This window comes from Novosphingobium sp. BL-S-21 (genome assembly GCF_055521655.1).
In genome coordinates this window covers 1957986-2013587 of sequence record NZ_CM145496.1, presented here as the reverse complement: position 1 = coordinate 2013587, position 55602 = coordinate 1957986, and the positions used below count along the sequence as shown (strand labels likewise).

Annotated in this window: 51 protein-coding genes and 1 tRNA gene (2 of these 52 running past the window's edge); 30 read left to right on the top strand and 22 right to left on the bottom strand. The window is 66.4% G+C overall.

Translation table 11 applies throughout. From position 1 onward, the window contains the following. Both ACZ1J6_RS17965 and ACZ1J6_RS17960 read left to right on the top strand, forming a co-directional pair. Positions 1–439, top strand: partial view of an NAD(P)H-quinone oxidoreductase gene (locus ACZ1J6_RS17965; protein ID WP_465128265.1) — the 3' end only. It extends 539 nt beyond the left edge of the window; the window shows 439 of its 978 coding nt (coding positions 540–978); its start codon lies beyond the left edge, outside the window; it ends in the stop codon at positions 437–439. Between the two features lie 189 nt (positions 440–628). Beyond that, entirely contained in the window at positions 629–1348 is a 720-nt protein-coding gene (locus ACZ1J6_RS17960) for a DUF1013 domain-containing protein (protein ID WP_132264341.1), read from the top strand. A gap of 136 nt (positions 1349–1484) precedes the next feature. On the opposite strand, the gene ACZ1J6_RS17955 is transcribed toward ACZ1J6_RS17960, so the two are convergent. Together ACZ1J6_RS17955 and ACZ1J6_RS17950 are read right to left on the bottom strand one after the other, a co-directional pair. Beyond that, positions 1485–1907, bottom strand: a complete 423-nt coding sequence (locus tag ACZ1J6_RS17955; RefSeq protein ID WP_132265263.1) for a bactofilin family protein — start codon at positions 1905–1907, stop codon at positions 1485–1487. 4 nt (positions 1908–1911) lie between these two features. After that, positions 1912–3069, bottom strand: coding sequence for a M23 family metallopeptidase (locus tag ACZ1J6_RS17950; RefSeq protein WP_465127664.1), 1158 nt, complete (start codon positions 3067–3069; stop codon positions 1912–1914). Between the two features lie 305 nt (positions 3070–3374). On the opposite strand from ACZ1J6_RS17950, the gene ACZ1J6_RS17945 reads away from it, so the two are divergent. The 9 genes from ACZ1J6_RS17945 (at position 3375) to ACZ1J6_RS17905 (ending at position 11309) form a co-directional block, all read left to right on the top strand. Beyond that, on the top strand, positions 3375–4673 hold the full coding sequence (locus tag ACZ1J6_RS17945) for a glutamate-5-semialdehyde dehydrogenase (RefSeq protein WP_465128264.1): 1299 nt from the start codon (positions 3375–3377) through the stop codon (positions 4671–4673). Positions 4674–4700: 27 nt separating this feature from the next. Continuing rightward, complete coding sequence (locus tag ACZ1J6_RS17940) at positions 4701–5411, top strand: nicotinate-nucleotide adenylyltransferase (RefSeq protein WP_465127663.1); 711 nt, start codon at positions 4701–4703, stop codon at positions 5409–5411. Positions 5412–5575: 164 nt separating this feature from the next. After that, the gene (rsfS, locus tag ACZ1J6_RS17935; protein WP_132264347.1) at positions 5576–5923 is read left to right on the top strand and encodes a ribosome silencing factor; all 348 of its coding nucleotides are present in this window, start codon (positions 5576–5578) and stop codon (positions 5921–5923) included. A gap of 181 nt (positions 5924–6104) precedes the next feature. After that, positions 6105–6530: a 23S rRNA (pseudouridine(1915)-N(3))-methyltransferase RlmH gene (locus tag ACZ1J6_RS17930; protein ID WP_132264349.1), complete on the top strand. Its 426-nt coding sequence runs from the start codon at positions 6105–6107 to the stop codon at positions 6528–6530. Positions 6531–6642: 112 nt separating this feature from the next. Further along, positions 6643–7890, top strand: a complete 1248-nt coding sequence (locus tag ACZ1J6_RS17925) for a murein hydrolase activator EnvC family protein (protein WP_465127662.1) — start codon at positions 6643–6645, stop codon at positions 7888–7890. A gap of 175 nt (positions 7891–8065) precedes the next feature. Next, entirely contained in the window at positions 8066–9460 is a 1395-nt protein-coding gene (locus ACZ1J6_RS17920) for a S41 family peptidase (protein ID WP_465127661.1), read from the top strand. 10 nt (positions 9461–9470) lie between these two features. Further along, complete coding sequence (locus ACZ1J6_RS17915; RefSeq protein ID WP_132264355.1) at positions 9471–9959, top strand: disulfide bond formation protein B; 489 nt, start codon at positions 9471–9473, stop codon at positions 9957–9959. Next, positions 9956–10471 (top strand): demethoxyubiquinone hydroxylase family protein, encoded by a 516-nt coding sequence (locus ACZ1J6_RS17910; protein ID WP_132264356.1) that lies wholly within the window; start codon positions 9956–9958, stop codon positions 10469–10471. The genes ACZ1J6_RS17915 and ACZ1J6_RS17910 overlap by 4 nt, the downstream gene beginning before the upstream one ends. 220 nt (positions 10472–10691) lie before the next feature. Then, positions 10692–11309: a hypothetical protein gene (locus ACZ1J6_RS17905; RefSeq protein WP_132264358.1), complete on the top strand. Its 618-nt coding sequence runs from the start codon at positions 10692–10694 to the stop codon at positions 11307–11309. A gap of 86 nt (positions 11310–11395) precedes the next feature. Here ACZ1J6_RS17905 and ACZ1J6_RS17900 read toward each other — a convergent pair whose 3' ends face one another. Then, complete coding sequence (locus ACZ1J6_RS17900) at positions 11396–12226, bottom strand: oxidoreductase (RefSeq protein ID WP_134094803.1); 831 nt, start codon at positions 12224–12226, stop codon at positions 11396–11398. A gap of 238 nt (positions 12227–12464) precedes the next feature. Here ACZ1J6_RS17900 and ACZ1J6_RS17895 point away from each other — a divergent pair, with 238 nt between their 5' ends. The 7 genes from ACZ1J6_RS17895 to ACZ1J6_RS17865 all read left to right on the top strand — a co-directional run bounded on the left by ACZ1J6_RS17895 (position 12465) and on the right by ACZ1J6_RS17865 (position 22338). Further along, positions 12465–13421, top strand: coding sequence for a ribokinase (locus tag ACZ1J6_RS17895; RefSeq protein WP_465127660.1), 957 nt, complete (start codon positions 12465–12467; stop codon positions 13419–13421). A 71-nt stretch (positions 13422–13492) separates the two neighbouring features. Beyond that, positions 13493–14617 (top strand): LLM class flavin-dependent oxidoreductase, encoded by a 1125-nt coding sequence (locus ACZ1J6_RS17890; protein ID WP_314467748.1) that lies wholly within the window; start codon positions 13493–13495, stop codon positions 14615–14617. 4 nt (positions 14618–14621) lie between these two features. Continuing rightward, positions 14622–15290, top strand: coding sequence for a cysteine hydrolase family protein (locus ACZ1J6_RS17885; protein ID WP_465127659.1), 669 nt, complete (start codon positions 14622–14624; stop codon positions 15288–15290). A gap of 50 nt (positions 15291–15340) precedes the next feature. After that, positions 15341–16591: an MFS transporter gene (locus ACZ1J6_RS17880; RefSeq protein ID WP_465127658.1), complete on the top strand. Its 1251-nt coding sequence runs from the start codon at positions 15341–15343 to the stop codon at positions 16589–16591. A gap of 29 nt (positions 16592–16620) precedes the next feature. After that, the gene (locus ACZ1J6_RS17875; protein WP_465128263.1) at positions 16621–18018 is read left to right on the top strand and encodes a zinc-binding metallopeptidase family protein; all 1398 of its coding nucleotides are present in this window, start codon (positions 16621–16623) and stop codon (positions 18016–18018) included. Positions 18019–18142: 124 nt separating this feature from the next. After that, positions 18143–20488 (top strand): acetamidase/formamidase family protein, encoded by a 2346-nt coding sequence (locus ACZ1J6_RS17870; RefSeq protein ID WP_465127657.1) that lies wholly within the window; start codon positions 18143–18145, stop codon positions 20486–20488. Between the two features lie 302 nt (positions 20489–20790). Further along, on the top strand, positions 20791–22338 hold the full coding sequence (locus tag ACZ1J6_RS17865; protein WP_314467740.1) for a DEAD/DEAH box helicase: 1548 nt from the start codon (positions 20791–20793) through the stop codon (positions 22336–22338). 101 nt (positions 22339–22439) lie between these two features. On the opposite strand, the gene ACZ1J6_RS17860 is transcribed toward ACZ1J6_RS17865, so the two are convergent. Beyond that, positions 22440–23774 carry a hemolysin family protein gene (locus tag ACZ1J6_RS17860; protein WP_134094799.1) on the bottom strand — a complete coding sequence of 445 codons (1335 nt, stop codon included), beginning with the start codon at positions 23772–23774 and terminating at the stop codon, positions 22440–22442. Positions 23775–23995: 221 nt separating this feature from the next. Here ACZ1J6_RS17860 and ACZ1J6_RS17855 point away from each other — a divergent pair, with 221 nt between their 5' ends. Continuing rightward, the gene (locus tag ACZ1J6_RS17855; RefSeq protein ID WP_132264374.1) at positions 23996–24670 is read left to right on the top strand and encodes a YiaD family glycine zipper/OmpA-like lipoprotein; all 675 of its coding nucleotides are present in this window, start codon (positions 23996–23998) and stop codon (positions 24668–24670) included. 99 nt (positions 24671–24769) lie between these two features. Here the strand turns inward: ACZ1J6_RS17855 and ACZ1J6_RS17850 are convergent, their stop codons facing one another. Further along, positions 24770–25564, bottom strand: coding sequence for a 3'(2'),5'-bisphosphate nucleotidase CysQ (locus ACZ1J6_RS17850; RefSeq protein WP_132264376.1), 795 nt, complete (start codon positions 25562–25564; stop codon positions 24770–24772). A gap of 179 nt (positions 25565–25743) precedes the next feature. On the opposite strand from ACZ1J6_RS17850, the gene sucC reads away from it, so the two are divergent. The 4 genes from sucC (at position 25744) to ACZ1J6_RS17830 (ending at position 30026) form a co-directional block, all read left to right on the top strand. Continuing rightward, entirely contained in the window at positions 25744–26943 is a 1200-nt protein-coding gene (gene sucC, locus ACZ1J6_RS17845; RefSeq protein ID WP_134094797.1) for an ADP-forming succinate--CoA ligase subunit beta, read from the top strand. A gap of 319 nt (positions 26944–27262) precedes the next feature. Continuing rightward, the gene (locus tag ACZ1J6_RS17840; protein WP_465127656.1) at positions 27263–28009 is read left to right on the top strand and encodes an electron transfer flavoprotein subunit beta/FixA family protein; all 747 of its coding nucleotides are present in this window, start codon (positions 27263–27265) and stop codon (positions 28007–28009) included. Position 28010: 1 nt separating this feature from the next. Further along, positions 28011–28940, top strand: coding sequence for an electron transfer flavoprotein subunit alpha/FixB family protein (locus tag ACZ1J6_RS17835; RefSeq protein WP_465127655.1), 930 nt, complete (start codon positions 28011–28013; stop codon positions 28938–28940). Positions 28941–29210: 270 nt separating this feature from the next. Beyond that, positions 29211–30026, top strand: a complete 816-nt coding sequence (locus tag ACZ1J6_RS17830) for an energy transducer TonB (protein ID WP_431566973.1) — start codon at positions 29211–29213, stop codon at positions 30024–30026. An 18-nt stretch (positions 30027–30044) separates the two neighbouring features. Here ACZ1J6_RS17830 and ACZ1J6_RS17825 read toward each other — a convergent pair whose 3' ends face one another. The 6 genes from ACZ1J6_RS17825 to ACZ1J6_RS17800 form a co-directional block, all read right to left on the bottom strand. Next, positions 30045–30596, bottom strand: coding sequence for a GNAT family N-acetyltransferase (locus tag ACZ1J6_RS17825; RefSeq protein ID WP_465127654.1), 552 nt, complete (start codon positions 30594–30596; stop codon positions 30045–30047). Beyond that, entirely contained in the window at positions 30593–31813 is a 1221-nt protein-coding gene (locus ACZ1J6_RS17820; RefSeq protein WP_465127653.1) for a DUF445 domain-containing protein, read from the bottom strand. Before ACZ1J6_RS17820 ends, ACZ1J6_RS17825 begins: the two co-directional genes overlap by 4 nt. A 100-nt stretch (positions 31814–31913) precedes the next feature. Further along, the gene (locus tag ACZ1J6_RS17815) at positions 31914–35351 is read right to left on the bottom strand and encodes an efflux RND transporter permease subunit (protein ID WP_465127652.1); all 3438 of its coding nucleotides are present in this window, start codon (positions 35349–35351) and stop codon (positions 31914–31916) included. 7 nt (positions 35352–35358) lie between these two features. Further along, positions 35359–36588 carry an efflux RND transporter periplasmic adaptor subunit gene (locus ACZ1J6_RS17810; RefSeq protein ID WP_132265272.1) on the bottom strand — a complete coding sequence of 410 codons (1230 nt, stop codon included), beginning with the start codon at positions 36586–36588 and terminating at the stop codon, positions 35359–35361. Positions 36589–36951: 363 nt separating this feature from the next. Next, positions 36952–37251: a CtrA inhibitor SciP gene (gene sciP, locus ACZ1J6_RS17805; protein WP_031342751.1), complete on the bottom strand. Its 300-nt coding sequence runs from the start codon at positions 37249–37251 to the stop codon at positions 36952–36954. A 2-nt stretch (positions 37252–37253) separates the two neighbouring features. Next, the gene (locus ACZ1J6_RS17800) at positions 37254–37586 is read right to left on the bottom strand and encodes a hypothetical protein (RefSeq protein ID WP_132264388.1); all 333 of its coding nucleotides are present in this window, start codon (positions 37584–37586) and stop codon (positions 37254–37256) included. Between the two features lie 221 nt (positions 37587–37807). Here ACZ1J6_RS17800 and mnmA point away from each other — a divergent pair, with 221 nt between their 5' ends. Further along, positions 37808–38980 (top strand): tRNA 2-thiouridine(34) synthase MnmA, encoded by a 1173-nt coding sequence (mnmA, locus tag ACZ1J6_RS17795; RefSeq protein WP_134094791.1) that lies wholly within the window; start codon positions 37808–37810, stop codon positions 38978–38980. A gap of 48 nt (positions 38981–39028) precedes the next feature. Here mnmA and ACZ1J6_RS17790 read toward each other — a convergent pair whose 3' ends face one another. Next, the gene (locus tag ACZ1J6_RS17790) at positions 39029–39472 is read right to left on the bottom strand and encodes a hypothetical protein (RefSeq protein WP_314467728.1); all 444 of its coding nucleotides are present in this window, start codon (positions 39470–39472) and stop codon (positions 39029–39031) included. 32 nt (positions 39473–39504) lie between these two features. Between ACZ1J6_RS17790 and ACZ1J6_RS17785 the strand changes: the two genes are divergently transcribed. Further along, positions 39505–40674: a serine hydrolase domain-containing protein gene (locus ACZ1J6_RS17785; RefSeq protein WP_465127651.1), complete on the top strand. Its 1170-nt coding sequence runs from the start codon at positions 39505–39507 to the stop codon at positions 40672–40674. 144 nt (positions 40675–40818) lie between these two features. On the opposite strand, the gene ACZ1J6_RS17780 is transcribed toward ACZ1J6_RS17785, so the two are convergent. The 9 genes from ACZ1J6_RS17780 to ACZ1J6_RS17740 all read right to left on the bottom strand — a co-directional run bounded on the left by ACZ1J6_RS17780 (position 40819) and on the right by ACZ1J6_RS17740 (position 48942). Then, complete coding sequence (locus ACZ1J6_RS17780) at positions 40819–41235, bottom strand: DUF3035 domain-containing protein (RefSeq protein WP_132264393.1); 417 nt, start codon at positions 41233–41235, stop codon at positions 40819–40821. Between the two features lie 4 nt (positions 41236–41239). Next, positions 41240–41785 carry a signal peptidase II gene (gene lspA, locus ACZ1J6_RS17775; RefSeq protein ID WP_132264395.1) on the bottom strand — a complete coding sequence of 182 codons (546 nt, stop codon included), beginning with the start codon at positions 41783–41785 and terminating at the stop codon, positions 41240–41242. Next, complete coding sequence (gene ileS / locus ACZ1J6_RS17770; protein WP_465127650.1) at positions 41782–44694, bottom strand: isoleucine--tRNA ligase; 2913 nt, start codon at positions 44692–44694, stop codon at positions 41782–41784. The genes lspA and ileS overlap by 4 nt, the downstream gene beginning before the upstream one ends. A gap of 154 nt (positions 44695–44848) precedes the next feature. Further along, the gene (locus ACZ1J6_RS17765) at positions 44849–45781 is read right to left on the bottom strand and encodes a bifunctional riboflavin kinase/FAD synthetase (protein ID WP_207912873.1); all 933 of its coding nucleotides are present in this window, start codon (positions 45779–45781) and stop codon (positions 44849–44851) included. Between the two features lie 12 nt (positions 45782–45793). Then, the gene (locus ACZ1J6_RS17760; RefSeq protein WP_465127649.1) at positions 45794–46279 is read right to left on the bottom strand and encodes a dihydrofolate reductase; all 486 of its coding nucleotides are present in this window, start codon (positions 46277–46279) and stop codon (positions 45794–45796) included. A gap of 9 nt (positions 46280–46288) precedes the next feature. Then, entirely contained in the window at positions 46289–47353 is a 1065-nt protein-coding gene (locus ACZ1J6_RS17755) for a 5-(carboxyamino)imidazole ribonucleotide synthase (RefSeq protein WP_465127648.1), read from the bottom strand. A gap of 22 nt (positions 47354–47375) precedes the next feature. Continuing rightward, positions 47376–47864: a 5-(carboxyamino)imidazole ribonucleotide mutase gene (gene purE, locus ACZ1J6_RS17750; protein ID WP_431566981.1), complete on the bottom strand. Its 489-nt coding sequence runs from the start codon at positions 47862–47864 to the stop codon at positions 47376–47378. Between the two features lies 1 nt (position 47865). Beyond that, positions 47866–48552: a 2,3-diphosphoglycerate-dependent phosphoglycerate mutase gene (gpmA, locus tag ACZ1J6_RS17745; RefSeq protein WP_132264404.1), complete on the bottom strand. Its 687-nt coding sequence runs from the start codon at positions 48550–48552 to the stop codon at positions 47866–47868. A gap of 78 nt (positions 48553–48630) precedes the next feature. After that, entirely contained in the window at positions 48631–48942 is a 312-nt protein-coding gene (locus ACZ1J6_RS17740) for a hypothetical protein (protein WP_465127647.1), read from the bottom strand. A gap of 57 nt (positions 48943–48999) precedes the next feature. Between ACZ1J6_RS17740 and ACZ1J6_RS17735 the strand changes: the two genes are divergently transcribed. From ACZ1J6_RS17735 to ACZ1J6_RS17720, 4 genes are all read left to right on the top strand, one after another. Beyond that, a tRNA-Thr gene (locus ACZ1J6_RS17735) sits at positions 49000–49074 on the top strand. 184 nt (positions 49075–49258) lie between these two features. Further along, positions 49259–52054 (top strand): TonB-dependent receptor, encoded by a 2796-nt coding sequence (locus tag ACZ1J6_RS17730; protein WP_132264408.1) that lies wholly within the window; start codon positions 49259–49261, stop codon positions 52052–52054. Continuing rightward, positions 52054–53172: a phytase gene (locus ACZ1J6_RS17725; RefSeq protein ID WP_465127646.1), complete on the top strand. Its 1119-nt coding sequence runs from the start codon at positions 52054–52056 to the stop codon at positions 53170–53172. Before ACZ1J6_RS17730 ends, ACZ1J6_RS17725 begins: the two co-directional genes overlap by 1 nt. A gap of 67 nt (positions 53173–53239) precedes the next feature. After that, positions 53240–53887 carry a lytic transglycosylase domain-containing protein gene (locus tag ACZ1J6_RS17720; RefSeq protein ID WP_465127645.1) on the top strand — a complete coding sequence of 216 codons (648 nt, stop codon included), beginning with the start codon at positions 53240–53242 and terminating at the stop codon, positions 53885–53887. A 144-nt stretch (positions 53888–54031) separates the two neighbouring features. Here the strand turns inward: ACZ1J6_RS17720 and ACZ1J6_RS17715 are convergent, their stop codons facing one another. Then, a complete protein-coding gene (locus ACZ1J6_RS17715; RefSeq protein ID WP_132264413.1) occupies positions 54032–54925 on the bottom strand; it encodes a UTP--glucose-1-phosphate uridylyltransferase in 894 nt (297 codons plus the stop codon). Positions 54926–55052: 127 nt separating this feature from the next. On the opposite strand from ACZ1J6_RS17715, the gene murA reads away from it, so the two are divergent. Beyond that, positions 55053–55602, top strand: the 5' end (the start) of a protein-coding gene (murA, locus tag ACZ1J6_RS17710; protein WP_132264415.1) for a UDP-N-acetylglucosamine 1-carboxyvinyltransferase. 734 nt of this gene lie beyond the right edge of the window; only the first 550 of its 1284 coding nucleotides appear in the window; it begins with the start codon at positions 55053–55055; its stop codon lies beyond the right edge, outside the window.

The following is a 55602-nucleotide window of genomic DNA, read 5'->3' as shown; positions in this document are numbered from 1 at the left end:
GCTGGAGATCGGCGCCGATCACGCCATCGACTACAAGGCCGCCGACTTCGTCGAGGAAGTCGCACGGATAACCGAGGGCCGGGGTGTCGACCTGGTGCTGGACATGATCGCGGGCGATTATGTCGCGCGAAACCTCAAGTGCCTGGCGCCGGACGGCCGCCACGTCACCATCGCCGTGCAGGGCGGCGCGAAGGCGGAGATCAATATGGCCGTCGTCATGGCGCGCCGCTACACCCTGACCGGATCGACCCTGCGGCCCCGCACGGATTCCTTCAAGGCGCTGCTCGCCCAGGAGATCCGCGCCAATGCCTGGCCGCTGGTGGAGGAGGGCGCGCTGCGTCCGGTGATGGATACCCGCTTCCCCTTGCGGGAGGCGGCTGCGGCCCACGCCCGGATGGAAGCGGGGGATCACGTCGGCAAGATCGTGCTGGAGGTCTGAGCGGCTCCGGCGCGCCTGCCTGGAGGCGTCCGGGCACGAATCGTGCTCGCGGTCAGTCGAGCCGCATGGATAATAGAGTTGCCGAAAGCTAGGCTTTTGCTTGCCGAATGCGCAAAGTTTCCCTAAATCGGCTCTGTACGGCCGCTCCGCGAAGGGGCGGCCCTTATTGTTTCCGCCGGAGATAGAGACATGAGCCAGCCCACTCCGCTGATGCCGCACGCGACCGCCTCCTGGCTGGTCGACACCACTGCGTTGACCTTCGAGCAGATCGCAGAGTTCTGCGGCCTGCACATGCTCGAAGTGCAGGCGATGGCCGACGATCTGGCATCCAGCAAGTACACCGGCCGCGACCCCGTTCGTTCGGGCGAGCTGACGATGGAAGAAATCGAAAAGGGGCAGGCCAACCCCGAATACAAGCTGCGCATGCACAAGGTGCCGGTCACTTCGAACCGCACCAAGGGCCCGCGCTACACCCCGGTGTCCAAGCGCCAGGACAAGCCGGACGGCATCGCCTGGATCCTGCGTAACCACCCCGAGGTGTCGGACGCGCAGATCGGCAAGCTGATCGGCACCACCCGCAACACGATCGCGGCCATCCGCGACCGTTCGCACTGGAACATCGCCAACATCACCCCGAAGGACCCGGTTACGCTGGGCCTCTGCTCGCAGCGCGAACTCGATGCCATCGTGTTCAAGGCCGCGAAGAAGGCAGGCATCCAGGATGACGGCCAGAACGACGAGCGTCTGACCGACGACCGTGAAGCCCTGATCGAGGAACTGCGCGCCGAGCGTGAGGCCGCATCGCGCGCCGCCAGCGAAGCCGCGCAGGAAGCCGAAGTCGCTGCCTGGCTCGAAGCCAAGCGTGCCGCCGAGGCGGCCGGCGAAACGGGCGGAGACCGGGGCGAGTAACCGATCCCGTCGACGCGGTGCGCCGGAGCGATCCGGCGCGCAGCGATCCTTCACCGGAACGAAAAAAGGCCCGCGACAGATGACTGTCGCGGGCCTTTTTGCTGTCTGCCGTCCCCGCCTCGGGGATGCGGGCCGCTTACTCGGCGGCCAGCACTTCCACTTCGGCTTCCGCGGAAGCGTGCGGCAGGCGCGCGAGGGCCGGGGGCATCTGGCCGCCATTGGGGCTGAGCCGGCCTTCGAGGCGCGCGCCCTGCTCGATGGTGAGGGCATCGTAGGCGATGTCGCCGATGATCTGTGCGCTCTTGAGGATCACCACTTCGCGGGCAGCGATGGTGCCGCGCACGATTCCGGCGATGCGGACCGATTCGGCGGAGATTCCGCCGGAGATCTCGCTCTCCTCGCCCTGGACGAGCGCTTTGCAGGTGATGTCGCCGATCACCCGTCCGTCGATATGGAGATCGGCGGAGGCTTCGACATTGCCGGTGAGCGTGATGTCGTTGCCGAGCATCGAGAAGCCCGAGGTCGGGCCGGTGCGGTGGCTGGTGAAGTTCTTGACCATGGTGTTATCGGGCTTCTTGCTGAACATTGCGGGCGGCCTCCAGGAAGGGGCGCGGATTCATCGGGCGATTGTTGACGCGCACTTCGAAGTGGAGGTGCGAGCCGGTGGAGCGGCCAGTGCTGCCCATCGCGGCGATGCGGGTTCCGCCGTCCACTTCCTGCCCGACGCGAACGCCGAAAGCGGAAAGGTGGCCGTAGCGGGTCATCAGGCCATTGCCATGGCTGATCTCGATGCAGTTTCCGTAGCCCTGGCGCTGCCCGACGAAGGACACCTTGCCCTTGGCGGCGGCGTAGATCGGCGAACCCATCGGGCCGGGGAAATCGAGCCCGGCATGGAACGCGGCGCCGCCGGTGAAGGGGTCGGACCGGTAGCCGTAGCTGGAGGAGACATAGGCGACATGGGCCGGCTGCACCTGCGGGATCGAGGCGAGGCCGTTCTCCAGCGCGTCCATGCGCGCAAGGCTGAGGCCCAGGCGCTGGAAGCGGGGGTCCAGAGATCCGTCGGCCGCGGTGGCGAGGCTTTCCAGCGGACCACCTTCCGCCACCTTGGAGCGGGCGCGGGCCATGATCGGGGCAGGGTTCAGGCCGAGCTTGCGGATCGTGTCGGAAGCAAGGGCGGCGCGGTGGTCGGCATAGCGGGTCAGCCGTTCCACGAGCGCGATCTGCCCGGCTTCGAGCTGGGCCAGCTTGCCGGCCTCGGGCAGGACGGCGCTGATCTTGCGGGCGGGCTCGCCGGCCTTTGCCGGGGCAGCCTGCGCCGGATCGGCCTTCGCTGCGTCCTCGGCGGGGGCTTCCTCGGGAAGCTCGCCGATGTGCGCGTCGATCATTTTCTCGATGAACTGCTGGCGGCGGGCGAGGTCGGCCACCGTGCCGTCCAGATTGTCGCGATACTTTTCGACATTGCTGGCCGCGGCGGCGACACGCGCCTCACGCGTGGCCAGGGCGGCGGATTCGCTGGTTGCCGAAAACTGCGAGAAGGCCAGGGCGCCCATCGAGACGCACCAGGCGCCGAGCAGCGAGACGGCCACGCCGGCGGCGGCCTTCTGCATTCCCGACGAGATACGGATGAAGCGGACCTGCCCCTGCGATCGCACGATCAGTTCGCGATCCGGGAACGCCGCCTTGAGACGCCGCTTGAGCGTCCCGGCAGATGTTGATTTCAAAACGACCCCGCGTAGTTTCTCGGCGTGAATTTTTGGCTTGAACCCGGGCCGGCGAGCTAGCAGGGGGCGGGCGGCAAGGCGAATCGACTTGCCGTGAGTCCTTGCGGAATCCCGCTGAGTCGAACTGTGCTTGCGATAAACGGAGGAACCCGTTTCGATTGCGGGCTGGGCCGTTCATCTCCCGTTTCGGGTGATTCGTCGAAAAACTTCGGTTTTTCAATCGCATTGTCGGGATCGCGCAGGATCGGCTCTCGGACCATGTCCGGTCGGTGACAGCCCCTTCCAACGGTGCTAGGCCGCTGGCCATGAACCTGCAGACCACTCCCGTCGCCGAGAAACAGGCTCCTGTCGATGAGACGCCTGAGGCGCTTGTAGCCCGCCTGGCCACCGAGGGCCGCGCCGCGCAGCGCCTGCTGGCCCGGCTCACCGATGCGCAGAAGGCCGATGCCCTGCGCGCCGCCGCCGATGCGCTGCGGGCCGCGGAGCCAGCCATCCTGGAGGCCAATGCGCGGGACGTGGCCGCGGGAGAGGCCAAGGGGCTGACGGGCGCCATGCTCGATCGCCTGCGCCTCGATGCCGGTCGCCTTGCCGCCATGGCCGATGCGGTCGAGCAAGTGGCCGGCCTGCCCGATCCGGTGGGCGAGATCATCTCCGAAAGCGCGCGCCCCAATGGCCTCAAGCTGTCGCGCGTGCGCATTCCGATCGGGCTGATCGGTATCATCTACGAAAGCCGCCCCAATGTCACCGCCGATGCGGCGGCGCTCTGCCTGCGCTCGGGCAATGCCGTGCTGCTGCGCGGCGGCAGCGAGGCCTTGCATTCCAACCGCGCGATTCTGGCAGCGATGGTCTCGGGCCTGGAGCAGGCGGGCGTTCCCGCCGCGGCAGTCCAGCTCGTACCGACGCAGGACCGCGCCGTGGTGGGCGCCATGCTGACCGCGGCAGGCCTGATCGACATGATCGTGCCCCGCGGCGGCAAGAGCCTGGTGGCGCGGGTCCAGGCCGATGCCCGCGTGCCGGTGCTCGCCCACCTGGACGGTATCTGCCACACTTATGTCCACGCCTCCGCCGACCCGGAAATGGCGCGCGGCATTGCCGTCAACGCCAAGCTGCGCCGCACCGGCATCTGCGGTTCGATGGAGACGCTGCTGCTCGATACGCAGTTCCCCGGTTCTGCCGAAGTGGTGCGCGCGCTGGCGGATGCGGGCTGCGAACTGCGCGGCGATGCCCGCGCACAGGCGCTGGACCTGCGGGTTCTGCCTGCCGGTGACGAGGACTGGGACACCGAATATCTCGATGCCGTGCTCTCGGTGGCGGTGGTGGACGGGCTGGACCCGGCGATGGACCATATCGCGGCGCATTCCTCGCACCACACCGATGCCATCGTCGCTGCCGATCCCGCTGCGGCCGAGCGCTTCCTGGCTGAAGTGGACAGCGCCATCGTGATGGTCAACGCCTCCAGCCAGTTCGCCGACGGCGGCGAATTCGGCCTTGGCGCCGAGATCGGCATCGCCACCGGCCGGCTCCATGCGCGCGGCCCGGTCGCTCTGGAGGGACTCACGACGTACAAGTGGCTGGTCCGCGGCACCGGGCAGGAACGGCCCTGACCGTCCCGCCCACCGCGATTCCCTTGCATGACTGACCGCAGGACCCGCCTCGGCCCGATCACCGGCCTGCTTGGCGGCAGTTTCAATCCGGCCCATGGCGGGCACCGGCGCATCAGCCTGTTCGCGGCAGAGGCACTGGGACTGGACGAGGTCTGGTGGCTGGTCTCGCCCGGCAATCCGCTGAAGCCCAGGGCCGGGATGGCGCCGCTGGCCGCGCGGGTGCTTTCGGCCCGCCGGCAGGCCCGCCGTGCGCCGATCCGGGTGACGGCGATCGAGCGTGAACTGGGTACGCGCTACACAGTCGATACGCTGAAAAAGCTGGTCCGGCGCTACCCGAAACGCCGCTTCGTCTGGCTCATGGGAGCGGACAATCTGGCCCAGTTCCATCAGTGGAAAGACTGGCGCGCCATCGCGAGACTCATGCCGATTGCGGTTATCGCGCGTCCGGGGTATGATGGGGATGCCTTCGCGAGCCCCGCGATGGTCTGGTTGGGGAGGTTCCGGAGGCCCCGTCCTAGTCTTCGTGGTCCGGAAAGGTGGAGCGCACCCGCGCTGGTGACATTGCGATTCGACCCCGATACGCGGTCGGCCACGGCTCTACGCCGGGCTGATCCGGAGTGGGCCCGGAAGCTGATGAACAGGCTTCCGCAGGCAGGCTCCGATACCGTGGAACATTGGGGCATCGATTCGCTCAGAGACGATGTCACCCACCGCCCGATACCCGGAGATGCAGCGTGAGCAGGCTTGATGCCTCTCGTTCGCATGCCGGAAATCCAATGATCAGATCGAGTGCGGCAGGGCATTTCATGCCCGGCCCGGTCGGTCGCTGAAAGGAGCAGACCCTACTTAAGATGCCACAGGCACAGATACAGCCGGCTTCAACCGGCGCAACGCCCCCGGCCATGGTCGAGTCAGACGACCCGCAATTGGCCCTCGTCCTGCAGTCCCTGGATGACGACCAGGCGCAGGACATCGTGACCATCGACCTCGCCGGCAAGTCGACGATCGCCGAATTCATGGTGATCGCTTCGGGCCGTTCGACCCGCCAGGTGGCGGCCATGGCCCAGAAACTCGGCGAACGCCTCAAGCAGGGTGGCTTCGGTCATTCCCGCATCGAGGGTCTGCCGGCAGCCGACTGGGTTCTGGTCGACGCAGGTGGCGTGATCGTTCACCTCTTCCGTCCGGAAGTGCGCAGCTTCTACAACCTTGAACGGATGTGGGGCTTCGACGGACCGTCGGGCGCGGCCTGAGCCGAATGCGGCTTGAGCCTTCATGGGCTCAGGCGGTAACGGCCCCGGGTCCCGATCGGAACGGACTGGGATCACCCGGCCGCCAAGTGCGGCCGGGATCCGGCTGAACCTCGCGGCGCGCCGCCCAGGCTGCGCCCGTGGTTGCCGCATTTCGCGTTTTTGCGCCTGAGATTGGGCACCCATGCTTCTGCATATCATCGCCCGCGGCAAGATCGCGCGTTCGCCGGAGGCGGAACTGCTCGATCGCTATGCCAAGCGGCTCACCTGGCCCTTCCGCCATAGCGAATTGCCGGACGTGGGCGGTAAAGTGCCGCCGCCGGTGCAGACCCCCTTCCGCGAAGTCCTGCTGGACGAGCGCGGCAAAGTCATGAGTTCGGAGGAATTCGCCGCGCTGCTCGGGCGCTGGCGGGATGAAGGCGTGCGCGAATGCCGCTTTCTGATCGGCGCGGCCGACGGTCACGGTGACGAGGCCCGCGCCCAGGCCGATCACCTGCTGTGCTTCGGCAAGATGACCTGGCCTCATCTGATGGCCCGCGCGATGCTGGCCGAACAGCTCTGGCGCGCGACCGCGATTCTGGCGGGGCATCCGTACCACCGTTCGGGCTGAGCGAGAGGCACGGCGGCGGCCATCGGTTTCGGTCGTCGCAGGCCGAATATCTCCCAGGAAAGCGCAAGGTTTCCTCTTTCCGCGGGACTCGCGCTGCCCTAATCATCCCCGCGTGAAGCCGGGACTGCGCACTTTCATCGTCACTGCCTCCGCTGCCCTGGCAGTCGGAACGGCCGTGCTTGCCGGACAGGGGCTGACCCAGTCCGGGGCGCTGGCCGTGCTCGACCCGGCGGTGGATGCGACCCAGGCACAGCGCGAGATGCTCGTCGCCCGAAAGGAGGGCGATGCGGCGCGCCGCCGCGCGGAAAAGCTGGAAGCCCGGGCCCGGGATGTCACTGAGCAGGCCGAACGGACCGCCCGGGAAACCGCCGCTGTCGCCGCGCGCATCCAGGAAACCGAAGCGGGAATCGCTGCGCAGCGCGCCCAGGTCCGGCTCATCGCCATCGAGCGCATCGGCTTGCGCGAGCGTCTGGCGGAAAAGCAGGCCCCGCTGGCGCGGCTGACGGGTTCGCTCCAGCGCCTGTCGCGCCGTCCGCCGCTCCTGGCCGTGCTGCGGCCGGGTTCGGTGCGCGACGCGGTCTATCTGCGCGCCTTGCTCGATACCATGCTGCCGGAAGTCGAGCGTCGCACCCGCGGGCTGCGCAGCGAGATCGAACGGGGCCGCGCGCTGGAGCAGCAGGCGCGGGCGGCCGGACGGCAGCTTGCGGAAATGGAGGGCGAGATGCGCCAGCGGCGCAAGGCCCTGGCCATTCTGGAATCCCGCCAGCGCCTTGCCGGGCGCGAGGCCAGCGGCATTGCCGCGCGCGAGGGCGAACGAGCGCTCGCCCTGGCGGAGAAGGCGCGCGATCTCGGCGACCTGGTGGACCGGATGGGCGAGCAGGGCGCGCTGCGCGAACAGCTTGCGGCGCTGCCCGGCCCGACGATGCGCCCCTTGCGACCGGAAGAAACGCGGGTGATCGAGGCTTCGCAATTCGTGCCCGTTCCCGAAGGGCTGGCCAGCTACATGCTGCCGGTGACGGGGCGGCTGGTGACAGGTTTCGGGGAAGTCCTGCCGGGACAGGCGCCCTCGCGCGGACTTTCGCTGGCGACACGGGCCAGCGCCCAGGTGGTGGCGCCGGCCGCCGGGCGCATCGCATTTGCCGGTCCCTATCGCGGCTATGGGCAGATCGTCATCATCGAGCATCGCGGCGGATGGACCTCGCTGATCACGGGGCTGACGCGGCTCGACGCGGACGTGGGCCGCCAGGTGGTGGCAGGGGCGCCCATCGGCACGACGGGGCCGCGTGATCCGCGCGTCATGGTCGAACTGCGGCGGCAGGGCGAAGCGGTGAATCCTCTACAATACATCCGTTCGCTATGAACGTTCCTTCGCGGCGCGCGGCAGCCTCTCCATTCCTGCCGCGTTCATTCTCGATCCTCTAGCCTCGCGACAGGTTTGCGCGTTCTTGGCAATTGTGCGCGCGGTCCTGTAGGATTACAGTCAGGAATTCCCCGGCCCCCGGCCGGCGTGACCCACGAAAAGGCCCCTAAGCCCGATGAAATTCGCACCCCTGATGCGCGCTGCCCTGCTGGTGTCGGCCGTTGCCGTCCTTCCTGCGGCGACGTCCGGTCTTGCCGCGGTGGACAGCCGCGTGAATCCAGAATTCAGCAAGCTTTTCACGATCTACGAACTGGTCAAGGCGAACTACGTAGATCAGGTTGACGACGACAAGCTCATCAAGGGCGCGATCGACGGCATGCTGGCCAGTCTCGACCCGCACTCCAACTACCTCGACGGCCCCTCGCTGCAGCGGCTGGAGACGATGATCGACGGCAATTATACCGGACTCGGCCTTTCCGTGGTCGAGGACGACGGCGCCGTGAAGATCGTCTCGCCGTTCAAGGGCAGCCCCGCGGAAAAGGCCGGGCTCAAGGCGGGCGATTACATCACTCATCTCGACGGCGTGCTCTATTACGAGCGCGACCTGGACGAGGCAGTGTCGAAGATGCGCGGCCAGGCCGGCACCTCGATCCGCCTGACGATCTACCGTCCCGGCCGCGACAAGCCTTTCGACGTCACCGTGACGCGCGGCGTGATCGAACTGGAACCGGTGACCTGGGAACTGAAGGACGACGTGGGCGTGATCTCGGTGAACGAGTTCTCGCGCGATGTCGGCAACTTCGTGAACAAGGGCATTGCCGATCTCAAGAAGCAGGCCGCGACCAAGGGCACCAAGCTCGATGGCCTGGTGCTCGACTTGCGCTCCAACCCCGGCGGTTCGCTGGACGAGGCCGTGGCGCTGTCCGACCTGTTCCTCGACAAGGGCGTGATCGTGTCGCAGCGCGGCCGCATCGCCAGCGAGAATCAGTATTACCGCGCGGAAACGATGTTCAAGGGCGATGCCGTGAAGGGCATGCCGATCGTGGTGCTGGTCGACGCGGGTTCGGCTTCGGCTTCCGAGATCGTCGCCGGCGCGCTCCAGGACCAGCATCGTGCCGTCGTCATGGGCGAGCGTACGTTCGGCAAGGGCTCTGTCCAGTCGTTCATCCAGCTGGACAAGAATAGCGCCGTGAAGCTGACCACCGCGCGCTACTTCACCCCTTCGGGCCATTCGGTTCAGGAGGGCGGCATCCTGCCCGACATCAAGGTTCCCCAGCTGTCCGACCCGGATGCGCGTTTGCGGGCCGAACGGGCGGTGCGCGAATCCGACCTTCGCGGCCACCTCATCAACGAGGCCTCGCTGGACGACAAGGAACTGGAGACCGACAAGGCGGACGATCCGCGCTTCAAGGCCTCTGCCGATGAGCTGAAGAAGCAGGGCATCGACGACTTCCAGTTGACTTACGCCATCGACACGCTGCGCCGCACCGCGGGCAAGCCGGCGCTCGCCCGCTATACCGCGCCGCCCGCCACGGTTCCGCCCGTGCCCAAGACCGCGCAGAAGGACTGAGGCCGTCGTCATGACCGTTGCCGTTGCCGCTCCCCTGCGCGCCGCCCGCGCGCTTGCGCTGGCCGTACCCGTGGTCCTGCTGGGCGGGGCCTATGTCAGCCAGTATGTCTTCGGACTTCATCCTTGCGAGATGTGCTGGTGGCAGCGCTATCCGCACATGTTCGCCATCGTCTTCGCGGCGCTGGCGTTCTTCTGGCGTCCGGTCCGTCCGCTGGTGGCGGTGGCCGCGGTGGGCATCCTGACTTCGGGCCTGATCGGCGGCTACCATGCCGGCGTGGAATATGGCTGGTGGCAGGGCATGACCGCCTGCACTTCCACGCCTTTCGCGGCCGGGGTGGACCCGATGGATGCGATCCTCAATGCGCCGGTGATCCGCTGCGACGTCGCGCCCTGGACCCTGGGCGGCATTTCGCTGGCGGGCTTCAACTTCCTCATTTCCACCCTGGGTGCGCTGGCCGTGTTCGGCCTCGTCGCCCGCAGCCGCAAGGTTCCGTCATGACGTCATCGAAGGCCGCGCGGATGATTCGGGTCGATCAGGCCGGTGAATTCGGCGCGACGCGCATTTACGCGGGCCAGTTGGCGGTGATGGGCGCGCGCGCGCCGCACTCCACCGAGATCGCCGGCATGGCCGAGCAGGAGGCCGAGCATCAGGCGCGGTTCGACGCGATGATCGCCGAGCGGGGCGTGCGGCCTACCTTGCTTCAGCCCGTCTGGTCGGCGGCCGGTTATGCGCTGGGCGCCGCGACGGCGCTGATCGGGCCGGAAGCGGCCATGGCCTGCACCGCCGCGATCGAAACCGAGATCGACCGCCACTACAGCGAGCAGATCGAAGACCTGGGCGACGAGGATCCCGAACTGGGCGACGTGATCCGCAAGTTCCGGGACGAGGAACGCGAACACCGCGATGCCGCGCTGGCGGCAGGCGCGGAAAAGGCACCGGCCTATCCCCTGCTGTTCAACGCGATCCGTCTTGGTTGCCGGGTGGCGATCAAGCTCTCGGAAAGAATCTGAAATCCGCACGTTATACTGTCGACCAAGAAGGGCGGCATGTTACCTTAGAGCGTTCTCCAATCAGGTGGAATCACCCGATGACTCGGAAAACGCGACAAACCAGGAGCCTGGTGCAGTGGATCCGATGCATTCGGATCGGAATTGCTCCAGGATACCGTTCAAGGCTGCCGCGGCCATCTTGTGGCACCGCGAAGCCATCGACCAAAGCTGGAGCAATTCCATGACGCGCCTCCTGACGACCGCCGCAGCCCTGGCCACTTTCGGCGCCGCCTGCGGGCTGACCATGGGCGCGATGCCCGCCTTGGCGCAGGCGCCCCAGGTTGCCACGGACGATCTGGGTTCGGGCGACGAAAAGGTGAACCAGCTCATCGTCTATGGCGAAGACCCTTGCCCCGCCTCCTCCGGCAACGAGATCACCGTCTGCGCGCGCAAGGCGGAGGCGGAGCGCTTCCGCATTCCCGAGCCGCTGCGCGGCATCGATCGGCCGCAGTCCGAAGCCTGGAGCAACAAAGTGCAGGCTTATGAGACGGTCGGTGCCTTCGGCAACATGAGCTGTTCGCCGGTCGGCGCGGGCGGCGCTTCGGGTTGCACCCAGAAGCTGATCAACCAGGCCTATTCCGAAAGGAAGAACGGCTCGGAAGTGCAGTTCAGCAAGCTGATCGAGGCCGAGCGCGAAAAGCGCCTTTCCACCATCGATGAAGATGCCGCCGCCCAGCAGAAGCGCGTCGAGGAAGCCGAAAAGGCCTATTTCGACCAGCAGCGCCGCCAGCAGGCCGACGCCGACGCCAAGGCAGATGCCACCGACGTAGCCCTGCCGCAGCCGAAATCCCGGAAGTGACGACAGGCCGGGGCGGGGCGAGGTAAGCTCCCCCGGACCCCGGACCTCTCATCCGGCATGAGCGGCTGACGATTGCCGCTCCTCCCTCAGGCCGGCTCGAACGCGGTGGAAAGCGAAAGCGTTTCCCAAGCGTCCATCTGCTGTCCCACGAATGCGATCTGGTCGCGGGCGTAGTGCAGCGCGTCTTCGCCCAGGAACAGGTGGAGCGGTGGCTCCTTTGCGTCGAGGGCGGCCAGGATAGCCTCGGCCCCGCGCGCAGGATCGCCCTTTTCGGCGCCGGCGCCCGCGGTGAGGCTGCGGCGCGCGAAATGAGCGCCGTCCTCGTAATCGGCGATGTCCTTCGCCGCGACCTTGAGGCCCGAGGCCGCGAATCCGGTGCGGAACCCTCCGGGCGCGACATTGGTCACGCGGATGCCAAAGGGGGCCACTTCCTGCGCCAGGGTCTGGCCCACGCATTCCAGCGCATATTTGCTGGCCCCGTAGACGCCGGTACCCGCCCAGGGCGCATGGCCGGACACCGAAGTGATGTTGACGACATGGCCCGCCCGCCGCGCCCGCATGGCGGGGAGCACTGCCTGGATCATGCGGATCGCGCCGAAGACATTGATTTCGAACAGATCGCGCGCCTCGTCGATGGAGACTTCCTCGATCGCCCCGACCAGGCCGTAGCCGGCGTTGTTGAGCAGGCGGTCGATACCGCCGGTAAGCGTCTCGGCCCGGGCGACGGCAGCGCGAACCGAAGCGTCGTCGGTCAGGTCCACCGAGAGGACATGGGCGCGGCCCGGTGCCAGCGCCTCGAACGCCGCATCTCCGGCGCTGCGCGTCGTGCCGACCACCGAGTCTCCACGCGCCAGCGCCGCCTTCGCCACGGCCCGCCCGAGGCCGCCGCCGATGCCCGTGATGAGCCATTTCGTCATCTTCGATGTCCTTCAGGATTGCGCCGATCATGCTTTGCGGCGAGGATTGCTGCAGGCCGGTGCGGCCTCGATCAAGCGCATTGTAGGATCCGGGCCAATCCGCGCTCTTTGCGCTGGCAACCGCAATTGTTGCAGCAGCGCGCACGGCGGCGGGTGGCGCTTGACCTGTCCGGAGGCGCCATGCAGCCCATGAAGAAAGCAAGGGCGCGGAACGGCTTGGCGCCCTGAGCAAGTTGGGGTGGCAGCTTTGGCAGTTCACATCTTCGGTTCGATCAATCTCGATATCATCACGTCGCTGAACCATCTTCCACGGCCCGGCGAGACGGTCATGGCCACGGCAACGGCACGGCTGCCCGGCGGGAAGGGCGCGAACCAGGCGGTGGCGGCGGCGCGGATGGGCGCACAGACCCGCATGGTGGGCGCCGTGGGGGAGGGCGATTCGGGAAGCTGGATGCTCTCGCGCCTCAAGGCGGACGGCATCGATGTCAGCGGCGTCGCCACGCTGCCCGGCGTCGATACGGGCACGGCCTATATCGCCGTGGACTCGCTGGGAGAGAACCAGATCATCGTCGTGCCCGGCGCTAACGCCCGCCTGCGCGATGCCCTGCCCGTGGCCGAAGGCGTGCTGCTGGCCCAGCTGGAAGTGCCGGTTTCGGCGCTGCTTCCGGTCTTTGCCCGTTCAAAGGCGCTCCGCATCCTGAATGCCGCCCCGGCCGTGATCGAGGGCAGGGCGCTGTTCGAGCATGTCGACATCCTGATCGTCAACCAGCACGAGATGGCGGCATTCCTCGGCCTGGATGCAGCGCCGGTCAACGACGACATGGTCGCCGTGGCCGAGACCGCGCGCGGCCTGCTCTGCCGCGAGGGGCAGACCGTCATCGTCACGCTCGGCGCCGGGGGCGCACTGGCCGTGCGCGCGGACGGGCAGCTCCACGTCCCCGCCCTACCGGTGATACCCGTAGACACCATCGGCGCGGGGGACTGCTTCTGCGGCGCCCTGGCGGCCTTGCTCGACGAGGGGCGCTGCCTGGAGGAAGCCCTGCCTTATGCCACCGTGGCCGCAGCGCTCTGCACCCTGGGCCAGGGCGCGGCACCGGCCATGCCGATGCGCGCGGCGGTGGAGGATCTGATCGGGCGGCCGGCAACAGAACATGCGCTGCCAATCAAGAAGCCTTCGGCGGCATCCCTAAGCTGACTTCGAGCGGTGCCGGACCAGATCCGGATCCGGGGGCCCGCCCCCAGACGACAGGCCAACAAGAGGACGCGATGAACCAGTTTCCCATGACGCCCTTCGGACTTCCTTCGGACAACGGCGGCAAGGACCTTGGCCTGTTCCTGCCGGTCGCCAACGGCGGCTGGATCCTGTCGAAGAACAAGCCCGAGCTTGACGGCTCCTATGCCTACAACCGCCAGTGCGCCGTGCTGGCCGAGGCGGCGGGCATGGACTTCATCATGTCGATGTCGAAGTTCCGCGGCTATGGCGGCGAGACGAAGCACTGGGATTCCTCGCTCGATCCGATCGTGCTCATGGCCGCGCTCAGCGAAGTGACGCGCAAGACCCGCATCGTCACCACGCTGCACACCCTGCTCCAGAATCCGGCCGTCGCCGCCAAGATGATGGCGACGCTCCAGCAGGTGAGCGGCGGCCGGGCGGGGCTGAATGTCGTGACCGGCTCCTACAAAGGTGAGTTCGCGCAGATGGGCGCCTGGCCTGAGGACGTGAATCACGACCAGCGCTACGATCTCGCCTACGAATGGGTCCGCGCGGTGAAGGCGCTGTGGAGCGAGGATTCTGTCACCATGAAGGGTGACTACTTCACTCTGGAAGATTGCGAATCCTGGCCCAAGCCGGAGCAGCGGCCATTCCTGGTCTGCGCCGGATCTTCCGAGATCGGCATGCGGCTCACCTCGGAAGAGATGGATGCGATCTTCCTGTCGGGCGGCACCGCGCCGGAACTGGCCAGGAACAGCGACCGCGCCAAGATCATCGCCGCCGAATATGGCCGCAACATCCGCACGTATTCGATGATGACCCTGGTGATCGACGACAGCGATGCGGCGGCCAAGGCCCGCGCCGAACACTATGCCGCCGGGCTGGACGAAGGCGCGCTGGCGGGCATGATGCGCGCTTACGGCTTCCTCGATGCCGAGATCGGCAAGGAGAACGACTTCACCCGCAAGGCGCGCAGCTCGTTCATGTCCGCCCAGATCGTCGGCAGCGCGAAAAGCGTGACCGAACAGCTCGGCGAACTGCTCGACGCCTCGGGCACGGACGGCCTCATGCTGATTTTCGACGATTACCTGAAGGGGCTGCCGGTGTTCGGCGCCGAGATCCTGCCGGCCCTGCGCGAACGCTTCCCCGGCAAGGTCGCCGCGCCGGTGGCGGGCTGAATCGATGGCCCCGATCCCGCACTCGTGCACCGAAGACCTGCCGCACGTCGATCCGGCCGCACTGGCGGCGATGATCGATCCTGCGAAGACGGCGCTGGTCGTCATCGACATCCAGGTCGATTTCGCGGCGCCGCACGGCCTGCTCGGCGGCTACGGCGTCGACCTCTCATCCGCCGATGCGGCGATCGACAATTGCGAGAAGCTGGTGGCGGCGGCACGCGGCGCCGGGGCCACGGTTGCGCTGATGCGCGTCGTCACCAGCGCCGAAACGGATTCGCGGGCGCTCAAGACGCTGATGGCACGGCGCGGCCAGCCGGGCGGAGAAGCGATCTGCCGCGCCGAGGACGGCGGCGCGGACTATTACCGCATCTTCCCCGAGCCCGGTGACATCGAGATCGCCAAGCTGCTCTACGACGGTTTCCACGGCACCGACTTCGATGCACAGCTGCGCGCGCGGGGCATCGAGACGCTGGTGATCTGCGGCCTCTCCACGGATTGCTGCGTGGACCAGACCGCGCGCTCGGCATTCCACCACGACTACGACGTGTTCCTCGTTTCCGATGCCAGCGCCGCCTACGAGCCGGGCCTTCACGAGAGTTCGCTCTCGGCGATGGAGAAGAACTGCGTCCTGCTGACCACCACCGGCGCGGTCGAGAACGCCTGGCGGACCTGAGTCGCTTCACCGAGCCCTGCCGCCCCCATCCCAATCAGGAGCTGCCGCCCATGACCGTGACCACTCCCTCCCGCGGATCGAAGGGCGGCGTGCTGTTCGCCTGCACGCTCGGCAATTCCGTGAGCGTGACTCCGGCCGTCCACGCGGTCTTCGGGCTGTTCCTGGTGCCCTTGTCGGAGACGTTCGGCTGGAGCCGGGCGAGTATCTCGGGCGTCCTCGGCATCCTCGCCCTGGTGGGCGCGGTGACGTATCCGTTGATCGGCCGTCATATCGACCGGGCCGGCGCGCGCACGACGCTGCTCGTCGGCACCTTCGGGCTGGCGCTTTCCATCGCGGCGCTGGCCCTGACCAACGGCAGCCTCTTCCAGTTCTACGCCACGTTCACCGTGCTCGCGGCCTTCGGGGCGATGGCGGGGACGCCGATCTTCCAGAAAGTGATCGCTGACTGGTTCGACGAGAATCGCGGCACCGCGCTCGGCATCAGTGCGGGCGGTGGCTGCGGGATCGGCTCGGTGGTGCTGCCGGTCATGGCGGCGGTGCTGGTGCAGACCTGGGGATGGCGTGCCGGCTACCTTGGCATCAGCGCCTTCATGCTGGTGGTGGCCCTGCCGTTGCTGTTCGTGCTGCTGCGCGATCGGGCCGCTTCGGGCGCGGCCGATACCATGCGCCCTCGCGAGGGGATGACTCTTGGCGAAGCGGCGCAGACGCCGATGTTCTGGCTGATCCTGCTGGCACTGGCGGCCGGGGCGGGCGGCACCACCGCGGTGTTCAGCCATGTCGTGCCGATCCTCTCCGATCGCGGCTTCTCGGTGGCGGCGGGCACGGCGGTGGTCAGCGTCTTCGCGCTCGTCACATCCGGCTGGCAGATCGCCACGGGACGGATCATGGACAAGATCCAGACCCCGCGCGTGGCCGTGCCGATGTATCTCATGGCCGTCGTAGGCCTGGTCCTGCTGGAAACCGCGCAAGGCATGCCGCTCCTGATCGCGGGCGGGGCGCTGCTCGGTATCGGCCTCGGCGGCCAGTTCGGCGCGCTGCCTTACTTCATCGCCCGCTATTTCGGCACCAGGCACTTCGGTTCGGTGATCGGCGCGATGTATTCGGCAGTCATCGCCGCGCAGGGGACGACGCCGATCCTGCTAGACCTGGTCTTCGACGCGCGCCATTCCTACCGCCCCGCGCTTGTCGGTGTCGGTGCCGCGCTGCTGGCAGGGGCGCTGCTGCTCATGCTGCTCCCCCGTTACGGCCGGGAGGCGGAAGGCGCGGATGCGGATGGGCCGCTTTTCGCCGCCGCGCACTGATCATACACGGAGCCCCGACTTTGGCCGACATGCCCGATCCCGTCCCGACTTTCGCCGATCCCGCCAAGGCGCCTTACGCCGTGAGCGAGGCGGAACGCGCCGCCATCGCCGCCGCCATCGACAGCGACGAGCTGGTCGAACTGGCGCTCACCCTTGGCAACATCCCCAGCCGATCGCGCGAGGAACTGGCGGCGGCCGAGTTCGTCCACGGCTGGATGGCGAAGGAGGGCTTCAACCCCCGCAAGGTCGGGGCCACGCCGGAACGTCCCAACGTGATCGGCGAGTACGGCGGATCGGCCAGGGGAGGGGGACGCGGGGCGAACCTGCTGTTCACCGCTCACCTCGACACCGAATCGCCCAGCGGCCTGCCTGAGCACGACAAGTTCCGCTACCGCGATTCCACCCTGGCCGATCCCGAATGGACGCAGTGCTGGCTGGACGAGGACGGCCGACTTCGCGGCTACCCGATCAGCAACGATCGCGGCCCGATGTCCTGCTTCCTGATCGCCGCCAAGGCGCTGAAGAAGGCGGGGATCGGCCTTTCCGGCAAGACCTGGCTCACCGCCTGCCCGGGAGAGATCGGCCCCGAGCCGATCGAGGAGTTTTCCGGCATCGGCTGGAACGGCAAGGACATCGGCGCGCATTACCTGTTCCACCACGGCGGCGTCGCGCCGGACTATGTCATTGCCGCGGAAGGCACGGACTTCGGGCTGACCTGGCAGGGCTGCGGCTATGCGCTCTACCGCGTGCGGATATTCGGGCAGGGCGTGTTCTCCCCGATCCTCGACGCTCCCGCCGACCCCCGCGCGCATCCCAACCCGATCTACCGCCTTGGCGCGGTGATCGAGGCGCTCCACGCCTGGGGCCTGAAGTTCGAGGCCGATTCCATCATGGAAACCGCCAGCGGCGCGATCCACCCCAAGGTCCAGATCGCCTCGGTTCGCGGCGGCATGCCGATAGACTTCGGCGCGGGCACGGAAGTCTGCGCGCTCTACATCGACGTCTCGCTCAACCCGCGCCAGAAGGCGGCCGATGCCTATCACGGCATCATGGAGGCCATGCGCGGCGTGGACGTGCAGGACTTCGACGTGGAGCCCATGGTCGTGCGCCACGGATTCGAGGCGCGGCCTTCCGAAGTGGCGCCGCTGGTCGGTGCGGTGGATGCCGCCACGCGGCTGGCGCGCGGCACGGCGCTGGAGCCGGCGCACCCGGTGTTCTCCAGCATGTGGCGCGACCACAACGTGTTCAACATGCACCGGGTGCCAGCCGTCACCACCGGCATGCCGCGCTGGCGGCCGACGCCGGCGGACATGGCCTCCAGCGCGCTTGTCTATGCCCTCACCATGCTGGCCGTCTGCGGCCGCGGCGAGGCGCCCGCTGCGGCGGGAGGCACCAGCGTGTACGGGAATGAGACTCCCTTCGAATAGCTCTTTCGCGCACTCTTGCCGAGGGGGGCGGCGGCCGATAGACCTTTGTCATAAAGGTCGCCAAAGCCCCCGAAATTGGTCGCCCGACAGGGAAGGGTGCCACCCGCTTCTAGGTGGTTTCCGCTTGCGTATAACGACGAATGTCTATCCCAAGGAGCAAAGGCGCGACGCCTGGCGTTTTGCGCTCAAGCGGCTTTCGCTGACGCTGGACGAGGCGGACGACGCCGCCCTCTACGGCGAACTGATCCAGTTCCGCGCCAGCACCGGCATCGATTTCATTCGCGTCACCGGCACGCCCCAGTCCTGGACCATCGACTTTCGCGATCGCCCTGCCACTTATTGGCTGGCCCTTGTTTTGGACGGCACCGCCACCGTGCGCGATTCCGAACAGGAACTGCGCCTTTCCGACGGCGAGATGATCTGCGGCCGGGGCGACAGCCCGGTGCACCTCTCGTTCTCGGGAGACAATCGCAGCCTGATCGTGCAGGTGCCGCACAGCGAACTCAGCGCCCGGCTCAAGACCCCGATCAGCGGCCCGCCGCGCAAGATCGCAACGGAAAGCGGCACGGCGCGGGTGTTCTCGGGCATGTTGCGCTCGCTGGCGGACACGATCTCGGACATCACCACCGACCAGGCCCGACCGATCGAGCTGGCCTTTCCCGAATTCCTCGTCACCAGCCTGCTCGACAACGCCCCCGCCAAGGCCATGGGCGGCGCCGCGGGCATGCGCGCTGCGCTGCTGGAGCGGATCTTCCAGACCATCGAGATTCGCCTCTCCGACCCCGAGCTGAGCTATCAGCAGGTTGCCGCCGAGCACGGGATTTCGCCGCGCTATCTCCAGAAGCTGTTCGAATCGATCAACGACAGCTTCGGGCACTATGTGAAAGTGCGCAGGCTCGAACGTTGCCGGCTCGACTTGCGCAGCCCGCTGCACGTCCAGAAGTCGATTTCGGACATCCTGTTCGAATGGGGTTTCAACGACAGCGCCTCGTTCTCCCGCGCTTTCCGCGAGCAGTACGGCATTTCGCCCCGCGAATACCGCAAGGCGCCGCCGCAGGAGCAGGAGGCGGTCGAGCTGCTGCGCCGCGGTCGCCCCGGCCGCAAGGAGCGGGCCGCGCGAGTCGAGACGATGGAGAGCGAGCCGGAACTGACGGGAGAGGGCGAGGAGGCCGCCGGGCTGGCGGAAGCGCCGATGGGGCCGGCGCTGCTGGGCGATACCGGCATTTCGCGCCACCATCACTTGCCTGCCACGCCCGAGACCATTCACTGGGGCTATCTCAGCAAGGACCTGAAACCCGCGCTGCACATCCGCTCGGGCGATTTCGTGACGATCGAGGCCCTGACTCACCATGCCAACGACGATCATGAGCGCATGGTGGAGGGGGATCCGGGGGTAGAGAGCGTCTACCGCTGGGACGAGACCGGCAAGGCCGTGGACCGGCGCGGGGCAGGGCCGATGGATGCCAGCGCGGTCGGCCGCGGTCCGGGCGAGGGCTTCGGCGTGCACATCTGCACCGGGCCGATCCACATCGAGGAAGCCATGCCCGGCGATCTCGTCGAAGTGCGGATACTGGACCTCAAGCCCCGCCCCAGCGGCAATCCGCGCTTTGCCGGCAAATGCTTCGGCTCCAACGCGGCCACTTATTGGGGCTTCCACTATAACGACCTGCTGACCGAGCCGAAGATGCGCGAGGTCGTGACGATCTACGAAGTGGAAGCCGCAGGAGGCCGCCTGCCGACCGCGCACGCGGTCTACTCCTATCGCTGGACGCCGCAGGTGGACCCCTCGGGCGTGACTCATGCGCGCTACGACTATCCTGGAGTCCCGGTCGATCCCGCCTCCATCGAGCGCAATTACGACGTTCTGCGCAATGTCGAGATTCCGATCCGCCCGCATTTCGGCGTGATCGCGGTGGCGCCTGCCTATAACGGCCTCGTCGATTCGGTGCCTCCGGCCAGTTTCGGCGGCAATCTCGACAATTGGCGGACCGGGCCGGGCGCGCGGGTGTTCCTGCCGGTGCAGGTGCCCGGTGCGCTGCTGTCCCTGGGCGATCCCCATGCGTCGCAGGGGGACAGCGAGCTGTGCGGCACGGCCATCGAATGTTCGATGACCGGGCTTGTCCAGGTGATCCACCACAAGGCGGCGGGGCTGATGGAGCAGCTCAGGGATGTCGACTATCCGCTGATCGAGACAGAGACCGAGTGGGTGGTGATGGGCTTCAGCCACCCGAACTACCTGAAGGAACTGGGCGACGATGCGCAGAGCGAAGTCTACAAGCAATCCTCGATCGACGCCGCCATGCGCGACGCCTTCCGCAAGGCCCGCCGTTTCCTGATGACGGCCAAGCAGCTGACCGAGGACGAGGCGATCTCGCTGTTGTCGGTCGGCGTCGACTTCGGGGTGTCGCAGATCGTCAATGGCAATTACGGCGTTCACGCGGTGATCCGCAAGGCGCTGTTCACCAGCTAAGGCCCCTGTACCGCGCTATCGGCGCGGGGCCGGGGCCGCGGTCGGGACCGGCGAAGAGGCAGTAAAGCAATTATCTTGCGTTTTCCCGAAACATGCACTAAATGCACCCCGACAACCGGCGCGTAGGGTTCTTCCCTGCCGCAATCCGTGAGCAGCGTGAGGTCCCGATGCGGACCGGCCCGGACGAGCGGTTGTCCCTTTGAACCAGCTTCCTTCTTCACGCAGGGTCGCCCGTAACGACACCTTGCTGTGTGCGCGGGCCAAGTACCTTCCGCGTGCCCCGCACCTTGTGAAAGTGACACATGTCCTATTTTTCCGAACTTGGTCTGGCCGAGCCGATCCTCCGTGCGCTCGCGGCCAAGGGCTACACCGATCCTTCGCCGATTCAGCGCCAGGCCATTCCCGCGCTTCTCGAAGGTCGTGACATCCTCGGCATCGCGCAGACCGGCACCGGCAAGACCGCCGCGTTCTCGCTGCCTTCGCTCCACCGCCTGGCGAACGACCCCAAGCCGCGCACCAATGCCGGCTGCCGCATGCTCGTGCTCTCGCCGACCCGCGAACTCGCGGCCCAGATCGCCGAGAACATGCGCGGCTATGCCAAGTTCCTGAACCTCTCGGTCCAGTGCATCTTCGGCGGCGTGCCTGCCGGCAAGCAGGCCCGTGCGCTCGAGCGCGGCACCGACATTCTCGTCGCCACCCCCGGCCGCCTGCTCGACCTGATCGACAGCCGCGCCTTGACGCTGCGCCATGTCGAGATCTTCGTGCTCGACGAAGCCGACCAGATGATGGACCTCGGCTTCATCGTTCCGCTGAAGCGGGTCGCGAACCTTCTGCCCAAGCAGCGCCAGAGCCTGTTCTTCTCGGCCACCATGCCGCAGGCGATCGCCGAACTGGGCAAGCAGTTCATCAACAACCCGGTGAAGGTCGAAGTCGCCCCGCAGTCGACCACGGCCGAGCGCGTCGAGCAGTATGCCACCTTTATCAACCAGGCCGAAAAGCAGGCGCTGCTGACCATCAGCCTGCGTGACGGCCTGGCCGAAGACGCAGCCGAGAAGGCCGAGCACGGCGCGATCGACCGCGCACTGGTCTTCACCCGCACCAAGCACGGCGCCGACCGCGTGGTCCGCCATCTCGTCGCGGCCGGCATTCCTGCCGCTGCGATCCATGGCAACAAGAGCCAGGCCCAGCGCACCGCCGCGCTCGGCGGCTTCCGCCAGGGTACCGTGCGCGTGCTCGTGGCCACTGACATCGCCGCCCGCGGCATCGACGTCAGCGGCGTGAGCCACGTCTACAACTTCGAAATCCCGAACGTTGCCGAACAGTACGTCCACCGCATCGGCCGCACCGCGCGCGCCGGCGCCGATGGCGTTGCGATCAGCTACGTCGCGCCGGACGAGAAGCCCTATATCCGCGACATCGAGAAGCTGACCCGCGTCAAGCTGGCCGCTCTCAGCCTGCCCGAGGACTTCCAGAAGCAGGCTGCGCGCCTTCCCGCGCCCTCGCGCCAGGCTCCGGCCGCACCGCAGGGCAACGGTCGTGGTCGTCCGGGCGAAGGCCGCCGCGACGGTGGCCGTGGTGGCAACCGCAGCCAGCAGCCGCGCGGTGACCGCCGCGACCGTCCGCATGGTGATCGTCCGCATGGTGACCGCCCCCAGGGCGACCGTCCCCAGGGCGAGCGTACCGAGCGCCGCGGTGACGAGCGTCGCCGCGACGATCGTCCGCGCAGCGATGCACCGCGTGGCGATCGCCGCGAGCATGGTGGCGAGGAAGGCGAGCGCAAGCGCAGCTTCCGTCCGCGTGGCGGCAAGACCGTCGGCACGCACAAGGGTGCCGTCCGCCGCGCCAGCTGATCCGCGAACGAAAAAGGCCGGCCCCCATGCGATGACATGGGGGCCGGCCTTTCAATTCATCGAAAAGGGGCCCCCTGCCTTTGGCACGGGGCCCCTTTTCCTTATGCCTCTCCGGCAACTCCATCGGCGCCGCCATCCTCGTCGATGCGGGAGACGAGTATCTTGTCGATCTTCAGGCCGTCCATGTCGACGACCTCGAAGCGCCAGCCGCGGTCGGCGAAGAACTCGCCCTCGCGCGGGACTTTCTTGAGCGCGGCCAGGATGTAGCCGGCGGCGGTCGCATATTCGCGGTCGTCGGGCAGGGTCATGGCCAGGCGATCGGCCAGGGCGTCGGCCGGCATCGCGCCGGAAACGAGCAACGAACCGTCCTCGCGCTCCACGACCATCGGCTCGTCGCCCTCGTCCTGGTGGCCCACGAATGTACCGGCAAGCGCGGCCAGCATGTCGGACGTGGTGACCAGGCCTTCGAGATGGCCGTATTCGTCATGGACCACCGCCATCGTCACTTCCGCCAACTGCAGCTTGCGCAAGGCGTCCATGGCGTCGAGCTGGTCCGGAATCACCTCGGCCTTTTTCATCATCGCGGCAATCGCGACCGGGCGCCCCTCGACGAGCGCGGCCAGGGCCTCGCGCACCTTGAGGATACCCACGATATTGTCGGGCGAGCCTTCCTCGGCCACCGGCAGCATCGAATGCGGCGAGGATTCGATCTTGGCGCGCAGCGCTTCCTCGCTGGCGTTGACGTCGATCCAGTCGATCTGGTTGCGCGGCGTCATCAGTTCGCGAACCGGCCGTTCGGCCAGGCGCATGACGCCGGTCATCATCGCGCGCTCTTCCTCCTCGATCACGCCCGAACGGGTCGCTTCGGCGAAGATCATCTGGAGTTCCTCGGCGGTGAGCTGTTCCTGGCCGCCGCCGCGGATGGAGAAGAGGCGCAGGATCAGGCCCGAGGACTTGTCCAGCAGCCACACGAAGGGTGCCATGATCCGGGCCAGCCAGGCCATGGGCCGGGCCATGACGATGGCGACCGGCTCGGCCATGCGCAGCGCCAGCTGCTTGGGCACCAGTTCGCCCACGACGAGGCTGGCGAACGTGGTGGCGATGATGACCAAGGTGAAGCCGGCTTCGCCCGCGAAGCGCGCCGGAACGCCCATCGCGGCAAGCCGTTCGCCCACCGGGCCGCCCAGGCTGGCACCCGAATAGGCGCCGGCGATGATGCCGATCAGGGTGATGCCGATCTGAACGGTGCTGAGGAACTTGCCGGGGTCCGCCGCCAGTTCGAGCGCGGTGCGCGCGGCGCCGCTGCCCTTGTCGGCGGAGACTTTCAGCCGCGCGGAGCGTGCGGACACGATGGCCAGCTCGGACATGGAAAACAGGCCGTTGAGCAGGATCAGGCCGGCGATGATGAGGAGGTCGGTCCAGGGAAATGGTGTCACAGTACCTCAGCGCTAGCAGAAATCGCCGCAAGTGCGAAGCGCGTGTTGCGCTTGGACATAATCGTCACGGGCGGGAAACACCGCTTGGACAGAAACGATGGAACCGACGCGGGCGGGAACCCAAGCGGACAGTGATCGTTTCGCCGGGATCAGCCATCTGTTATTCATGTGCACTATAACACAGACGTGCCTGGAAGTGTTTCTGAACAGGAGGGAAGACCATGAAGAAATCACGCCTGATGACCTCCGCCCTTGCCGCGCTTTCGCTTGTCGCGGTTTCGGCCTGCGTCACCGATCCGAACACGGGTGAGAAGAAGGTGTCGCGCACGGCCATCGGCGGCGCTGGCGGCGCCGGCCTCGGCTACCTCCTGGGCAGCGTGATCGGCGGCAAGACCGCCCGCATCGTCGGCGCCGGCATTGGCGGCGTGGCCGGCGGTGTCGTCGGCTACCAGATGGACAAGCAGATCAAGGAGCTGAAGGAAGACACCGCCGGTTCGGGCATCGACGTCACCCAGGAGGGAGACGGCATCCTGGTGAACCTGCCGGACGTGACTTTCGCGGTCAATTCCACCGAGATCAGCCCCTCGTTCCAGGCCGCGCTCGACAACGTGGCGCAGAGCATGACGAAGTATCCGGACAGCCTGATCGACGTTTACGGCCACACCGATTCGACCGGGTCCGACACCTACAACCTCGATTTGTCCAAGCGCCGCGCCGATTCGGTGGCACGCTACCTGATCATGCGCCGCGTGGCCTCGTCGCGCATCCAGACCCAGGGCATGGGCAAGAACTACCCCGTGGCGGACAACACCACCCCGGAAGGACGCGCCAAGAATCGCCGCGTCGAAATCAAGATCACGCCGGTCACGCAGGACGAAGCTGCCGCCGCGCACTGATAAGGGATTTCCGCGAAAGCGGGATCGGGGAAGGGGTCGGCCGCAAGGTCCGGCCCCTTTTTACATGCGGGCGCCCGGCACCGGCTCCGGCCCGAAAGACTACGCCGAGTAGCGACGCGCGCGGTCGGCCAGCCGCTCCACCGCCGCCTCGTGAATCGCCGGAGAGCTTACCATCACCCCGAAAGCGCGAGGGTCGTGCTTGTTGTAGTTGAGCGGCTTGCCGAAAGCGTCAGTGACGGAGGCCCCCGCTTCGCGCGCGATCAGCCCGGCGGCGGCGATGTCCCATTCGTAGCCCCATCGCAGGGTCGTCAGGAGATCCGCCTCGTCGGCCGCGACCATCGCCATTCGCAGGGCGATGGAGTTCGGCTGGTCCACCAGGACGAGATCGGCATCCTCGGGTGCCAGCTTCTTTGCCGGAACCCGCGCACCGGCCAGGGCTGCGCGGTGGCTGGCCCGCAGGCGTTCGCCGTTTCGCCAGCTTCCCTTGCCGGCCTCGCCATACCAGAACTCGCCCCCGGCCTCGCGCGCCCGGGCCGGTGCATGGAGCAAGCCGATCAGCGGGCGCCGCGTATTGACCAGCGCCACGGACACCGCCCAACCGGTGCGGCCGGCGATGAAATCGCGGGTCCCGTCGATCGGGTCCACCAGCCAGACAAGCTCGTGTCCCTGTCGTGCCGGCGAATCCACCGTCTCTTCCGAGAGCCACCCGGCCGAGGGCAGCAAGCCGGACAATTCCCGCTTGAGGAAGGAATCCACCTCGATGTCGGCGACGCTCACCGGGCTGCCGGGGGTTTTTTCCCAATGTTCCAGGACGTGGCCGTCGCCGGGCCAGCCGGCCATGGCGATCCGGCCCGCTTCACGGACAATGGCTTCCAGTCTGTCGCGATCGATCATGCGCGAGTCGTTCTCGTTATTCGGGCGATCTGAGTGCTCGCGCGATCCCATTGCGCAGGGAACGGGACTTTTCAAGCGCGCAGGGATGTGCTTATGCGGCCGGGATCAAGTTCGGGGTCCCTCCCGCGCTTTTGGACAACTCCTTTCCTCGGACACTCCAGCAGAAAGCGATTTCAGCGATGAACATTCACGAATACCAGGCGAAGGAACTGCTCGCGAAGTACGGCGTCGGCATTCCGGCCGGCATTGCCGCCCTCACCGTCGAGGAAGCGGTTGCAGCTGCCAAGCAGCTCCCCGGACCGCTCTATGTCGTGAAAGCCCAGATTCATGCCGGCGGCCGCGGCAAGGGCAAGTTCAAGGAACTCGGCGCCGACGCCAAGGGCGGCGTGCGTCTTGCCAAGTCGGTCGAGGAAGTCGAAGCCTTCGCCCAGGAAATGCTCGGCAACACCCTCGTCACCGTGCAGACGGGTGATGCCGGCAAGCAGGTGAACCGCCTCTACGTCACCGACGGCGTCGACATCGCCAGCGAATACTACCTCTCGATGGTCGTCGACCGCGCTTCCAGCCGCGTCGCCATGATCGTCTCGACCGAGGGCGGCATGGACATCGAGGATGTTGCTCACAACACCCCCGAGAAGATCACCACTGTCACCATCGACACCGCCGCCGGCTTCCAGCCGCACCACGGCCGTGCCGTTGCCTTCGCCCTCAAGCTGACCGGCGACCTCAATAAGCAGGCGCAGAAGATCGCCAAGCAGCTTTACGAGGCCTTCGTCGCGCTCGATTGCGACATGCTCGAAATCAACCCGCTGGTGGAAACCAAGGACGGCAACCTGCTCGTCCTCGACACCAAGATGAGCTTCGATTCGAACGCGCTCTACCGTCACCCCGACGTGCAGGCCCTGCGCGACGAGACCGAGGAAGATCCGGCGGAAGTCGAAGCCTCGAAGTACGACCTGGCCTACATCAAGCTCGATGGCGACATCGGCTGCATGGTCAACGGTGCCGGCCTCGCCATGGCGACGATGGACATCATCAAGCTCAACGGTTCGTTCCCGGCCAACTTCCTTGACGTTGGCGGCGGCGCCACCAAGGAAAAGGTGACCGCGGCGTTCAAGATCATTCTGCGCGATCCGAACGTGAAGGGCATCCTCGTCAACATCTTCGGCGGCATCATGAAGTGCGACGTCATCGCCGACGGCATCGTTGCCGCCGCGAAGGAAGTGAACCTTTCGGTTCCCCTCGTCGTTCGCCTCGAAGGCACCAACGTCCAGCAGGGCAAGGACATCCTGGCCAACTCCGGCCTGCCGATCGTCCCCGCCAACGATCTGGGCGATGCCGCCAAGAAGATCGTGGCAGAGGTCAAGAACGTCGCCTGACAGGGCCCCGTTTCTTGGATCTTGCACGATCCCGTGATGGATAATGCAGCGGCGGGGGTTTCCGGACCCCCGCCGTTTGCGTTTGAAGCGCGCAGGAAGCCGGCCTTTTCGGCTTCATAGTAATTCTGGGCCTCCGATTTCTGCCGGGGCGATGCGCAATCTCGCGGATTTGCGATATGGCGCGCTTTGTAGCCCACGCTGGGCTCATCTCGCTGCGGCAGGTCTTGACGCTTACGTCAATTGCCTATTAGGCGGGCCTTGAGTGGATTTAATCGAGCGGCTAAACACGCCGTGCCTGAAACTGAGAGGACCCGATCAGATGAAGATCCTCGTGCCCGTAAAGCGGGTGATCGACTATAACGTGAAGCCCCGCGTGAAGGCGGATGGCACGGGTGTTGACCTGGCCAACGTCAAGATGAGCATGAACCCGTTTGACGAGATCGCGGTCGAAGAAGCCATCCGCATCAAGGAAGCGGGCAAGGCGGAAGAGATCGTCGCCGTCTCGGTCGGCCCGGCCAAGGCGCAGGATACGCTACGCACTGCGCTTGCGATGGGCGCCGACCGCGCGATCCTGATCGAGGCCGATACGGAAGTGGAACCGCTGGCCGTCGCCAAGATCCTCAAGGCGATTGTCGCCGAAGAGAATCCCGGCCTCGTGATCCTGGGCAAGCAGGCGATCGACGACGATTCGAACCAGACCGGCCAGATGCTCGCCGCGCTGCTGGGCCGCCCGCAGGGCACGTTCGCCAGCAAGGTCGAGATTGAGGGCGATCACGTTGCCGTGACCCGCGAAGTCGATGGCGGTCTGGAGACCGTGAAGCTGTCGCTGCCCGCGATCGTCACCACCGACCTGCGCCTCAACGAGCCGCGCTACGCTTCGCTGCCCAACATCATGAAGGCGAAGAAGAAGCAGCTCGATGTGAAGACCGCCGCCGATTACGGCGTCGACATCGCCCCGCGCCTCAAGACCCTGAAGGTCTCGGAGCCGCCGGTGCGTGTCGCCGGCGTCAAGGTTGCCGATGTCGACGCGCTGGTTGCAAAGCTCAAGGAACTGGGAGTCGCCTAAGATGAAGACGCTCGTTTGGGTCGAACACGACAACGCGTCGGTCAAGGACGCGACGCTCCACACCGTCACCGCCGCTGCCAAGCTGGGTGAAGTGCACCTGCTGGTTGCCGGTGCGAACTGCCGCGCCGCTGCGGAGGCCGCTGCCAGGATCGCCGGCGTCGCCAAGGTGCATCTGGCCGACAACGCCGCTTACGAACACGCGCTGGCCGAGAACATCGCGCCGCTGATCGTGGACCTCATGGGCCACCACGACGCGTTCCTGGCGCCCGCCACCACCACCGGCAAGAACGTCGCCCCGCGCGTCGCCGCGCTGCTCGACGTGATGCAGCTGTCGGACATCCTCTCGGTCGAAGGCGAGAAGACCTTCACGCGCCCGATCTATGCCGGCAACGCCATCGCCACCGTCGAATCGAGCGATGCCAAGCTGGTCATCACCGTGCGCGGCACCGCTTTCGAGAAGGCCGCTGCCGAGGGTGGTTCGGCTGCCGTCGAGGACGTTGCCGGTGCCGGTGACGCAGGGCTTTCGAGCTTCGTGGGTGCCGAACTCGCCAAGTCCGAGCGTCCGGAACTGACGAGCGCCAAGGTGATCGTCTCGGGCGGCCGCGCGCTGAAGGATTCGGAAACCTTCGAGCAGGTCATCATGCCGCTGGCCGACAAACTCGGCGCTGCCGTCGGCGCATCGCGCGCCGCGGTCGATGCGGGCTATGTGCCCAACGACTACCAGGTCGGCCAGACCGGCAAGATCGTGGCGCCCGAAGTCTACATCGCCGTCGGCATCTCGGGCGCAATCCAGCACCTTGCGGGCATGAAGGACTCCAAGACCATCATCGCCATCAACAAGGACGAGGACGCCCCGATCTTCCAGGTCGCCGACGTCGGCCTCGTCGCGGACCTGTTCACCGCCGTGCCGGAACTCACCGGTAAGCTCTGAGCGGTTAAATAATGGGAATACCGAAAACCCCGGTCGGAAACGGCCGGGGTTTTCTTTTTTCAGCCGCTGGTCTGTGCTCGCCACATTCGGGAAGAACGACTAATCGACGTGCAGGCCCGGCGAGTGGCAGCGTCATGACTCTCTGTGTTGTCGGGCGTGGACTGAACGCCATCGAGCTTTCGGATTGTAGAAGCGAGTTACCCAATGCCTCCTGCTGGTTATCTTTCTGCCCTGGCCATGATCGGGATGGCTCTTGCTCCGGTCCCAGGGATGACGAAAGTCAAGGAAGTCTCGCTGAAGGGCTCGTCGAACTGGCTGGTTGATTGGGCCGATCACAGCTGTGTTTTGGCACGCAAGTTCGGAACGGCGGACGCCCCGCTTTGGCTGAGCATGCGGACCTATACCCCCAGCTATCATTTCGAAATGACGATAGCCGGCAAGGCCATGTCGCAACTGCAGCCGCCCAAGAGTTTCTCTATTGCCTATGGGACGGGCTCACCGATCGAAATTCGCAGATACCAGGTCGGCCGCATCGCCGAGTATGGGCCGGCGCTGATCTTTTCCGGAGAGATGGCCGTAAAGGACGGAGACGACAGCGATGAGGAAAGTCGCGAGGTTCGCGCCTATCCCGATGTGCCCTTCGAGGCACAGCTGGACCGGATCGCACTGACGACCACCTATCGCAAGCTCGTTTTGAATACGGGACCGATGAAGAAGGCGCTCGACAGCCTTCGCCAGTGCACGGACAATCTGGTCAAAGGATGGGGACTGGATCCTGCGGTTCAGGCCAGTCTGAGTTCACGCGCAAAGACGGAAAATATCCGGACCTGGGCACAAAAAATCCAGGCGTCATACCCGTCGGATTTGCTCGCTCAGAACAAGGAGGCCAGGGTTAATGTCCTCGTGATTGTCGATGAGCAGGGCATGCCCAAGAACTGCGATACCTGGCAGGCGTTCGATAACACCGATTTCAAGGTACGGGCCTGTGGCATCATACTCAGGGACGCGCGCTTTACGCCTGCCAGAGATAAGGATGGCCGCGCAACGGCTTCCTATTACACCACGGTGATCGTCTACAAATCCTGAGGAACCAGCCGAAGCGCGTTAATCCGCGCCACGCTCCAGCAGGTTCACGATGACCGACTTGTCGCCGTCGCCAAGGTCGTGGCTGCCATAGGCGACGAAGCCCAGGGCGGCGGCGACGCGCTCTGAGGCTCGGTTGCCCTCTTCGATCATGCAGGCGATGCGGCGCTGGCCGTGGGTCTTGTCGAACCATTCGAGGGCGGCGCGCATGACTTCCTTGGCGAGGCCCTGGCCCCAATGGTCGCGGCGCACGATCCAGCCTGCTTCGGGGACGTCGTCCATGCCCTTGCCGAAGCCGCGCCAGGAGTGGAAGACCCCGCAATTCGCGACGATCTCATCGCCGCCGCGCCGGCGCACCGGGAAAGTGCCGTAGCCGCGCAGCGACCAGGATCCGGCGTTGCGTTCCAGCCTTTCGAACACGCCTTTGGGCTCCGGCTGCGCCTGGCCCAGGAAAGTGCGGGTCTCCTCGTCGGCAATCAAGCGAATCATGTCGCCGAGATCGCTCGCCTGCGGTTTCCAGAGTTCGAAGCGCTCGGTCACGAGAACCGGGCCATCCAGCGCTGCGACGCTCACAGGAACCGGTCCACAACGTGGATGCAGACGCCGAACAGGCCGCCGACCAGCGTACCGTTGATCCGGATGAACTGCAGATCGCGGCCCACGGCGCCTTCGATCCGGTCCGTCACGGTGCGCGCATCCCAGCGCTTTACGGTTTCCGACACCAGCCTCACGATCTCTCCCCCATAACGCGATACGACGCCTACGAGCGTGCGGCGTGCGAAGCGATTGACCATGTACTGCAGCCGCGGGTCTTCGCCCAGAGCCTGGCCGAGTTGGGCAAGGCTTTCGCCGAGCGCACCGGCGAGCGCCTGATCGGGATTGCGCACGGCCTTGAGCAAGGCCTCGCGCGCGCGTTCCCACATGCCGTCGAGCCACGATGCCATGGCCGGGTTGTCCAGCAGTTCCCCTTTGATGCGCTCGACCTTGGCGCGGGTCTCGGGCCGATGCAGGAGGTCGTCGGCCAGCTTGGCGAGCGCCTCGTCGATGCGGGCGCGCAGGGGATGGTCGGGCTGGACAATCACTTCGGCGAGCAGGCGATAGGCCCCATCGAGCACGCCATTGGCCAGCCGCTCGTCGAGCCCGGTCCAGCGCATGACGGTATTGGCGCGCTGGTGGATCATCTCGCGGATCATCGGCTCGTTCGCCTCGATCGCTTCACCGATCTTGCGCAGCAGGCTTTCCAGGACCGGGAGGTGTCGCCTGTCGGCAATGGCGTTGGAGAGCATCTGGCCGAGCAGGGGGGCAGCGTCGATCTTCTCGATCTGCCGCCGCAGGCCGGCCTTGACCATGCCGCCCATCTGTTCGGGATCGAGCGATTCGAGCACGTCGCCCAGCAGGTTGGCGGCGCCCGCGCGAATGCGGGACTGCTCGTCGCGGGCCGGATCGGCCAGGAAACCCCCGGCTGCGGCAGCGAGGTTGAAGCCGCGCAGGCGGCGGGCCACGACTTGGGGCGTCAGGAAATTGTCGCGCAGGAAAGTCGCCATCGAATCGGCGATGCGATCCTTGTTGACCGGGATGATGGCGGTGTGGGGGATCGGCAGGCCGAGCGGATGGCGGAACAGGGCCGTGACCGCGAACCAGTCGGCCAGTCCGCCTACCATCGCCGCTTCGGTGAAGGAAATCGCGTAGCCGAGCGGCACGCTCCATTCCGGATGGAATACGGCCACGCGGCGGAGCACGACGAAAGCCGCCGCCATGAACAGCAGCAGGCCGCCCGCGAACATCCGCATGCGGCGGGCCCGATCGCCAGGGACCGGACCCGGCTGGAAAAAGTCTTGCCGTGCCACGGGGATGCTACGCTTGGGGGCCGGCAATGTTCCTCCCTATCCCTTATTCCGCCGCGATCGGCTGAGGCATGGGCACGGCACCATGGGCGGTTTCGTGTGCATGATGCGGCTCGTACGTGAGCAGCTTGCGGCGCAGCCAGGGGCCGAGGCGCTTTTCGAAACCGTCTGCGAGGCTGAAGGCGGCCGGAACGATCACCAGGGTGAGCATGGTCGAGAGCAGCAGGCCGCCGATCACGGTGATGCCCATCGGCGCGCGCCAGGCGGCGTCACCCGAGAGCGAGATCGCGGTGGGCACCATGCCCGCCGTCATCGCGACGGTGGTCATGATGATGGGCTGGGCCCGCTTGTGCCCCGCGTCCATGATCGCCGTGAGCTTGTCTACGCCCTTTTCCATTTCCTCGATCGCGAAGTCGATCAGCAGGATGGAGTTCTTGGCGACGATGCCCAGCAGCATCAGGATGCCGATGTAGACCGGCATCGAGATCGGCTGGCCGACGATCACCAGCGCCAGCAGACCGCCAAGCGGGGCGAGCAGCAGCGAGGCCATGTTCACCAGCGGCGAGACGAAACGGCGGTAGAGCAGCACCAGGACCGCGAAGACCAGGAAGATGCCGCTGATGACGGCGATGACGAAGCTGTTCACCATCTCCGCCTGCCACTTGTCCTCGCCGACGGGGGCGTTGGAGACGCCGGTCGGAAGGTCCTTCATGATCGGCAGCTTCTGGATCTGCTCCATGATCGGGCCCTTGACCTGGCCCTCGCCGAGGTCGGCACCCACGAAGATGCGGCGCGACTGGTTGTAGCGCTGGATCTGGGTGGGCCCGGCGCCGAAGCGGATTTCCGCCACGCGCTTGAGCGGCACGGAACCGCCGCTGGCCGTGGTGACCGGAAGATTCTCGATCGTCGAGAAATCCCGGCGCGAGGCGCGGGCCAGGATCACGCGGATCGGCACCTGACGGTCGCTCAGCGAGAACTTGGCGGCGTTCTGGTCGATTTCGCCGAGGGTGGCGATGCGGATGGTCTGGCTGAGCGCGGCCGTGGTCACGCCGAGCTGTGCCGCAAGGTCGAGCCGGGGCACCACGACCAGTTCGGGGCGCTGAAGATCGGCGGCGATGCGCGGGGCGATGACGCCGGGGATGGTGCGCATCTGGTCGGCCAGCTTCTGCGCCGTCTTGCGCAGCAGTTCTGAATCGCTTCCCGAAAGCATGACCGAAATGTCGCGGCCGCTGCCGAAGCCACCCGACTGCGTGGCGAAAGTCACGCGGGCATCGGGGATGTCCTGAAGCTGCGGCGCCATGCGGCGTTCGAATTCGATGCTGGTCGCCTTGCGCTGGTCGGCAGGCTTGAGCGCGATGTAGAGCGATCCCTTGCCCTCGCGCGAGGCTTCCAGGATGTGCTGCACTTCGGGCTGGCTTTCCAGCAGGCGGGTGACCTTGTCGGCCACGGCGGCGGTCTGTTCGATGGTGGTGCCGGGCACCATCTCGAGATTGACCGTGCTGGTGTCGTTATTGGTGTTCGGCTGGAACTGCGAGGGCAGGCCGGCGAGCAGGGCGAACGTCAGCACCAGCGCGTAGATACCCGCGCAGAAGGCGTAGAACCGGTGGTCGCGCATGCGGGCCGCGAAACGGTCCGAGAAGTAGCGATACCACACGCCGAAGCGGCCGATCGCGCCCAGCAGGATCTTCATGCCCGCTCCGAGCAGGAAGATCACGACCGGGACGGCAAGCGGTGCGACGACCGCCGCCAGCACCAGGGCGGCCTTGTCGAGACCGGCCTTGGTCAGGACTGCCTTGACGCCCATGAAGAGCAGGGACGCGGCGAAGAGACCGCCCGCCAGGATGGCGATGACCGCCACGGCGGCGACCACATAGTACCACCAGCGCGCCCGGCTCTTGACGAGGCGTGCCTTCAGCCGGTGCGCTTCGCTGGAATCGAGCGTCCAGGCCAGGATCTTCAGATAGAAGTCCATCGCCCGCCCGCCGCCATGTTCGGCATGGCCGTGCGCCTTGAGGAAGTATGCCGCGACCATCGGCGTGATAAGGCGCGCGACGGCAAGGCTCATCAGCACCGCGGCCACGACCGTCAGGCCGAAAGCCTTGAAGAACTGGCCGGGGATGCCGGGCATCAGGCCGACCGGAAGGAACACCGCGACGATCGAGAAGGTGGTGGCGACGACGGCCAGGCCGATCTCGTCCGCCGCGTCGATCGAGGCCTGGTAGGCGGATTTACCCATGCGCATGTGGCGCACGATGTTCTCGATCTCCACGATCGCATCGTCGACCAGCACACCCGCCACCAGGCTGAGTGCCAGCAGCGAGAGGAAGTTGAGCGTGAAGCCCAGCATGTCCATGAACCAGAAGGTCGGAATCGCGGAGAGCGGGATGGCGATGGCGGAAATCATCGTCGCCCGCCAGTCGCGCAGGAACAGATAGACGATGACGATGGCCAGGACGGCGCCTTCGACCAGCGCCTCCATCGAACTGGTGTACTGCCCCTTGGTGTAGTCCACGTCGGAGAACAGCCGCGTGATGTGGATGTTCGGGTTTTCCTTGCGGATCTTGTCCAGCGCCTTCTCGGCCCCGTCGTAGACGGCGACGTCAGAGGCCCCGAGGGCGCGGGTGAAGCCGAAAGTCACCACTTCGCGGCCGCGCAGCTTGGCGATGCGGGTCTGCTCGGAATAGCCGTCGTAGACCTTGGCGATGTCGGACAGCTTGACCTGCCGGCCGCCGCCCACGTTGATGCGGGTCTGCGAAAGCTGGAAGGCGTCCTGGGCATTGCCGAGCACGCGAACCGACTGGCGCGAGCCGGCGATTTCCGCCTGGCCGCCCGCCGCGTCGGTATTGACCTGGCGCAGCACGCCGTTGATGTCGTTGGCGGTGAGACCCAGCGCGATCAGGCGCTCGGGATCGACGACGACGCGGATCTCGCGATCGACGCCGCCGTTGCGCTCTACCGAGGCCAGGCCTTCGATCGAGAGCAGGGTCTTGGAGATCGTGTCGTCGACGAACCAGCTGAGCTGCTCCATCGTCATGTCGTCGGCGCTGACGGCGTAATAGGCGAGATTGTCGCCATTGGCCTCGATCTTGGTGACCATCGGCTCGAGAATGCCGTCGGGCAACTGGCCGCGAACCTGATCGACCGCATTCTTGACCTGGTTGGTCGCGACATCGGGATCGGTGCCGACCGTGAAGAAGACCAGCGTGGTCGAGGTGCCTTCGGAGGCGGTCGACTGGATTTCCTCGATTCCCGGCACGGAGCGCACGGCGCCCTCGATGATCTGGGTGATCTGCGTCTCGATCTCGGTCGGGGCGGCGCCCGGCTGCGAGATCATGACGTGGACGCCGGGGAATTCGACGTCCGGCATGTTGTTCACGTCCATGCGCATGAACGAGACCACGCCGGCGATCATCACGCCGATGAAGAAGACGATCGGAATGATCGGATTGCGGATCGACCAGGCCGAGATATTGCGAAGGCTCATCGCGTATTTACTCGCCCGCGTTCGGTTTGGCGGCGGCGGTCAGGCGCGGCTTGACCTTGTCGCCCTCGTTGAGGAAGCCGCCGGCACGCAGCACGACCTTCTCGCTGCCGTCGAGGCCCTGCTTCACGGTGATGCCCCGTGCGGTGACGATGCCGGTCTGCACGGCGCGGCGGTGGACCACGTCCTTGGCATCGACGACATAGACGAAGGCGCCCTTGTCGTCGTTCTGGATCGCGGATTCGGGCAGCACCGGGGCCACCGTCTGGCCGCTGTTGATCACGGCGCTGGCGAAGCCGCCGGGACGCAGGGCGGAATTGTAGGCGAGGGCGATGCGGGCGATGCCTTGGCGGTTGGTGGCGTCGATCACCGGGGCGATCTGCCATACCTGGCCGGTGAAGCTCTGGTTGCTGCCGGTAGGCGTCACCGTGGCTTCCACGCCCACTTTCATGCGCGCAAGGTCATCCTCGCTCATCTGGGCGAGCAGTTCCATTTCGCCGCCCTTGGCAAGGCGGAACAGCACCGAGCTGCCGCCGCCCACGACCTGGCCCAGTTCGACATTGCGTTCGAGCACGAGGCCTGAAGCCGGCGCGACGATGTTGAGGCGGGCGGTCTGCGCCTGGAGCTGGCCCAGCGTGGCGCGCGCGACCTTGACCTGGGCATTGGCCGAATCGCGCGTCGCAGTGAGGCGGTCGACATCGGCGGCGGAGATGAAGCCGCGGTCGACAAGCTTGAGGGCGCGGTCGAGATTGGCCTGGGCCAGGCGGGCATCGGCCTGGGCCACCGCGATCTGCGCGGACTGGCTGGCCTGCTGCTGCGACTGGACCGAGCGATCGATGACGGCGAGGACCTGGCCCTGGGAAACCCAGTCGCCCGGTTCGACCAGAACCGAACGGACCTGGCCGCCTTCGCCGACCGAACCGACCGGCATCGGGCGGCGTGCCGCCAGCGAGCCGGTGGCGGTGATCTCGCCTTCGACGGAGGCACGGCCCGGCACGACGACGGTGACCGCAGGCATCTGGATGTCCGCGGCGCCGGCCTTTTCGGTCTTTTCGCCGCCGCGCACGGCGAACCATATCCCGGTGGCCAGCACGATCGCGGCAACGATGGCGATCAGCCACCAGCGGCGCGATGCGCGGTCCTGCTCATTGTCGCTGTCGAGCGGATTGCCGCCCAGTCCGCTTCCGGTGGCCGCCAACCCCTCGTTCTCCGTCACGTCGATCCTGCTGTCGTAATTCATCGTGTCACCGCAAAAATTGCGATTGCCCCCAGTCCCGAATGCCTCGTCCGGATGCCCTTGCCCCGCGAAAGCGATGTCGCCCCTGGGGTGGCCGGAAGGCACGATCTGCCGCCGGAGCGCGGACACGTCGGTCCACGCCGCTGCGACGGCCAAATTTCCTGCGAAACGACATATACCTGCGGCGGACGGGTGGCAATCAGCAGTCGCCGTGTCGCCGACCCGGATCGACCAGCGTCGACGACAGTATCCGGCGGTCAGGCCCCTGCTATCTTTCGAGAATTGCCCGGAGATATACGAAAAACGGCGACGAACCGAGGTCCGCCGCCGCTTTCAGGTCCTTTGGGGACCAAATAGGTAGTGCGCTCAATACTTCTGCTGGCGCTCGTACAGATCGCGGTAATGCTGAATACGCGTGACGCGCAGGCCCTGCATTCCCGAACGGTCCACGGCACGCTGCCAGGACGCGAATTCCTCGAGCGTGAGCTGGTAGCGATCGCAGACCTCGTCGATCGACAGCAGGCCGCCGTTCACGGCCGCCACGACTTCCGCCTTGCGACGCACGACCCAGCGGGTGGTGTTCGCCGGGGGCAGCGATTCCAGCGTCAACGGCTCGCCGAGCGGCCCGATTACCTGGGCAGGACGGATTTTCTGGTTTTCGATCATCATCACCCTCGTACGCCGGTGCTTGGATTGCCGGCGACGGAAAGGACCTTGGCCTGCGCTGGCTTGCGATTGCCTGAAGCATTTGGGTTAACAGTTCTTGAGACTGTCGCATATGTATGAATCACATAAGCGACCGACCCGGCGAAACTGCCGAAGCGGTGGAGGCGCGGCGAGGCGGACGTCTCGGCAAACGCCGCACGCAGATCGTGCGCGGCGAAGAGCCGGGAACGCAAGGAAAACCAGTCGATTGGAAAACGGACCGGCATGAACTCCTCGCTGTCGCGACCCGACGCATGCCCCGCTTTGCAGGTTTCATGATCATGAGCGATGTTCATGTCGATCGCTTGTAACGGCGCTTGGTCAAGGGAGAGTAAAGGCCGGACTTACCTTTTGTTAAATATTCTTAACACCGGCTTCGCCATGACCTTTAACCGAGCGCCATGATCCTTGACCGGGCGAAGGCCCCGCCGTGGCCGACGGGATGAAAGCGGGTGTCTGGCCGGCCCTCCATCGTCAAAGGTAGGAATCCGGCGCGTTCGGCTGTATGGGGCGGCGCATGACCGCCCTTTCCGATCTTGAAGGACTGGTGGCCGGCCTCGACCCCGCCGCCCTGTTCCAGCTGCCTGCGCCGCTTTCGGCCCGCCGCATCGTCGTCGCCATGTCAGGCGGTGTCGACAGTTCCGTCGTGGCCGCGCTGGCCGCAGCCACCGGCGCCGAAACCATCGGCGTGACGCTCCAGCTCTACGACTACGGCGCCGCGACCGGCCGCAAGGGCGCCTGCTGCGCCGGCGACGACATCCGCGACGCCCGCGCCGTGGCCGACCGCCTGGGCATTGCCCACTATGTGTTCGACCATGAGAGCGCCTTCCGCGAGGAAGTGGTGGAGCGCTTCGCCGACGACTACATGGCCGGGCGCACGCCGATCCCCTGCATCCGCTGCAACATGGGTCCGAAGTTCACCGACCTGCTGACGATGGCCCGTGACCTCGGGGCCGACTGCCTTGCCACCGGCCACTACGTGCGCCGCGTCGAGGGACCGGCCGGGTCGGAGCTGCACCGCGCCTTCGATCCCGCGCGCGACCAGAGCTACTTCCTTTACGGAACCACCGAGGCGCAGCTGGACTTCCTGCGCTTCCCGCTGGGCGGGTTGCCGAAGAGCGAAACCCGCCGCCTGGCCGAAGCGGCAGGTCTGCGCGTTGCCGACAAGCCGGACAGCCAGGACATCTGCTTCGTGCCGGATGGCGATTATGCCAAGATCGTGCGCGCCGTCCGTCCGGAGGGTGAAGCGCCGGGCGAGATCGTTCATGCGCTCACCGGCGAAGTGCTGGGCACGCATCGCGGCATCATCCACTACACCGTCGGCCAGCGCCGGGGGCTGGAGATCGGCGGCCAGCCCGAACCGCTCTATGTCGTGCGCATCGATGCGCCGGGACGCCGCGTCCTGGTCGGCCCGCGCGCGCTGCTGGGCGTTGCCGCCGCCCTCGTCACCGAGACCAACCGTATCGGCCCGCTTCCCGATGCGCCGCTGACGGCCAAGGTGCGCTCGCTGGCGAAGCCGGTGCCGATCACGCTCGAAGGCGACTTCGGCGGCGGTGCGGCCGTCACGATCCGTTTCGCGAACCCCGAATATGGCGTTGCGCCGGGGCAGGCGGCGGTGATCTATGCCGGCGACCGGGTGGTGGGCGGCGGCTGGATCGAGGGGACCGAGTCCGCCGTTCCGCTGGACTGAAGGTACGTAAGGGGGCCCGGCGCCTGATGTGAGAAGCGCCGTGGCCCGTCAGTTGGCCCAGGGTTCGAGCTGGCATCCGCGATCGGGTGCGAACGTGGCGGTCTGGCTGGCCAGCAACGGGACGCTGGCCTTGACCGAGCGATTCTCGGCATCTTCGGAAAGCATCATCAGCGACGCGGTGCGGCCCAGCCCGGCGATGGCGATCTGCCCCTTGCAGGTGCCCAGGTCCTGCTGCGAGACGAAGCGGCAGGCGCAGGCGACGCGGGCGCCGTAGGAAGTGCCGACAAGCGCCTGTTCGCGTAGGCCGCGCCACGACATCGCCATGACCAGCACCAGCGCCAGCAGGGCCAGCAGCAGGGAATTGCGGATCCAGCGCGAGGGCTGGCGGCTGCGATGGGTGCTTCCGGAGGGGCCGTTATCGGCAGGCCCGTTTGCAGCAGGCCCATCTCCTGGGGGGCTTTCCCCGGTCGTGTACCTCGTGCCTGTTGCCATATTCCTGCGCCTCGCACATCACACCGCGCGTCATGCCGGTGCGCCGTCCCCCCCTTATCCTTGCCCTTTCCGTCCTGCCAGCCCTGGCGCTGAGCGCGCTTGCCGGCTGTGGACAGGATGCGCAGCAGGGGCCGCCGCCGCCGAGCGCGGAATCGCAGGCGGCGATCAAGGACGATGGCGGCGCGCCGCGCGCCGCCTTCGGCCGCGCCATCGACGGACTGTTCGACGAGGATCTCGGCCGTACCCAGGCACTGGTGGTGATGAAGCGCGGCTCCGTGATCGCAGAGCGCTATGGCGCCGGGGTCAAGCCGGACACCCGGCTGGACGGGCTGGGCATGGGCCAATGCGTCACGGCGCTGATGGTCGGGCAGCTCGTCAGCGACGGACGGCTGCGCCTCGCCGAATCGGCCCCTATCCCTGCATGGCAGCGCCCGGGCGATCCGCGCGGCGAGATCACGCTCAAGCAGCTTTTGCAGATGCGCTCGGGCCTGCGCCATTCCGAAACGGCCGCATCGGCCACCGGCGGTCCGGCCCGGCAGTCCGACCGGATGCGGATGCTCTATCTCGACGGGCGTGACGACATGGCGGCCTATGCCGAGGCCCAGCCCCTGGAAGCCCCGGCGGGCGCGCGGTTCGTGGACAGCGCGGCAACCTCGGTCATTCTCTCCGACCTGGCCGCGCGCGTGCTTTCGTCCGATCGCAACCCCGATCGGCGCCGCAAGGCCGTGAACGACTATCTGCGCAACCGCGTCTTCGCCCCGATCGGGATGGATTCGGCCACTGCGGGCTTCGACCGTGCGGGTACGATGGTCGGCTCGGCCATGGTCCATGCCTCGGCGCGCGACTGGGCGAAGCTGGGCGAATTCCTGCGCCATACCGGCTCGATCCAGGGCGCGCAGATCCTGCCGCGCCGCTGGGTGCAGTTCATGCTGGAATCCTCGCCGCGCAATCCCGGCTATGGCGCCGGGGTCTGGCTCAACAAGGCCAAGGCGAAAGCCGGGGCAGGGGGCGAGGAAGTGCTGTTCCCGGGCATGGCGCCCGGCAACGTTTTCGCCTGCGTGGGCGAATATGGCCAATACGTGATCGGCTCCCCCGACCAGCTGCTCACCATCGTGCGCCTTGGCGAAAGCGATCCGCAGCAGGAACGGCTGGTGCACGACCGACTGGGCAAGCTGCTGGCAATGTTCCCGGGTGGGATCTGACAGCCTTTCGGGAAAATTCCCGAAAAGGATATTCTCGCGTGCCGCCGTCATCCGCCCGCGTCGGATCTTCAGACAGAGCAGGCATGAAAAAGGGCCGGAGCAGCCATGCCGCTCCGGCCCTTTTCGCGTTCGCCGAAGAGGGGGTCAGCCCTCGATAGTCGTCTGCGCGTCGCGGCCGTCGCCTTCCGGGGCGGCGAGGATCGCGCGGGTCACCTGGCCCTTGGCGACGGTGTACGTGCCCGGATCGCCCACGGTGGAGCGGATCGAGGGCGCGGCCGGGCCGGCCATGCTCAGCGTCGACTTCTCGATTTCGCTGCGGGCCTGCGGGCCGCCGAACAGCGCGTCGAGGGTCTGCTGCTGCAGATTGTCGTCATTGGGGCGAGGCTGTCCCTGCTTCGGCGGGGCCAGCGAGAAATCGGGCGGCACCACCAGCGGCGACTGGCGCTGCACGGCGAATTCATCGGGGCGGTTGTGGTTCAGCAGGCCGCTGCTTCCGCAGCCGGACACGAGCACCGCACCGGCGGCGACGAGAATCAGGGCTCCGGTCTTCTTCATGGGCATCAACTCAAATCTCCGGGGCGGCGTCGGGCGCCGTGTCATGTCCGCCATTCGTTTCCGGCTTGTCGCGCGAAAGCAATGAGCGGGCAAGGATAATCAGGACGCCGACGGTTATGGCGACGTCTGCGATGTTGAAAATGAGGAACGGGCGCCATTCACCGAAGTGAAGGTCGGCATAGTCGATCACGTAGCCCATGGTGAAGCGGTCGCGGATGTTGCCCAGCGCACCGCCCAGCACCATGGCCAGCGCGGCGATTTCGCCCAGCTTGCGTTCGCGAAGCATCCAGATGAGGACGAACAGCGCGATTGCGCCGGTCATCGCCACCAGGGCCCAGCGGCCCTCCGGCGAATCCGCGGTGAACAGGCCGAGCGAGACGCCCAGGTTCTTGGTCCAGCGCAAGTTGAAGAACGGCGCCAGCTCGATCACGCCCACGTCGCGCAGCTTCAATCCGGTGACGACCCAGGCCTTGAAGCCCTGGTCCACCATGAAGACCACCGCGGCGATCAGAAAGCCGATGAGGCGCTTGCGGCCCACGGTCATCTCGGCGCTCATGCCTCGGTCTCCAGCGCGCCGACCACGTCATCGCAGCGGTCGCACAGGGCGCCGTCTTCCGAAACTTCGGGAAGATGGCGCCAGCAGCGGCCGCACTTGTGGTTGGTGGAAGGCGTGACGGTCACGTCATCCCCCTGCCCACGCGCGACTTTCGCGGTGATGAACAGTTCAGCCAGATCTGCGTCGGAGGCACTGGCCGGCGCGGAGGCGGGAACCGTAACTTCGGCGGCCAGGCTGGAGCCGACGATCTTCTCGCGGCGGAGCGGTTCGATCGCCTCGGTCACCTTCACGCGCAGGGCGCGCAGTTCGGACCAGCGGGCAGCGTCCGCTTCCACGGCCGGGACTTCCGGCCATTCGAGCAAGTGCACGCTGTCGCTGCCGGGGAAGCGGCTCTGCCAGACTTCCTCGGCGGTGAAGACGGTGACCGGCGCGGCATAGCGCACCAGCGCGTGGAACAGCGTGTCCAGCACCGTGCGATAGGCGCGGCGCTTCGGATCGGCAGGGCTGTCGCAGTAGAGGCAGTCCTTGCGGATATCGAAGAAGAAGGCCGAAAGGTCTTCGTTGCAGAAGTCCAGCAGGGTGCGCACGTAAGTATTGAAGTCGAAGTCCGCGACGGCCTGGCGCAGCGCGGCGTCGACGCCGGCCAGCAGCGAGAGCACGTAGCGTTCCAGCTCGGGCATCTCGGCAACCGGCAGCTTCTCCTCGTCGGAGAAACCGTCCAGCGCGCCCAGCAGGTAGCGCAAGGTGTTGCGCAGCTTGCGGTACTGATCGGCCACGCCCTTCAGGATCTCGTCACCGATGCGGTGGTCTTCGGTGAAGTCCACCGAGAGCGCCCAGAGGCGGATGATGTCGGCGCCGTTGGTTTCCATGACCTTCAGCGGGCTGATCGTGTTGCCCAGCGACTTCGACATCTTGAAGCCCTTGGCATCCATCGTGAAGCCGTGAGTCAGCACTGCCTTGTAAGGCGCATGGCCGCGCGTGGCGCAGGATTCGAGCAGCGAGGACTGGAACCAGCCACGATGCTGGTCGCTACCTTCCAGATAGAGGTCCGCCTTGGGGCCCTGGTAGCCTTCGGGGCGCAAGAGGTCGGGCCAGCGGCCCGATTCGAGCACGAAGGCGTGAGTCGAGCCGGAATCGAACCAGACGTCGAGAATGTCGGCAACGCGCTCGTAGTCGTCGGCGCTGTAGTCCGGCCCGAGCAGGTCCTGCGCGGCTTCATCGGACCAGGCGTCCACTCCGCGGGCGAGGATGGCATTGACGATGCGGTCGTTGACGGCGGGATCGACGAGGTATTCGCCGGTCTTGCGGTCGACGAACAGGGTGATCGGCACGCCCCAGGCGCGCTGGCGGCTGAGCACCCAGTCCGGGCGGCCTTCGACCATGGCGCCGATGCGGTTGCGGCCCTTTTCGGGAACGAAGCGCGTGTCGGCGATGGCCTGGAGCCCGGCTTCGCGCAGCGTGGGCGCGTCGTCCAGGTTTTCCTCGGCGGGATCGATGGCGCCGCCTTCGTTCTCCCAGCGGGTATCGGCGCGGCTCTTGGGCGAGATGTGAGTCATCGCCTTGTCCATCGGCACGAACCACTGCGGGGTGCAGCGGAAGATCACCTTGGCCTTGGAACGCCAGGAGTGCGGATAGGAGTGCTTGTAGTCGGCCGAAGCCGCCAGCAGCGCGCCGGCCTCGCGCAGGTCCGAGCAGATCGGGCCGTCGGGGGCATTGAACTTCGGGTTGATGACCGAACCCTGGCCGCCGAGCCAGCCCCAGTCCTCGCGGTACTTGCCGTCGGCTTCGACCACGAACTTGGGATTGATGCCATGCGCCTTGCACAGCAGGAAGTCGTCCTCGCCGTGGTCGGGCGCCATGTGGACAAGGCCGGTGCCGCTCTCGGTGGTGACGAAATCGCCTGCCAGCAGCGGACGCGGTTCGGCGAAGAAGCCGCCCAGCGCATGCATCGGGTGGCGAGCGAGAGTGCCGGCGAGGTCGGCGCCGCGATAAGTGCCGAGCGCGTATTCCGACAAGTCGGCATCGCCGATCATGTTCTCGGCCACGGGCCCCAGGCCGGTGCGCGCGAAGAAGGCTTCGAGCAAAGGCACAGCGATCAGGAACCGGCGGCCGTCATGCGCGCGGTAGTGGTGGTATTCCACCTCCGGCCCATAAGCGAGCGCCTGGTTGGTCGGGATCGTCCAGGGCGTGGTCGTCCAGATCACGGCATGGGCACCGACCAGTTCCGCGATGGGCGATTCGGTGATCTCGAAGGCCACGTCGATCTGGGTCGAGACGATGTCCTCGTACTCGACTTCGGCTTCTGCCAGCGCGGTCTTTTCCACCGGGCTCCACATCACCGGCTTGGCGCCGCGGTAGAGCATCTGGTTCTCGGCAAATTTCAGCAGTTCGCCGACGATGGTGGCTTCGGCCTGGAAGTCCATCGTCAGGTAGGGATTGTCCCAATCGCCATTGACGCCGAGGCGCTTCAGCTGCTCGCGCTGCACATTGACCCAGTTCTGGGCATAGGCGCGGCATTCGGCGCGGAATTCCTCTGCGGGGACCTCGTCCTTGTTCTTCTTCTTCTTGCGGTACTCTTCCTCGACCTTCCACTCGATAGGCAGGCCGTGGCAGTCCCAGCCGGGGACATACGGGGCATTTTTGCCCAGCAGGGTCTGGGTGCGGACGACCATGTCCTTGAGGATATGATTCAGCGCATGGCCGATGTGCATGTCGCCATTGGCGTAGGGCGGACCGTCGTGCAGCACGAACATGTCGCGGTCGGCCCGCGCTTCGCGCGTCTTGCGGTAAATGTCCTGTTCCTGCCAGCGCGCAAGAATACCCGGCTCCTTCTGGGGGAGCCCGGCTTTCATGGGGAAATCGGTCTTCGGAAGGAAGACGGTCGCTCTATAATCGCGCTGTTCGGTCATATGCGCTGCGCACTAGAGCAATTGCGCGCCTGTTGGAAGAGTTCGCAGGCATGGCGATACGCGGGTTTCGATCGCGACGAAGCTCTGTGCGGCGCGCTCGCCGCTCCAGACTAGTTTCAGGGCGATTTCGTTTCTTGAGGCGAGCGGGCTTTGCTCAGCCGATGTGCGACAGCAGCTCGCGGGCCCGGTCGCAGTCGCGGCCCATCTGCGCCACCAGGGCGTCGAGCGAATCGAACTTGGCTTCGGGACGCAGGAAGTGGTGGAAGGCCACCTCGATCTCCTGTCCGTAGAGATCGCCCGAAAAGTCGAAGAAGTAAGGTTCGAGCAGTTCGATCGGCGGCTCGAACGTCGGGCGCACGCCCATGTTGGCGGCGCCGGGCAGCACGCGTCCGTCCGGCATGCGCCCGGTCACGGCGTAGATGCCGTAGCGCGGGCGCAAGTAGTTGTGCATGTCGATATTGGCGGTGGGGAAGCCGATGGTCCGGCCCAGCTTGCCCCCGTGCTGCACCACGCCGCGCGCCGCGAAAGGGCGGGTGAGCAGGCGGGTGGCGGTCTCGCACTCGCCCAGCTTCAGCGCGTCGCGGATGCGGCTGGAGGAGATGACGCCCCGCTCGTCGTGCACGGCGCCGACGGTGCGGCCGATCAGGCCGATGCGCGCGCCGACCTCGCGCAGGACCTGCGGATTGCCGCCACGGCCCTTGCCGAACGTGAAGTCCTCGCCGGTGACGACACCGACGCAGCCAAGCTGCCGGCCGAGCACCTGTTCGATCCAGTCTGCCGCTTCCATCGAGGCCATGGCGCGGTCGAAGTGGAGCAGCAGCATGGCGTCGGCGCCGGCCGCCTCGAACAGGTCCTGCCGCTGGTCCAGCGTGGTCAGGCGGAAGGCGGGCGCGTCGGGCTGGAACAGGCGGACGGGATGGGGATCGAACGTCGCGACGATGGCGGGCCGGCCGAGTTCGCGCGCCCAGCGGATGGCCTCGCCCACCACGGCCTGGTGGCCCTGGTGGAACCCGTCGAAGTTGCCGAGCGCCAGAACGGCGCCGCGCATCGATTCGGGAACGGGTTCGCGGTTGTCGAGACGAATCATGTCAGATCAGGCCTATAAGTCCCGGACCAGCGTGACGAAAGCATGCGCGGGAAAATCACCCGCGGCGGGATGCTCCTCGCGCGCGGCTTCGCGCCATTGCGGGCCTGCCGCGGGCATTTCGGTATCGCCGGGATAGTCGGCGTGGATCTCGGTCAGTTCGATGCGGGGGGCCAGCGGCAGGAACAGGCGGTAGATTTCCGCGCCGCCGATCACCGCCACTTCGCCGTCACCTGCCAGCGCCAGCGCTTCGTCCACCGAATGGGCCACTTCCGCGCCCTCCGCCGTCCATGCCGCGTCGCGGGTAAGCACGATATGGCGGCGGCCGGGAAGCGGGGAAGGGAAGCTGTCGAACGTCTTGCGGCCCATGATCATCGGCCTGCCGATGGTCATGGCCTTGAAGCGCCGGAGATCGGCAGGCAGGCGCCAGGGCAGGGCGCCGTCGCGGCCGATCACGCCGTTGGCGGCGCGGGCGTAGATGAGGAAGAGGTCCTGCGCCAAGGCTCTGGGTCAGTCGCGCTGGAAGGAGAGGCGGGTGACATGGCCCATCTTGCGGCCGGGACGCGAAGCGCCCTTGCCGTAGAGATGCAGATGGTTGGCCGGATCGGCCAGGATCTTGGCCCAGTCGTCCGCCTCGTCACCGATCAGGTTGCGCATTTCCACGGCACCGGCGGCCAGGCCGGTTTCGCCCAGCGGAAGGCCGCAGATCGCGCGGACGTGGTTCTCGAACTGGCTGGTGACCGCGCCCTCGATGGTCCAGTGCCCGGAATTGTGCACGCGCGGCGCCATTTCGTTGAAGACGGGTCCGTTCTCGGTCGCGAAGAATTCCAGCGTGAGCACGCCGACATAGTCCAGCGCTTCGGCCACTTTGGCGGCCAGCGCGCGCGCGGCGGGAACCTGGTCGAGCAGGCGCTGCGGGGCAGGCACCGTGCTGACCGAGAGAATGCCGCCCTCATGCACGTTGTGGGCGGAATCGAAGTAGCGGATGTCGCCATCCGCGCCGCGGCACAGGATCACCGAGAATTCGGCGAAGAACGTGACGAAGCCCTCGTAGATGAGCGCCTGGTCCGGAAGATCGAGCCCCTCGGCGTCTTCCGGCGTCATGATGCGCCACTGGCCCTTGCCGTCATAGCCGTCGCGCCGGGTCTTGAGGATGCCCGGTGCGCCGATCGCGGCGACGGCCTTTGCAAGGTCCTGGGCCGAATCCACCGGCGCGAAGGGGGCAGGGGTGCCGCCCAGTTCGGTGACGAAGCGCTTCTCGCTCAGGCGATCCTGTGCGGTTTCGAGCGCGCGGGCATGGGCCAGCAGCGGTACCTTGCCCAGCGCCGCGAGCGGCGCCACCGGCACGTTCTCGAACTCGTAAGTGACGACCGCGCAGCCCGCTGCAAAGCGGGCCATCGCTTCGGCATCGTCCCAGGCGGCACAAGTGAATTCCGCGCTCACTTCGGCGGCGATGGAATCGGCCTCCGGTGCGTAGATGTGGCAGCGATAGCCGAGCTGGGCAGCGGCCATCGCGATCATCCGGCCGAGCTGGCCGCCGCCGAGTATGCCGATGGTTTCGCCGGGAGGGATCATCTTCAGGTGCTTGCTCGATCTGTCAGGAGGGACGTTCGGCGACGCTCGCCGTCTGGTCTGCGCGGAACGTCTTGAGGCGTTCGGCCAGGGCCGGGTCGGCCGTGGCGAGGATCGCGGCGGCGAGCAGACCGGCATTGGCCGCGCCTGCCTCGCCGATCGCCAGCGTGCCCACCGGAATGCCGGCGGGCATCTGCACGATCGAGAGCAGGCTGTCCTGTCCCGAAAGCGCCTTGGACTGTACCGGCACGCCCAGCACGGGAAGGTGCGTCATCGAGGCGATCATGCCGGGCAGGTGGGCAGCGCCCCCCGCACCGGCGATCACGACCTTGAAGCCTTCGCCGTCCGCACCCTTGGCGAAATCGACCAGCCGCTCCGGCGTGCGGTGCGCCGAGACGATCCGCGCGTCGTAAGCGACGCCCAGCTTGTCCAGCATGTCGGCAGCGCGCTGCATGGTCGGCCAGTCGGACTGGCTGCCCATGACGATGGCAACAGGAGCCCCCACCCCGCTCATGTCAACGCTCCGACAGGTAGTAGCGGTCGAGCACCGCGAGATCGTCTGCCAGTTCGTAGACGATCGGCTGGCCGGTCGGGATTTCCAGACCGGTGATCTCGTCGTCCGAGATGCCCGAGAGGTGCTTCACCAGCGCGCGCAGGCTGTTGCCGTGGGCGGAGACGAGCACATCGGCACCGGCCTTGAGGTGCGGGACGATCGAGCCTTCGTAATAAGGCAGGACGCGTGCGATGGTGTCCTTGAGGCTTTCGGTCATCGGCACGTCGATCCCGGCGTAACGCGGGTCGGACGAGAGATCGAACGCGCTGCCGCGCTCCAGGACCGGCGGCGGCGTGTCGAAGCTGCGGCGCCAGATCTTGACCTGGTCGTCGCCGTGCTTGGCCGCGGTTTCCGCCTTGTTGAGGCCGGTGAGGCCGCCGTAGTGACGCTCGTTGAGGCGCCAGTCCTTGGTCTCGGGGATCCAGAGCAGGCCCGCGGCTTCGAGCGCGAAGTGCAGGGTGCGGATCGCGCGGGTCTGCAGCGAGGTGAAGGCGACGGTGGGCAGGATGCCCTTTTCCTTCAGAAGCGTTCCTGCGGCGCGGGCTTCTTCCTCACCCTTTTCGGTAAGGTCGACGTCCCACCATCCGGTGAAGCGGTTCTCGAGATTCCATTGGCTCTGGCCGTGGCGGACGAGGATCAGGCGAGGCAAGGCGTACTCCCAGGTCTCAGCGGCGATCCCCTCGGGAAACGCCCGTTGGCAGACTGACTCTATGTCTGGGCGCAGCCCCTAGCTTTCCGGGGCGGGTTTGGAAAGACCGGCTGATTCGTTTTCAGCGTTCGATTCGCCCGCAGCGGCGCTATCCGCGTCCCCTGCCGACGCTTCGCTGACGGAGGCAGGAGCATCGGAAGCCAGTGCCCGTGCCTGGACCTTGCGGCGGCGAAGATTTTCCCGAAGCTTGGCGGCGAGCCTTTCGTCGCGGGTTTGCTGGGCTTGCGTCATGGTCAGGCGTCTTTCGGAACGGTCTTCGATGGGTCTGGAAATGGCTTTCTGAAAAAGAATGCGCAAGAGGCGCTTGACAATCAGGCCGGTCACGGACATTAGCCCGCCCCTGCCCCGGGTCGCCGGGACACAGCCTTTCCGGACACGGAAAAGAGCGCTGCTGTAGCTCAGTGGTAGAGCGCGTCATTGGTAATGACGAGGTCGGGAGTTCAATCCTCCCCAGCAGCACCATTCTCCCCTTATCGAGATTCGGTGAACCGCAAGCAAGTTGCGGATGTTCCACGTGAAAACACGCGGACTGTGGCTTTTTTGCTGCACTGCAGCGATGTCACGAAAGTGCCATGACATTGGCACGTAACTGTCACGAACCCTGCCTAGACGCGCCGCAATTCGTCGCAAAACAGGGTTCCAGTACATGAAAACCTCCTTCCGGATCGCAGCCGGCCTGCTCGCCTCGGCATCGTTCGCCACGATCGCGCACGCCGGCGAAGTCGCCGGCAGCGTTCATGACGCGTCGGGCGTGCGTCCGTTGCAGTCGGCTTCGGTTCGCATCGTCGAACTGAACCGCTCGGCCGAGACCGACCGCGGAGGCAACTTCATCTTCGGTGACGTGCCCGCCGGTACCTACACCCTGGAAGCGCGCTATGTCGGCGCCGAAGTGACCACCCAGAGCGTCTCGGTGGCCGCCACCGGCCGCATCGCCAGCAACTTCGACCTGCCCGCGATCGGCGGCGGCGACATCCTCGTCACCGGCCAGACCGCGAACCTCACCAGCGCCCTGTCGCGCCAGAAGGCCGCCGACGGCGTCGTCTCGGTGCTGACGCGTGACGCCGTGGGCCAGTTCCCCGACCAGAACGTCGCCGAATCGCTTCGCCGCCTGCCGGGCGTGAACATCCTCAACGACCAGGGCGAAGGCCGCTACGTTTCGGTTCGCGGGCTTGATCCCGACCTCAACGGCACCTCGATCAACGGCGTTCGCATGCCGGCGCCGGAATCGGACGCCCGCTCGGTCGCGCTCGACGTGGTTTCGTCAGACACCATCGAATCGGTGGAAGTGAAGAAGTCCTTCACCCCCGACATGGACGGCGACTTCATCGGCGCCTCGGTCGAGATCAAGACCACCAGCGCCTTCGATTCCAAGAAGAACCGCTACTCGCTCAGCGCCGAGGGCAGCTGGAACGACTATTCGGGCAAGGTCACGCCGAAGGGTTCGTTCGACTTCACGCAGAAGCTGGGCGACGATTTCGGCATCGCCGGCTCGGTCAGCTATTACAAGCGCAAGTTCGAGACCGACAACGTCGAGACCGGCGGCTGGAACGTCGACGATAGCGGCAATGCCTGGGCCGAATCGGTCGAATACCGCGACTATGACGTGGAGCGCACCCGCATCAACGCCGCGCTCTCGGCCGACTGGCGCGTGTCGGACACGACCAAGGCCTATGTGCGCGGCAACTGGGCGCAGTTCGACGATCACGAATATCGCCGCCGTACCACGCTCGACTTCAGCGACTTCGACGGTCCGAGCAGCAGCACGGACTCCAGCGCCACCTTCGATTCGGATGACGAGCGCATCACCGTCGAGCGCGACCTCAAGGATCGCTTCGAACGCCAGCGCATCCGCAGCGTCGCCATCGGCAGCGACACCGACACCGGTACGTGGAAGTTCAACTGGCAGGCGAGCTATGCCAAGTCGAGCGAGAAGGAAACGTTCTCGATCGACCCGACCCGCTTCCGCGCCCGCTTCAACGAAGGCGTGGTGGTCGCCACCGACTACGCGAACAAGTACTATCCGACTTACGCGGTCACCGCCGACCCGGACAGCGAGTTCAACGATGCCTCGGCCTATGAATTCAACAAGACCGAGCTGACCACCCTGTCCGACAGCCAGGATGAGGAATGGGCCGTCAAGGCCGACCTCGCCCGCACCTTTGCCGGCGACAACGGCGACTTCACCGTTCAGGCCGGCGCCAAGGCGCGCTGGCGCAAGAAGTCCTACGACTTCAACATGAACTACTACGAACTGGCCGACGGCGCGCCGGACTACACGCTGGCCGACGTGCTGGGCAAGCAGACCTATCGCCTGGTCGACATGGGCCCGGTCGCCAGCAAGACCGGCCCGGCCGACTACCTGCTGTCGAACCCGGACTCGTTCGTCATCAACGATTACGAAAGTGCCCTGAACTCGGCCGTCAGCGATTATTCGGTGCGTGAGGACATCCTGGCCGGCTACGCGATGGCCCGCTGGGACAGCTCGACGCTCCGCGTGATTGGCGGCGTGCGCATGGAGCGCACGCACAACGAACTCAACGGCAGCCTCGTCACTGACAATGGCGACGACACGATCACCATCGATCCGCTGAACTACAAGCGCAACTACACCAACTGGCTGCCCAGCCTGACGCTGCGCTTCAGCCCGCAGCAGAACCTGGTCGCCCGCGCCGCCGGCTACAAGACGATCGTGCGCCCCAAGCTCTCGCAGCTGGCCCCGCGCAACACGATCAACGACGATCTTGAGCTGGAAGTCGGCAATCCGGAGCTGAAGCCCTACCAGGCCTGGAACTTCGACGCCGGGTTCGACTACTACTTCACGAACAACGGTGCCCTCTCGATCGGCGGCTTCTACAAGTCGGTCAAGGACTACACCTATAGCTACAACTCGAAGGAAAGCGGCGTCTACAACGGCATCGCCTATGACGAGCTGACCGTTCCGGTGAACGGCGACACCGCCACGATCGCCGGCCTGGAAGCCAGCTTCAGCCAGGTGTTCTCGATGCTGCCCTCGCCGTTCGACGGGCTGCTGACGCAGATCAACTACACGTACACCTATGCCCGCGGCACCGTGTTCTCCGACGATGACGGTACGCAGATCGCTCGCCGCATCGCCCTGCCGAACGCGTCGAAGAACACCTTCAACGTCGTGCTCGGCTACGAGAAGGGCCCGGTCAGCCTGCGCGCCGCCGGTACCTTCCGCGACAAGTACCTCGACGAAGTGGGCGACGACGCCGAGACCGACCGCACGGTCAACCAGCACTTCCAGCTGGACCTCTCGGCCAAGTACAAGGTCACCGAGAACATCCGCCTCTTCGCGGACTGGGTGAACGTCAACAATGCCAAGTACTTCGCCTATCAGAACCTCGGCGGCGCCAAGCGCGTCCTCCAGTACGAGGAATATGGCTCGACCGTGAAGTTCGGCGCGCGGGTGACCTTCTGATGAAGGCAGCCTTCACGAACCTTTCGGGAATCGTGAAGCAGGGGTCGGGAGCATTGCTCCCGGCCCTTCTGCTTGGCGCCCTTGGCGGATGCGCGACGACGGGCGGGGCGCCTGCCGCCGTCATGCTTCCAGCCACGGATGTTCCCGCGCAGGCCGAGACCGACCCGGTCGGCACGGCCAATGTCGATGCCGCCGACGATCCGGCGATCTGGCGCAATGCCGCCGATCCGGCCGCCAGCCTGGTGCTGGGCACCGACAAGAAGGCGGGGCTCTACGTCTACGGCCTCGACGGCAAAGTGCGGGACTTCGCCGCGGCAGGCGCGCTCAACAACGCCGACTTGCGCGAAGTGCGCTTTGCCGACGGTTCGCAGCGGATCCTCGTGGGCGCGAGCGACCGTACCGACCGCGCCGAGCCGCGCATCGCGCTTTTCGCGCTGGACGGTGCCACCGGCAAGCTGGCGGCGCTCGGGTCCGAGACGTTCCTGCCCGCCGGCCATGCCCCGGCCGAGGCTTACGGCTTCTGCATGGGCAGCCCCCTGGCGCGTGACGAACTGGCCCGCGCCTATGTCGTGCTCAAGGACGGCTCGGTGGCGGAGAGCCGCCTGGTCGAAAAGGACGGCCGGATTGCCGCGGACTACGTGCGGCTGGTGAAGTTCGCGACGCAGTCCGAAGGCTGCGTGGTGGACGATGCCGGCAAGGTGCTGTTCGTGGCCGAGGAAGACGTCGGCATCTGGAAGGTGCCGCTGGCCGGCGCCACCCTGGTGGCCGAGCCCTTCGCCCGTGTCGGGGCGCAGGATGGCCTCGTCGCCGATGTCGAGGGACTGGCGATCGCGCGCGAGAGCGGGGGCCGGGCCTGGCTCGTGGCTTCCAGCCAGGGCGACAATGCCTATGCCCTGTTCGACTTGTCTTCGGGCACGCTCTCCGGCCGTTTCCGCATCAATGGCGGTCCGATCGGCGGAACCAGCGACACCGACGGCATCGAAGTCGCGCTGGGCGATTTCGGTCCGCAGTTCCCGGAGGGCCTGATGGTCGCGCAGGACGGGGACAACGCCCCGAAAGCGCAGAACTTCAAGATGCTGTCCTGGCGCGCGATTCGCACGGCTCTGGGCATTCAGTGATGCGTGCCGCCGCCCTGCGAATCTCCGGCCTTGAGGGGGTGTACCGGGCTGGAGTAACAGGGCGGCGATGACGCGGATCACGAATCGCATGATGGGAATCGCCGGCGCGGCCGTGATGGCTGTGTCCGGCTCCGCTTGTCCGCAGGCCGCCTTGGCCGATGTCCTCCAGGTCGGTACCGGAGGCTACCAGTGGGTGGCCGGCGGTCCGGCGGGGCAGGGCGGTGACACCGTGGGCGCGCAAGTGGCCGAAGTGGAGCCGGTTCCGGCCGGACTGGAAGCCTCGCAGCTCCATCCCCAGTCGATCACCCAGGCGCTCGATGCTGCGGGTCCCACCCGCTGGCGGGCGCGGGTGGCGGAACTCGCGGCCAAGTACGACATCAGCCCGACCCTGTTCGAAGCGGTGGTCTGGCAGGAAAGCCGCTGGAACGAGGCGGCGCTCTCACCCGTCGGCGCGCGCGGGCTGACTCAGCTCATGCCCGGCACGGCGGCGCAGATGGGGGTCAATGCGGGCGACCCGATGGCCAACCTCGAAGGCGGCGCGCGCTATCTGCGCATGCAGCTGGATGCTTTCGGCGGCGATATCGAAAAGGCGCTCGCGGCCTATAATGCCGGTCCCGGCCGCGTGCAGAAGGCGGGCGGAATCCCGCGCATCCGCGAGACCCAGGCCTATGTCGCCTCGATCATGGCGCGCCTGACGGACCCGGTCCGCCACTGACAACGCGCCGATCGGTGTGATCGCTCTCCGGCGGACAGAACGCCGGAGCCAGCGGTTCGACGGCGCTCTTCCGATCTTTCCCGCCCAAGAAAAAAGCGCGCCTTGCGGGGCGCGCTTTTCGTCTGAATCACAGGGAAGAAAGGCTCAGCCCAGGAGCTTCTTCGCGATGGTCCGCACTTCCTCGCCGATATCCGAGCGATCGAGCGCGATGGCGAGCGTGGCTTCCACGAAGCCGACCTTCGAACCGCAGTCGAAACGCTGGCCGGCGAAAGTCACGGCGTGGAACGGCTGCTGGCCGATGAGCTTGGCCATCGAATCGGTGAGCTGGATCTCGCCGCCGGCGCCCTTGCCCTGGTTCGCCAGGAGATCCATGATTTCCGGCTGGAGGATGTAGCGGCCCGAAACGATCTTGTTCGAGGGCGCTTCGGCCACCTTGGGCTTTTCGACCAGGCCCTTCACTTCGGTCAGCGCACCGCCGAGCACGTCGAGCGTGGCGCCCGGCGCGATCACGCCGTAGCTGGAGACTTCTTCCTGCGGCACTTCGAGCACCGAGACGAGGTTGCCGCCCACTTCGTTATAGGCTTCGACCATTTGCGCCATGCAGCCGGGCGAGCCGTACATCAGTTCGTCGGGAAGGAAGATCGCGAAAGGTTCATCGCCGATCACGGCGCGGGCGCACCAGACCGCGTGGCCCAGGCCGAGCGGGACCTGCTGGCGCACGGTCACCAGGTTGCCCGGCTGGATGCGGGTCGGTTCGAGGGGATCGAGCGACTTGCCCCGCGAGGACATGGTCGCTTCCAGTTCATAGGCCGTATCGAAATGTTCGACGATCGCGGTCTTGCCGCGGCCGGTGACGAAGACGAACTCCTCGATCCCGGCTTCGCGGGCTTCGTCGACCGCGTATTGGATCAGAGGCCGGTCGACGACCGGAAGAAGTTCCTTCGGAATCGCCTTTGTGGCGGGAAGAAAGCGGGTTCCAAGTCCTGCTACCGGAAATACGGCTTTTCGGACGGGCTTTTTGAACTGTGGTGCAGACATGGGTAAAGGTCTGACTCCGTTTGGTTACAATGCGATTAAAGCCGCTTCGCAGATGCAGCGCAACAGTCTATCCATCTTTCTCCGAGGTGTGCTTGCTGCACGGCCAAATCCCGTTAAAGAGCGGGCCATGGACAAGATCATCATCCAAGGCGGCAAGCGCCTCTCCGGCACCATCCCCGTTTCCGGCGCGAAGAACGCGGCGTTGACGCTCCTGCCCTGTGCCTTGCTGACCGAAGAGCCGCTGACCCTGCGCAATCTGCCGCGCCTGGCAGACATCGACGGGTTCCAGCACCTGATGAACCAGTTCGGCATCTCGACGATGATCGCCGGCAGCCGTCCCGAAGATTTCGGCCGCGTGATGACGCTCCAGGCCACCCGCATCACCAGTTCGGTGGCGCCATACGATCTCGTGCGCAAGATGCGCGCCTCGATCCTGGTGCTCGGCCCGATGCTGGCCCGCATGGGCGAGGCGACCGTGTCGCTGCCCGGCGGCTGCGCGATCGGCAACCGCCCGATCGACCTGCACCTGAAGGCCCTGGAAGCGCTCGGCGCCCAGATCGAGATGGCGGCCGGCTACGTCCGCGCCATCGCGCCGGACGGCGGCCTTCCCGGTGGCCGCTATTCCTTCCCGGTGGTCTCGGTCGGCGCGACCGAGAACGCGTTGATGGCCGCCGTGC

Bases quoted from the DNA above. Each gene is read 5' to 3' on its own strand.
- ACZ1J6_RS17960 (WP_132264341.1), top strand. From the start codon at position 629: ATGAGCCAGCCCACTCCGCTGATGCCGCACGCGACCGCCTCCTGGCTG.
- ACZ1J6_RS17915 (WP_132264355.1), top strand. From the start codon at position 9,471: ATGACCGTTGCCGTTGCCGCTCCCCTGCGCGCCGCCCGCGCGCTTGCG.
- ACZ1J6_RS17865 (WP_314467740.1), top strand. From the start codon at position 20,791: ATGTCCTATTTTTCCGAACTTGGTCTGGCCGAGCCGATCCTCCGTGCG.
- ACZ1J6_RS17840 (WP_465127656.1), top strand. From the start codon at position 27,263: ATGAAGATCCTCGTGCCCGTAAAGCGGGTGATCGACTATAACGTGAAG.
- ACZ1J6_RS17820 (WP_465127653.1), bottom strand. From the start codon at position 31,813: ATGCGGATGTTCGCGGGCGGCCTGCTGCTGTTCATGGCGGCGGCTTTC.
- ACZ1J6_RS17815 (WP_465127652.1), bottom strand. From the start codon at position 35,351: ATGAGCCTTCGCAATATCTCGGCCTGGTCGATCCGCAATCCGATCATT.
- ACZ1J6_RS17880 (WP_465127658.1), top strand. From the start codon at position 15,341: ATGACCGTGACCACTCCCTCCCGCGGATCGAAGGGCGGCGTGCTGTTC.
- ACZ1J6_RS17920 (WP_465127661.1), top strand. From the start codon at position 8,066: ATGAAATTCGCACCCCTGATGCGCGCTGCCCTGCTGGTGTCGGCCGTT.
- ACZ1J6_RS17765 (WP_207912873.1), bottom strand. From the start codon at position 45,781: ATGATTCGTCTCGACAACCGCGAACCCGTTCCCGAATCGATGCGCGGC.
- ACZ1J6_RS17730 (WP_132264408.1), top strand. From the start codon at position 49,259: ATGAAAACCTCCTTCCGGATCGCAGCCGGCCTGCTCGCCTCGGCATCG.
- ACZ1J6_RS17800 (WP_132264388.1), bottom strand. From the start codon at position 37,586: ATGAACATCGCTCATGATCATGAAACCTGCAAAGCGGGGCATGCGTCG.
- ACZ1J6_RS17940 (WP_465127663.1), top strand. From the start codon at position 4,701: ATGACTGACCGCAGGACCCGCCTCGGCCCGATCACCGGCCTGCTTGGC.
- ACZ1J6_RS17755 (WP_465127648.1), bottom strand. From the start codon at position 47,353: ATGATCCCTCCCGGCGAAACCATCGGCATACTCGGCGGCGGCCAGCTC.
- ACZ1J6_RS17885 (WP_465127659.1), top strand. From the start codon at position 14,622: ATGGCCCCGATCCCGCACTCGTGCACCGAAGACCTGCCGCACGTCGAT.
- ACZ1J6_RS17875 (WP_465128263.1), top strand. From the start codon at position 16,621: ATGCCCGATCCCGTCCCGACTTTCGCCGATCCCGCCAAGGCGCCTTAC.
- ileS (WP_465127650.1), bottom strand. From the start codon at position 44,694: ATGACCGAACAGCGCGATTATAGAGCGACCGTCTTCCTTCCGAAGACC.
- ACZ1J6_RS17905 (WP_132264358.1), top strand. From the start codon at position 10,692: ATGACGCGCCTCCTGACGACCGCCGCAGCCCTGGCCACTTTCGGCGCC.
- ACZ1J6_RS17945 (WP_465128264.1), top strand. From the start codon at position 3,375: ATGAACCTGCAGACCACTCCCGTCGCCGAGAAACAGGCTCCTGTCGAT.
- ACZ1J6_RS17835 (WP_465127655.1), top strand. From the start codon at position 28,011: ATGAAGACGCTCGTTTGGGTCGAACACGACAACGCGTCGGTCAAGGAC.
- sciP (WP_031342751.1), bottom strand. From the start codon at position 37,251: ATGATCGAAAACCAGAAAATCCGTCCTGCCCAGGTAATCGGGCCGCTC.
- ACZ1J6_RS17810 (WP_132265272.1), bottom strand. From the start codon at position 36,588: ATGAATTACGACAGCAGGATCGACGTGACGGAGAACGAGGGGTTGGCG.
- ACZ1J6_RS17725 (WP_465127646.1), top strand. From the start codon at position 52,054: ATGAAGGCAGCCTTCACGAACCTTTCGGGAATCGTGAAGCAGGGGTCG.
- rsfS (WP_132264347.1), top strand. From the start codon at position 5,576: ATGGTCGAGTCAGACGACCCGCAATTGGCCCTCGTCCTGCAGTCCCTG.
- ACZ1J6_RS17740 (WP_465127647.1), bottom strand. From the start codon at position 48,942: ATGTCCGTGACCGGCCTGATTGTCAAGCGCCTCTTGCGCATTCTTTTT.
- ACZ1J6_RS17910 (WP_132264356.1), top strand. From the start codon at position 9,956: ATGACGTCATCGAAGGCCGCGCGGATGATTCGGGTCGATCAGGCCGGT.
- ACZ1J6_RS17790 (WP_314467728.1), bottom strand. From the start codon at position 39,472: ATGGCAACAGGCACGAGGTACACGACCGGGGAAAGCCCCCCAGGAGAT.
- ACZ1J6_RS17785 (WP_465127651.1), top strand. From the start codon at position 39,505: ATGCCGGTGCGCCGTCCCCCCCTTATCCTTGCCCTTTCCGTCCTGCCA.
- ACZ1J6_RS17900 (WP_134094803.1), bottom strand. From the start codon at position 12,226: ATGACGAAATGGCTCATCACGGGCATCGGCGGCGGCCTCGGGCGGGCC.
- ACZ1J6_RS17930 (WP_132264349.1), top strand. From the start codon at position 6,105: ATGCTTCTGCATATCATCGCCCGCGGCAAGATCGCGCGTTCGCCGGAG.
- purE (WP_431566981.1), bottom strand. From the start codon at position 47,864: ATGAGCGGGGTGGGGGCTCCTGTTGCCATCGTCATGGGCAGCCAGTCC.
- ACZ1J6_RS17890 (WP_314467748.1), top strand. From the start codon at position 13,493: ATGAACCAGTTTCCCATGACGCCCTTCGGACTTCCTTCGGACAACGGC.
- mnmA (WP_134094791.1), top strand. From the start codon at position 37,808: ATGACCGCCCTTTCCGATCTTGAAGGACTGGTGGCCGGCCTCGACCCC.
- lspA (WP_132264395.1), bottom strand. From the start codon at position 41,785: ATGAGCGCCGAGATGACCGTGGGCCGCAAGCGCCTCATCGGCTTTCTG.
- ACZ1J6_RS17855 (WP_132264374.1), top strand. From the start codon at position 23,996: ATGAAGAAATCACGCCTGATGACCTCCGCCCTTGCCGCGCTTTCGCTT.
- sucC (WP_134094797.1), top strand. From the start codon at position 25,744: ATGAACATTCACGAATACCAGGCGAAGGAACTGCTCGCGAAGTACGGC.
- ACZ1J6_RS17715 (WP_132264413.1), bottom strand. From the start codon at position 54,925: ATGTCTGCACCACAGTTCAAAAAGCCCGTCCGAAAAGCCGTATTTCCG.
- ACZ1J6_RS17780 (WP_132264393.1), bottom strand. From the start codon at position 41,235: ATGCCCATGAAGAAGACCGGAGCCCTGATTCTCGTCGCCGCCGGTGCG.
- ACZ1J6_RS17955 (WP_132265263.1), bottom strand. From the start codon at position 1,907: ATGGTCAAGAACTTCACCAGCCACCGCACCGGCCCGACCTCGGGCTTC.
- ACZ1J6_RS17850 (WP_132264376.1), bottom strand. From the start codon at position 25,564: ATGATCGATCGCGACAGACTGGAAGCCATTGTCCGTGAAGCGGGCCGG.
- ACZ1J6_RS17830 (WP_431566973.1), top strand. From the start codon at position 29,211: ATGACGAAAGTCAAGGAAGTCTCGCTGAAGGGCTCGTCGAACTGGCTG.
- ACZ1J6_RS17720 (WP_465127645.1), top strand. From the start codon at position 53,240: ATGACGCGGATCACGAATCGCATGATGGGAATCGCCGGCGCGGCCGTG.